The organism is Streptomyces sp. NPDC001781, assembly GCF_053596035.1.
Map to the genome: position 1 here is coordinate 1 of NZ_JBSFFI010000022.1, position 55485 is coordinate 55485.

Here is a 55485-nt window from a genome sequence, read left to right on the forward strand (position 1 = left end):
CGACCGGGGGCGTTCCCCCCGGTCGGCCGCGTTCGCTACGGGGCCCAGGGCCCCAGCATGTCCTTCATCGTGTCCGTCAGCGCGATCTGCAGCAGCGGGCCGTAGGTGACCCGGCCGACGCCGAGGCGGCGGAAGCGGTCGAGGTCGTGCTTGACGGGGTGGGCGGTGGAGTTCACGGGGATGGAGACGGCGCCGGTCACCGAGACCAGCAGATCGTCGTCGTCCTGGATGCCGACCGGGTAGACGCTGTCGGCGCCGGCCTGTTCCATCGCCCGGAGGCGCTCGATCGCCTCGTCGAGGACGGTGGCGGGGTCGTCGGCGTGCAGGAAGAGGTCGGTGCGGCCGTTGACCCAGACCGGGACTCCCGCCTTGTCGGCCGCCGCGCGGAGGCCGGCGACGTAGGCCGCGTGCTCCTTCGTGTCGCGCACGCGTCCGCCGTCCGAGTGGACGGTGTCCTCGAGGTTGAGGCCGACGCCGCCGGCCTCGATGAGCCCGGCGACGAGGTCCGCGGGCTCCTGGCCGTACCCGGCCTCCAGGTCCACCGACACGGGGACGTCGACCGCCGCGGCGATCGGCCTGACGGCGGCGAGTACCTCCTCGAAGGTCTGGCCCTCGTGGTCCTCGGCTCCTCGGGAGTCGGCGAGCGGATGGCTGCCGATCGTCAGCGCGGGAAAGCCGGCGCCGGCCGCGGTACGCGCCGACCAGACGTCCCATACGGTCGGCAGCACGAGCGGCTTGTACTCGGCATGCAGCTTCTTCAGTCGTCGGGCGCGCTCGATGGTGGTGTTCAGGTCCATGTCCAGGACGCTACCCCCGGATCGTGGCCGGCAACGGGCCTGCGGGGCGCGGGTCGTCGGGTGGGCGAGAGACGGCGGCCGGAGACACGCGCGCGGGAAGAGCGCTGCCACGCGGGAAGTCCTCGCGACGCCGCCCGGTCAGGTGGTGCCCTCTGGCCTAGAACGGCTCCCGGCAGGGAACATGTCGACATAGCGTCATGGTCGTCCCGCACGGTCCGTCCCTTCCCGCGCCCGGCCCCCGCCAGGAGTTCACCACGTGTCCTACGACAGCTCCGAGTTACCTTCCCCCCGCCGCGAACCCAGTTGGTCGAAGGGACATGGTCCGACGGAGCCGCCGGGCCCGCGCTCCGGTCCGCACCGCACCCTGCGCATGCTGCGCCGCGCCTGTCGCTGGCAGCGGCGCGTGGCGTCGCTCACCGCGCTGGGATACTTCGCCGTCTTCCTCACGCTGACCGTCGAGACCCCCTGGCTGATGACACGTCCGGGGCCGGGCGGCCTGCCCACCGGGCTCGTCCTGGCCCTCGTGCAGATACCCGTCACCTGGCTGGCCGTCCTGCTCTACGAGGCCACCGCGAAGCGACTCGTCGACCCGCTGGCCCGTCGCGCCCGCCAGTCCTGTCCGGCGCCCGTGCACCGGGAAGGAGGCCGGTGACCGAGTTCAGCGGTCCCGCGCAGTCCTGGTCCCTGGCCGCCTTCTGCTCCGTGGTCGCACTGACCCTGCTGCTCTGCGTCCTCACCGGTCCGGACGCGGACGACCTCGCCGAGTTCTACACCGGCTACAAGTCCCTCTCGCCCCTGCGCAACGGGCTCGCCATCGCCGGGGACTACATCTCCGCCGCCACCGTGCTCACCATCGGCGGCATCGTCGCGCTGTGCGGGTACGACGGGGTGGTCCTCGCGCTCAGCGCCGTACTGTCCCTGCTCCTGCTGATGTTCCTGCTCGCCGAGCCGCTCCACAACACCGGCCGGTACACCATGGGCGACGTTCTCGGCCACCGCCATCCTGCCCGGTCCGTCCGTATCGCTGCCTGCGCCGTGACCCTGCTCGCGCTCGTCCCGATGATGATCGTCCAGCTCGCCGGGGTGGGTGAACTCCTCGCCTACGTATTGGGGTTCACCGCACCGGCGGCGAAGAACGGCTGTGTGGCCGGAGCCGGGATACTCATGATCAGTTACGCGGCGCTGGGCGGGATGCGGGGCACCGCGCTCGTCCAGATATTCAAGACGGTGATGCTGCTCGCCTCCGGCCTCGTCGTCAGCGGGCTCATCCTGCACACCTTCGGCTGGAGCACCGGGGCGCTGTTCCGGGCCGCGGCGCGCGAGAGCGGGGCCGGGCCCGCCTACCTGCGCTGGGGGCTTCAGTACTCCAGCAGCCCGCATCCCGCGCTGGACCTGGCGAGCACCCAGTGCGCGATCGTGCTGGGCGCCGGGTGCCTGCCACACGTCACCATGCGCATGTATACCGCGGGGACGCCGCGCCAGGTACGGCGTGCCATGTCCTGGGCGGTCTCCTCGGTCACCCTGTTCATCCTGATGCTCGTCCTCATCTGCACCGGGGCCACCGCCCTCCTCGGGCACGCCCGCGTCGCCGGGGCCGACCCGCGCGGCACGACCGCCTACCTGCTCGGCGCCCGCGCCGCGTTCGGCGGCGGTCTCTCCCGCTCCGAGAGCCTGCTCTTCGCCACCGTCACCACCGCCGTGTTCCTCACCCTGCTCGCCTCCGTGGCGAGCATGACGCTGGCCTGCGCGAACGCCCTCGCCCACGATCTGACGGCCTCCCGGCCGCCCGAACCGGCGCGGGAACTCGCCCTCGCCCGCTCGTGCGCCCTGCTGGTGGGTGTCCCCGTCATCCTGGTGGCCGCCCTCGCCCAGCACCGCAGTCTCCAGCCGCTGGCCACCCTCTCCTTCACGCTCGGCGCCTCCGCCGTCGCGCCCGCGCTCATCTACTCCCTCTTCTGGCGCCGCTACACCCGCGCGGGCCTGCTCGCCACCCTCGTCGTCGGCTCCCTCACCGTCCTCGCCCTCACCCCGGGCACCACCCTCGTCTCCGGCACCCCGCTGTCCGCCTTCCCCGAAGCCGACTTCGACTGGTTCCCGTACAACACCCCGGCCCTCGCCTCCATCCCCGCGGGCTTCCTGGCGGGCTGGCTCACCTCCCTCCTCGCCGGCAAAGCCACCGCCGAACGGGAACGCGCCCGCTACGAATCCACCGAGCGCCGCCTGCTCACAGGGCCGTCGGCACGGGAACGGACGGCCGGAGGCACGGATGGCCCTTGACGACTTCCAGCGCCGGGCGGAACACGTCCGGCATCTCCACGACAGGCTGAACCTGACCGAACGCGGCCGGGTGCGGACCGACGAGGAGTTCATGCTCGGCTTCGTCGGTGACGTCGGCGACCTGGCCGAACTCGTCATGGCGGCAGAGGGAGCCCGAGACGTGCCGGGCGCCCGCGCGGCGCTGGAGCACGAACTCGCGGACTGCCTGTGGTCGGTCCTCGTCCTGGCCGGCCGGTACGACATCGACCTTCGCCACGCCTTCCACCGCACGATGACCGAACGGGAAGCGGCGATCAACGCCCGCCTGAGCGCCGGGCGTCCGGACGAAGCAAAGGAGAGCGAGCGCCCGTCGCGGACCTCTCCTAGCCCGTCACGGCCTGCGGCATCGGGTCCGCCGGCTCCTCCGGCTCCGCCGGCCTGCTCGCCAGGGTGAAGACGATGCGGGTGCCTTCGGTGTGGGTGAGGTCCACCGCGATGGTGCCGCCGTGGAACTCGACGATCTTCTTGCACATGGCGAGGCCGATGCCGCTGCCCTGATAGCGGTCCTTGGTGTGCAGGCGCTGGAAGATGACGAAGACCTTGTCCGCGTACTCGGGCGCGATGCCGATGCCGTTGTCGGTGACGGCGAAGCGCCAGAAGTCCCCGTCCTGTTCGGCGGAGATGTGGATCGCGGGGGTCTGGCCGGGGCGGCGGAACTTGATGGCGTTGCCGATCAGGTTCTGCCAGAGCATGCCCATCTGCGTGGAGTCGGCGATGACGGTGGGGAGTTCGTCACGAGTGATCACCGCTCCCGACTCCTCGATGCTGACGCTGATCGCGGTGAGGGTCCGCCGCATCACCGTGTTGAGATCGACGCTCTGGTGCGTGTTGTGCACGCGGCCCACACGGGAGAAGTCGAGCAGGTCGTTGATGAGGGTCTGCATGCGGTTCGCGCCGTCGACGGCGAAGTCGATGTACTGGTCGGCCCGTTCGTCGAGCTGACCGCCGTACCGTCGCTGGAGCAGCTGCGTGAAGCTGGACACCTTGCGCAGTGGCTCCTGGAGGTCGTGCGAGGCGACGTACGCGAACTGCTCCAGCTCCGCGTTCGAGCGCCTGAGGTCGGCGGACTGCTCGTCCAGACGCTGCCGCGCCTCCTCGCTGAAGTCCAGCGCCCGCACCAGCCGCCTGCGCATGGACTCGATCTCGTCACTCAGCTGCCGCAGGTCGGCGGGACCGGTCGGGGTGATCGAGTGCCCGAAGTCACCCTCCGCGATGGTCCGGGCGTCCGCACCGATCCGCTCCAGGGGGCGGGTGATCCCTCGGCGCAGCGCCTCGCTGACGATCACCGCCAGGGCCACGATGACGGCCGCGATGGCGCCGAAGATCCAGTTCCGCAGGCGCATCGTGGCCAGCAGGTCCGCCCTGGCCGACATGCGGTCGGCACGCAGCCGCTCCTGCTGGGTGGCCATGGCCGCACGCACGTCGTCGAATACCGACTTGCCCCTTTTCGCGCTGTCGGCGGCCAGGGGAGAGGGGCTGCCGGCCGGCGACTGGGCGATCGGCCGTGCGATCTGTGCCTGCCACGTCTCGATGCGGTCCTCGACGTCCCTCAGGTCGCGCAGGCGCGCGGCGTTGCCCCGGAGAAGGTCCGACAGGGTCTTGTCGTACGTCTTCTGCTGGGCGAGTCCCCGTCGGTACGGGGCGAGGAAGTCGGCGGTGCCGGTGAGCCCGTAACCGCGGATACCCGTCTCCTGGTTGAGCAGCGCCGATTCCAGCCGGATCGAGGTCGTCAGCGCGGGCGACTTCACGTCCACGAGGTTGTCGCTGATCGTCGCGGTCCGCTGGAGGGCCCAGGCGCCGGTCGCGCCCAGCAGCACCAGGACGGACATCGCCACGGTGACTCCGACGCGAAGCCAGTGCCGGGTCGACCACCGGGACGGCTCCCGCGTGCGCGGCCACTTCTCAACGACGGTCATCCTCTGCTCTCCTCCGCGGTGACGGCCGCGATCGCGGCGGCGCAGGCATACCTTAAGCGACGACAACTGTTGTTGTCGCAGGTGGCGCGGAGGGCTTACGCTGCTGGTCATGCCTGGCAAGAACTTCGTCGTGCCGACCGCCCCGCAGGAGATGGCCGCGCTCGCGGACGCGGCGGTCGACGAGGCCGCACGGCGCATCGTCCACGAGGTCGCGGGGGAGAGTTCCCGCGGTCCCTCGCCGGACGACCCCACCTCCGCGCTGACCCGGCTGCACGTACTGACGCACCTCCAGCGGGCCGCCGAGCGCCTCCAGCGCGCGGCGGCCAAGGACGCCGCCCGCGCGGGTGCCGGCTACCCCCAGCTCGGCGAGGCCAGCGACATGACGCGCCAGGGCGCGCGCCGCCGCTGGCCGGGACTCTTCACCCACTCCCATGAAGCACCCACGGAGCAACCGATGATGACGACCCCCGCCCGCCCCTTCGACGTCCTGCTCGTCGAGGACGACGTCGCCGACGCCCTCCTCATCGAGGAGGCCCTCTCCGAGCGCGGCGCCCGGAACCTCGTCCAGGTCACCGACGGAGTCGCCGCGCTGGAGCACCTGCGTTCCCCGGACAGCGTCCGGCCCGACCTCATCGTGCTCGACCTCAACATGCCCCGCATGAACGGCCGCGAACTGCTGCAGATCCTCAAGGCCGACGAGGATTTCCAGACCATCCCCGTCGTCGTCCTCACCACGTCCTCCGCGCCCGACGACGTCGCCGGCGCCTACCAGGGCCACGCCAACGCCTACGTCACCAAGCCCGTCAACCTCGTCGAGTTCGAACAGGCCGTCCAGAGCATCGACGCCTTCTACCTGGAAACCGCGACCCGACTGCCCCGCCCCTGAGGCCCGCCGGCCCGTTCCGCGGGCCGCCGACCCGGTGACCCCGAACGCCTGGTACCGGGATCGCCCATGGACCGACGCCGATGAGCACGGTCTCCTCCGGCAGGGAGCCGGGCCCACGGTGTCCGCGGCCTCCGGCCCGGCACCGACCGCCTGGGTTCGCGGACCCCGGTCACCGAGCGGGCCGACGCGGGCTTGGCGTAGAGGGGCTGATCGCCTGTCGAGGCGCTCCGATGAGTTTCACTGGTCCCACCGGTCTCAGCGCCGTTGTCGGTCACTCGGGAGGAACGCGTGGGGCAGTTGTTGCGGGTGCAGAACTTCAATGCCTCCAGTGACGGAATCGCGGCCGGCGAGGAGCAGTCGCTGGAGAGGCCGTTCGGGCATGTCGATCCCGGCAGGCTGTTCGCGTGGGCCGGGGCCACGGCGAGTTGGCCGATGCGGACCGACGGAGGCGGGAGCCGGGGGCTGGACGACTACCTCACGCGGGACTACGCGCGGAACATCGGCGCGGAGATCATGGGGCGGAACAAGTTCGGCCCGCAGCGCGGACCTTGGCAGGACCTGGAGTGGCAGGGATGGTGGGGTGACGAACCGCCCTTCCGCACACCGGTGTTCGTGCTGACGCACCACGAACGGCCCTCGATCACGCTGTCCGACACCACGTTCCACTTCGTCGAGGGCGAACCGGCGGAGGTACTCGCGCGGGCCAAGGAGGCGGCGCGGGGGAAGGACGTACGTCTCGGGGGAGGGGCCACCACCGTCCGGGAGTTCCTCGACGCCGACCTGGTCGACACCCTGCACGTGGTGGTCTCGCCGGTGAAGTACGGGTCGGGAGTGCGGCTCTGGGATTCCCCGGACGACCTGCTGGACCGGTTCCACCGGGACGTCGTCCCGAGCCCGAGCGGGGTGACGCACCACCTGTTCTGGCGCGGGTGACCGGTACTCGGGGCGGCTACCTCTCGGGGCCGCCCCGATACGGGGGCCGTCGTCCCTGTTCCTTGTCCGCTCCGGTCAGGGCGTCGGTGACCATGCGGGTGGCGAAGTCACGGTCGTCGGACATCCGGTTGATGTGCTCGGCGAGCAGAACGGCCGTTCCCTCCAGCGGGTTCATCTCGGCGTCGGTCCAACGCCCGTACTGCGCCCGCCACAGGCTCGGGCTCAGACCGAGGCCGGAGGAGATGAGCAGCCCGGCCATGACGGGGATGACCTCGGGGCAAAAGGTCTGCGGCATCTGGCGCATGGTGCTCACGAGGGTGCACACCACGGTCTCGATGACGTCCTGGTCGTGCGCCTCGCAGGCCAGCCGAAGCCACTTCATGTACAGGTAGATCAGCGTGCAGGTGCCGTCCAGCAGCGCGTCGAGCTCGGCGGGTCCCAGGGACGCGGCGAACTGGTCGAGCAACCGCTGGTGTTCGGGATCGACCTCGGCCTTGTTGCCGTAGACCGCCTGGAGCCGGGAGTCGATCATCAGGAGCGCTCCGCCCACGTCGCCGACGGGCGCCTTCGAGGGGTCGCAAGGTGATGACACGGCACTCCTCCCACGAGGCCGCGACGGTCCGCGCGGCGTGCCTTCACGGTAGACCGCGAACCGGACGACGGGTCCGTGATCCGGAGGAATCACCGAAAGCTCGTGGGCGCACGGCTCGATACCGGCGCCCACGCCGAAGTGCCGGTGAGCGTTCCGGACGCCCGTGCCGGTGTGTCTACTTCCCCTTCTTCTTCAGCGCCGACGGCTTGTGCACCGCGGTCCGTCCCGACTTGTCGCTGCGGACCTCGTACTGGGGGTCCTCGGGGGAGGCGTCGACCGTGCGGCCGGCGGCCTCGGTGCGGCCGGTGATCTTCCTTTCCACCTTGCCGGTGGTCTCGGTGCCGTGGGTGCTCCAGGCGACCTTGTCGCCCTTGGCGGGGCGGTCCTTGCCGGAGGCGTTCATAGGGACTCCAGGGTGAGAGGCGTGTGTGTCCTACCACCCTGGCCGGGCGCCGGCTCGTTCGCACCCGGGCACGGGGTCGTCGGCGTGTCGGTGGGTACCCGGTGGGGCGCAGCACCGAGCAAGGAGGAGTGGCGATGGACAGCGCTCGCGAGATCATGACGGGGAACCCCACGACGGTGGACGGCCGCGAGTCCGTCACCTCCGTGGCGCGGACGATGCGCGACGACGGGGTCGACGTCGTGCTCGTCGTGGAGGGCGGCGCGCTGCGGGGGCTCGTCAGCGACCACGACCTCGTGGTGCACGCGCTCGCGGAGGCGGCCGACACCGGGCGGACGACCGTGGCCGAGTTGGTGCGCGGCGGGCTCGTCACCGTCGACATCGACGACGGTCTCGACAACGTCGCCCGGCTGATGGAGGAGAACTCGGTCCGCCGGATCGCCGTCATCGAGAGCGGTTCCCCGGTGGGCGTCATCGACGCCGGCGACCCGCGCCTCCAGGGCCGGTCGGGCCGTATCGACTCGCCCACCCCGGAGCACGCCCGCAAGTCCCGCGGCGACGGCTGATCCGCCGGCCGGGGCCACCCGTGCCGGTGATCGGCCGACGCCCGTAACCCGCTCGCCGCGCGTCCTTCTGCCCGCCCTCGTACTGTGGGCCGGACATCGCTGGGAGGACTGTCATGCGGCACACCGTCACGGTCGCGGGCCCCGCCGCGCCCGACGTGGTCTGGGAGCGGTACGCGCGGTACGAGGAGTGGACGCGGTGGGCGCCGCACCTGCGTGCCGTCCACACGGAGGGCGACGTCATCCGGCCCGGCGCCCGGGGGGAGGTCGAGGTCGCGGGGTCCCTGCGCGGGCGGTTCGAGATCATCGAGGTCGACGAAGCGAAGGCTGCCTGGGCCTGGAAGGTCGACTTCCTCGGCATCCGGCTACTGGTGGGCCACACCATGGAGCCGCTGGGTACGGGTACCCGGGTCGCCGTCCATCTGACGGCACCCGTACCGGTACCGCTTCTGTACGCGCCCGTGGCCGGCTGGGCCCTGCACCGGCTGACCCGCGTCTGACCCGGCCCGGTGCCGACCTCAGCGGTGGGTCACGACGCCGCGCCTTCCGCCGAGCGCTCAGCGGCCCCGCCGCACCTGCGCCGCCCGCCTGGCCTCCGCCAGCTTGCGGGCCTCACTCGTCTTGCGCGACGGCCGCCCGCCGGAGGTGTCCTTGCTGGAGCCCATGCCGCGGAACGGCGCGTTGGTGTTCTTGGGATGCGACGAGGGCCCGCCGTCCAGCGGGGTGCCGGAGGGCCTGCGGGCGCCGGTGATGCGGGTGAGCGCCGCTTCGCCGGAGCGCACCTTGGTGACCGCCGGCTCGATTCCGGCCTCCGACATCACCGCGCTCAGCTCGCGCCGCTGGCCCGACAGCACCAGTGTGACCACGCTGCCGGAGCCGCCGCCGCGCGCGGTGCGGCCCGCCCGGTGCAGGTAGTCCTTGGCGTCGGCGGGCGGGTCGACGTTCACGACGAGGTCGAGGTCGTCGATGTGCAGGCCGCGCGCGGCCACGTTGGTCGCCACCAGCGCGGTGACCTGTCCGTCCTTGAACTGCGCGAGGGTACGGGTGCGCTGCGGCTGCGACTTGCCGCTGTGCAGGGCCGCCGCGTGCACCCCGCTGGCCCGCAGGTGCCGGGTGAGCTGGTCGACGCCGTGCCTGGTGTCCAGGAACAGCAGGACCCGGCCGTCGCGCGCGGCGATCTCGGTGGTGACGGCGTACCGGTCCGGTCCGTGCACGACGAGGACATGGTGGTCCATCGTCGTGACCGCGCCCGCGGACGGGTCGACCGAGTGCGAGGCCGGGTCCTTGAGATGGTCGCGGACCAGGCCGTCCACGTCGCCGTCCAGGGTCGCGGAGAACAGCATGCGCTGACCGTCGGGCCGTACCTGCTCCAGCGCCTCGGTGACCTGCGGCAGGAAACCCATGTCGCACATCTGGTCGGCCTCGTCGAGGACCGTGATCCGGACCCGGCCCAGCCGGCACGCCTTGCGCTCGATCAGGTCGTGCAGCCGGCCGGGGGTGGCGACGACGACCTCGGCGCCGTCGCGCAGCGCGGCGATCTGGCGGCCGATCGACATGCCGCCGACCACCGCTGCCATCCGCAGTCCCAGCGCTCCGGCGTAGGGGGTGAGCGCCTCGCAGACCTGCTGGGCCAGCTCACGGGTGGGTACCAGGATCAGGGCCAGCGGCTGCTTGGATTCGGCCCGGCGGCCCGCCGTACGCGCGAGCAGCGGCAGGCCGAAGGCGAGGGTCTTGCCGGAGCCCGTGCGGGCACGTCCCAGGATGTCGCGCCCGGCGAGGGCGTCGGGAATGGTGGCGGCCTGGATCGGGAAGGGCTCGCGCACGTCGAGTTCGGCGAGCTTGCGCCGCACCGCGGGCGGCAGCTCCAGGTCGGCGAAGGAGGTGACGGGCTGCGACTCGGCGGGGTCCGGGTGGTTCATGACAAGCCTTCCGCAAGAGGGGACGTACCGAGGAAGGCCCGGTAGGACGAGGTACGGCGACCGGACGGGCGGGGTCACCGGCCGTCACTACCGTGCAAAAGTTTCACGCTAACACAGGGGACCTACCAGGGTCCGGTCGGCCTGGTACCCCGATCCGCCCGCGAAGGAGCGGATCAGGAGGTGCGCGGCATAGTGGTATGAACTGATGCGAAAGGCGCGCCCCCTGTACCGGTATCGGGGCGGTCGAGGGGAAGGCGACAGGTATGGGTGCCAAGGACCTGTGGGAGCACGGGCCCGGGCCGGCCGAGGACCGGAAGGCCAGGGCGTCCGGCGGCCTGCTCGACCTGCTGCACGCCTCCGCCGTGGTCATGGACGCCGTGGGCCGCATCGTCCTGTGGAGCCCCGAGGCCGAGCAGCTGTTCGGCTACGCCGCCTCCGAGGCCGTCGGCCGGCTGATCGAGGACCTGCTCGCCCTGCCCGAGGACGCGCAGCGCGTTCACGAAGTGCTCGAGCAGGCCCAGGTCGGCACGACCGTCGTGGGGGTCTTCCGTGCCCGGTGCAAGGACGGCTCGACCCGTTCGGTCGAATACCGCAAAGGCCGTCTGCACGACCCCGAGGGAAACGTGCTGGGGCTGGCGCTCGCCGCCGACGTCGACACCCTGCGCCGGCTGGAGGGCGACCTCGCCCTCTCCGAACTGCTGATCAACCAGTCGCCCGTCGGCCTCGCCGTCTTCGACACCGAGCTGCGCTGGCTGCGTATCAACGACGCACTGAGCACGGCCAACGGGGTGACCGAGGCGGAGGTGGTCGGTCGGCGGCTGGAGGACACGCTGCCGGATGTGGACACCGCGGCCATCGAGTCCGCGATGCGGCGGGTGCTGCGCACCGGCGAACCGATCCTCGACCACCGCACCATCGGCCGCGTCCCGGCCGACCCGGACCACGACCACGCCTGGTCGGAGTCGTACTACCGGATCGAGGACCGGCGCGGAGAGGTGCTGGGGGTCGCGGTGTCCGTCGTCGACGTCACCGCCCGCCACCTGGCCGCCGCCGAGATCGCGGCCGCGCACCGGCACCTGGCGGCCCTCTCCGAGGCCAGTGCCGACATCGGCAGCACGCTGGACCTGCGCCAGACGGCGCGCGAGCTGGCCGAAGCACTGGTGCCCCGGTTCGCGGACCTGGCCACGGTCGACCTGCTGGAGTCGGTCTCCACCGGACGGCGTACCGCGCCGGGTGACGAGGACCGGTTCGTCACCGTCGCGGTCGCCCCGGCCGATCCGGACGACGACATGGGTGGCGCCGCGCTGTGGGAGGACCTCGACACCGAGGAACCGGCCCCGATGACGCGCCGCAGTGTCCAGGAGGGGGCACCGGTGATGATCCCCCGCGTGGACGCCGCCGCGCTGCGCCGGATCTCGGGCGACGAAGGGGCCGTCGCGGCGCTCCGGAAGGCGGGCGTGCGCAGCTACCTCGTGGCGCCGCTGGTCGCTCGCGGCACCGTGCTCGGCGTGCTCAGCCTGTACCGCACGGGCAGCACCCGCCCCTTCGACAGCCGTGACCTGCAGATGGTGTGCGAGATCGTCGGGCGGGCCGCCGTCAGCGTGGACAACGCCCTGCTGTACGGCCGCGAGCGGGACACCGCGCTCACCCTCCAGCGCAGCCTGCTCCCGCAGACCCCGCCCGAGCAGCCGGAGGGGCTGGAGATCGCGGTCGGCTACCGTCCCGCGGGCAGCGGCACCGATGTGGGCGGCGACTGGTACGACGTACTGCCGCTCAACGACGGCAAGGTCGGTCTCGTGGTCGGTGACGTGATGGGCAGCGGTGTCCGGGCCGCCGCCATCATGGGCCAACTGCGCACCACCACCAGGGCCTTGGCCCGCCTCGACCTGCCGCCGGCCGAGCTGCTCGGCCACCTGGACGAGACTGCCGCCACGCTCAGCGAGTCCTTCGCGACCTGTGTCTACGCGGTCTGCGACCCCAGGCGCGGCACCTGCACCTTCTCCAGCGCCGGCCACCTCCCGCCGGTCCTCGTCCAGCCGGACGGCGAGGCCACCCTTCTCGCCGTTCCCACCGCCGCACCCCTGGGCGTCGGCGGGGTGCCCTTCGGCACGCTGGAGGTCAAGCTCCCCGAGGACTCCCTGCTCGCCCTGTACACCGACGGCCTGGTGGAGACCCGGTACGACGACATCGATGTCGGACTGCACACTCTCTGCCGCACGCTGAAGCGTGCCACCGGCTCCCTCCAGCAGACCTGCGACAGACTCCTCGACACGGTCGACCCCACGTCGGCCGACGATGTGGCACTGCTGCTGGCGCGGTTCGGCGGGGTGTAGGTCAGCGGCTCCGATCCTGCCCCGACGGGGTTGCCGTACACGGCTCTTCCTCCGACCGATCCGGGCCGTACGCAGTTCCGGCAGGGGTGTCGATGAAACCGGTGGTGAGCCGGCCGGCGGTGCTGTGCGCCGTGATCGCGATGTCGGCGCCACGGGCGCACGCGGCGTCGCGGCCGGCCTCAGGTCGCGGTGATCACGGCAAGGGTCCTGCCGCGGCGATCCGGTACCTACTGCGGCAGTTCTTCCGGTCTCCGCTGGGCGGCCTCGGTGAGACGGGCGGCCAGATTCCCGATCGCCTGCCGCAGCTCGTCGGGATGGTGGATGGTGAACGGCCACTCCAGGGAGGCGAGCAGGTGGGCCATGCCGTCCAGCCGTTCCGCCTGTGCGTGCATCAGGACGCCGGAGGGCCGGGCGGTGAGGGTCATCGCCGGGTGAGGTAGCCGGCGGGCGATCTCGTCGAGAGGGCCGTGGATCGTCACCTCGACCTGCCAGCGATAGGTCCCCTGAGCGAGGGTCGAGGTCAAGTGGGCCACGGGATCGAAGCCCTCGGGTGCGGTGAAGCCGTCGGCCCGGGGGGTGACGGAGGCGATGCGGTCGATGCGGAAGGTGCGCAGGCCGTCGCGGAGGTGGTCATGGCCGACGACGTACCAGCGGCCGGTGTGGAAGACCACGCCGTAGGGGTCGATGTCGCGTTCGGTGTGTTCCTGGCGCCAGGACCGGTGGCTGATACCGACGGTCGTGCGGGCGCGGGAGGCCTGGGCCAGGGCCAGCAGAACGCCGGTTCCGGGTGCCTGCCCGACCACGGGGTTGGCGGTGAAGAACAGGGTCTCCCGCATGGCGGCGAGCGGTTCACGCAGGGCGTGCGGGAGCACCCGCTCGATCTTGGCCAGGGCGCCGGCGCTGGCCGGCGCGGCCGTACCCATGCCCAGACGTTCCGCCGAGAGGAGGCCGAGAACGACGGCGAGGGCCTCGTCATTGGTGAGGACCAGAGGTGGCATGCGGTAGCCGCGGGCCAGCCGGTAGCCGCCGTGGCGGCCGCGTTCGGCCTCCACGGGGATCCCCAGGTCGCGAAGGTGGGCCGTGTAGCGGCGCACGGTGCGGACGTCGGTGTCCAGGCGGTCTGCCAGCTCCGCCCCGGTGAGCCGGACGTTGGACTGGAGGAGTTCCAGCAGGGTCAGTACACGGATGAGGGGATGCGACATGGATCACTCGGCATTTCAGGGCGGATTCTGTCCTGTATCGATCCTACGCTCGTCGCAGCACCTCACTTCAGGGAGATCACATGGCCACCTTCGTCCTCGTTCCCGGCGCCTGGCTCGGGGCATGGGCCTGGGAAGACACCGTCCGCGTCCTGCGGGAGCAGGGCCACACGGCGCTGCCGCTGACGCTGACGGGACTGGCCGAGCACGCGGACCAGGGCGGACTCGAGACGGATCTGGACGCGCACATCGCGGACATCACGGAGTTCGTCGTGCGGAACGATCTGCGCGACGTCACGCTGGTCGCGCACAGCTACGCGGCTGCCCCGGTGACGGGGGCAGCCGGACGACTCGGCGACCGGCTGGAACGCGTGGTCTACGTGGACAGCGCCCCGTTCGCCGCGGGCATGTGCATGCTCGACCTCATGCCGCCTCAGGCAGTGGAGCAGCAGCGCCGACAGGTCGCCGCGTCCGGCGACGGGTGGCGGCTGCCGATGCCGCCGCTCGAGGTCCTGGGCTTGTCCAGCAGTCTCGACGGGCTCGGTGAGGGCCAGCGGGACGCCCTGCGCTCGCGTGCCACCCCTCAGCCGTTCGGCACCTACACCCAGCGCCTCGCCGGCCCGGTCGAGCCCGGTCCCGGCGTGGACCGTGTCCTGATCGCCTGCCACGACTTCACAGGGCTGCTCGACGCCGGCGTACCGATGCTGGCCTACCTGAACCAGCCGCCGTGGCGGCGCTTCGACCTGCCCACCGGGCACTGGCCGATGCTGTCCGCACCCGCCGAGCTCGCCGACATCCTCGACAAGGCCGCCTCCTGACCGCGCCGGCCGCGGGACACAGCCCGACGCTCGACACCGAAAGCGTCCGCCGGCCGCGGGCCCACGCCCAGGCCCTGGCCGGCGGAGCACGGGAGGCATCTGCCGAGGCGGTCGTCCGACGTGTCTTCGCCATCCAGGCCCAGGACGCCACGGCCGCCGCCCTGGGCATCCGGGTACGTGGCCGGGACATCACCACCCGGGCAGTCCGCACGGCATACGAGAAGGAGCGGAGCATCGTCCGGGGCTGGTTCATGCGCGGCACCCTGCACACCATTCCCGGCGACGACGTCCGCTGGGTGTCGCGCTTGCTGTCCCCGCGGATCCTTGCCGCAACCAACCACCGCTACCGGCAGCTGGGCCTGGGCGATGATCTGCGCCGGCGCGCCGACCAACTCGTCCGGCGCGCTCTCGCCGCGCACGGCCCACTCACTCGTGCCGAGCTGACCGCGCACCTCACCACCCTCGGCATTGCGCCCGACGGGCAGGCGCCGTTCCACCTGATCCGCCACGCAGCACTCACCGGCGTCCTCTGCCACGGCCCACAGCGCAGCGGTGAGGCCACCTATGTACTGCTCGACGACTGGCTGCCCACCACGGGGCGCTTGCGGTGGGAGGGCGACGCTGCCCTCGCCGAGCTGGCCCGCCGATACCTGGCCGCGTACGCCCCCGCCACCTTGGAGGACTTCGCCGCCTGGTCCGGGCTGCCGGTCACCTGGGCCCGCACGACCTGGAGAACGCTGACGAAATCCGGCGCGATCACCGAGTGCGGCACGATGACCATGCTTGCCGGGCAGGCGAAAGAACTCCCGGCCTCGTCCGGCACCCCGGACGTTCGCATGCTGCCTGCCTACGACAACTATCTGACCGGGTACCGCACCCGCGAGGTGTCCGTCCCCGCTCTCCACCAGACCCGCGTCCGGCCTGGAGGCGGCCTTGTCCGGCCCACCGTCATCGCCGACGGCCTGGCCATCGCCACCTGGACCCGTGGCCCCGGCTCGCGCTCCGTCCAGGTGGCTGCGTTCGACCCCGTCCCGGCTGGGATCGAGCAGGGGATCGACATGGAGAAGGAGGCCATCGTCGGCTTTCTGCGGCCCACCGCACAGCCGGCCCGCATCCCGATCGGGCGGCCGCGCAGCCGACCAGGCCGTCGAGCGGTCTGATCTCGGTGACGTCCACCACCAGGATCCGTTTCCACAGGCCGCACCCTGTCCCGGGCCGTGGCGGAGACGCGCCCCGCTCCGCCCTTGCGCGTTGGGTAGCGTGGGATGCCGTGACAGGCGAAGCGAGAAAGGGATGACCCGTGCGGATCTCCGTCTCCTCCGACATGGACGAACCGGTGGCGCGTCTGCTCGTGGCCGAGCTGCGTGAGCGCGGTCACGAGGTGCGCGAGCACGGCGCGCTGCGGGCCGGGGCGGACCCGCAGTGGGCGGTGTGCTCGGAGGCGGCCGCGCGAGAGGTGGCCGAGGGCGCGGCCGAGCAGGCTGTCGTGTGCTGCTGGACCGGCACCGGCGCCTCGATCGCCGCGAACAAGGTGCCCGGGGTGCGCGCCGCGCTGTGCGCCGACGCCGCCACGGCGGAGGGTGCGCGCCGCTGGAACGACGCCAACGTCCTCGCGCTCAGCCTGCGCCTCACCTCGGAGCCGCTGCTGAGGGAGATCCTCGACGCCTGGTTCGCGACCGCGCCGAGCCACGACGAGGAGGACCGCCGCAACGTGGCCCACGTCGAGACACTCGACGCACGGCCACGCTGAGGCGGTCCCCGCGGAGGGACCGGCGACTCAGTGGGCGCCCAGACCGCCCCCGCCGAAGGAGCCGCTGGACCCCTCGCTCCAGCGCGGGCGGTCCTTCTTGTCACTGGGCCTGGTACGCATGTTGTGGAGTTCGTACGGGGTGAGCGCGCGCCCGCCCTTGGGGGTCACCGGGATCTCGTCGGGTTCCCGGTTCTCCTGTATCTCCCGAGTCGCGCCCTCCGGCGGAAGGTGCGGTTGTTCCTCGGCGCTGGGGCGGGGCGGTTCCCTGTCCTTGATCCGGCTGTTGATCCAGAAGCCGCCCCCGAGCAGCGCCAGCACGGCGATGGCCACGACGAAGAGCACCAGGCTGATGAGCCCGCTCGGTGCCGCCAGCTGTGTCGTTGCGGTGTTCATATCAGTGGAGTACCCCATACAAACCACGCGAACCGGACACTTTGCGTGGTTGTCCGTAGCACCCGGTGCCCCGTGGCACGTCGGCTCCACCAGGCCCTCGCCCACGCGTTTACGCCGGCGTGCCACGGCTACCCGCCCCCTGTGACACCTGCGTCCCACCCCTCACGAGACCAGCTCTACCAGTTCCTGGAGGACAGATTCGCCTGTGCCCAGGCCTGCTCCGACTGCGCGCGGGCCTGCGCGGTGCGTGCCAGCCTCGTCGGCTCCTACGGCACCGCCGGACAGGAGCGCGCCCGGCGCCTCGGGATCATGTGCGCCGAGGTGTGCGACACCACGTGCCGTGCGCTCTCCGAGGAGGGCAGCGCGGACGGCGCGGGCACCGAGGACGAGATCAGGCTCCAGCTCGAATGGTGCCGCTCGCTCTGCGTCGAGGCGGCCGAGGCGTTCGACGGCCAGCCCGGTGCCGAGAACGCCGCCAATGCCTGCCGCACCTGCGCCCGGGCGTGTACCGACTTCATGGCGGCCCTCGCCGCTTGACCCTGTCCGCGCGCGGCGCGCGCGGCGTAGCCTTCGGGCATGGGCGAGGCGCGCGCACGCGATCCGGGCCTGTTCACCCCGGCCTCGGTGACCTGGCAGCTCCACGGCGACCCGATGATGTGGATCGCCGGCATCCGCGCGCTCTACCTCCAGGCCCTGCATCCGCGCGCGGTGCGCGGTGTCCTGCAGAACTCCGACTTCCGTCGCGACACCTGGGGCAGGCTGCTGCGCACCGCGGACTTCGTCGGCGTCACCACCTACGGCACCACCGAGGACGCCGAGCGCGCCGGGAAGCGGGTGCGCAGGATCCACAGCCTGCTGACCGCGACCGACCCGGACACCGGTGAGTGCTACGGGATCGGTGAGCCGGAGCTGCTGCTCTGGGTGCACTGCGCCGAGATCGCGTCCTACCTCCACGTACTGCGCCGCTCCGGCTTCCCGCTCACCGGTGCGCAGGCCGACCGCTACCTCGCCGAGCAGCGGGTCGGCGCGCGTCTGGTCGGCCTCGATCCGGCCCGGGTCCCCGCCGACCGGGCCGCACTCGACCTCTACTTCCAGCAGGTCCGTCCCGGGCTGGCCGCCGGACCCGAGGCCCGCGAGGTCGACGACTTCCTGCGCCGCCCTCCGGTTGATCCCCTCCTCGTCCCGGCCCGAGCCCTCCTGTGGCGCCACGTCGCGGGCCTCGCCTACGCCTGTCTCCCCACCTGGGCCCACGCCCTCTACGGCCGTCCCGCACCCCCGCCCGCCAAGGTGACCCGCCACCTGCGCACCACAGGCACCCTCCTGCGCGCGATCCCCGGCTCCCTGCGCCGCCGGACCCCGCCCCGGCACCTGCTGCACGCGGTCGCCCACCTGGGCCCGTCGGCCCGCCCCGACCCGGCACGTGTGCCGCGTATCCGGCCGTGATCAAGAGGCAGCTCCGGTGAGGTCCTTGATCCACATCATCGCGGCGCGAAGGTGGCGGCCGGTCCGCGGAAATCGCTGGTACGCCTTCGCCGCGCAGTGATAGAAAACCCCGGGTGACCATGACAATGGACTTCCCTGAGCTGCTGCGCCTGATCGACGAGCGGTCGGCCGCCTTCCGGGCCGCGATCGCCTCCGCGCCCAGCCTCGATGTGCAGGTTCCGACCTGCCCCGAGTGGACGCTGCTCGACCTGGTGCACCACCTGGGCGGGGGGCGGCGCGCCTGGGCCGCCACGGTCGCGGCCGGGCCGGACGCCTCGGGCAAGCTGGCGGGAGAGGGCCTGGCCGCACCCCAGGAGCGCGAGGCCCTGCTCGCCTGGCTGGCCGAGTCGACGCAGCAGATGCTGGACGCGTTGCGAGACGCGGGACCGGAGCGCGGCTGCTGGACGTGGTGGGGCTCGTCGCAGTCGCCGCCGACCTGCGGCGCCGTCGCCCGGCACCAGCTCCAGGAGATCGCGATGCACACCTACGACGCCCAGCTCGCCGTGGGCGCCCCGGAGCCGCTGCCTCAGGAGGTGGCGCTCGACGGTGTCGAGGACTTCCTGTTCACCTGCTGCACCACGACGGTCGCCTGGCCGCACAAGCCGGCCGTTGTCGACTATCACGTCACCGGGGGCGGCTCCTGGCGCCAATCGCTCTCCGCCGACGGTTCGCGGGCTTTCCGTCTGCCCGGATCCGGCCCCGCCGCCGGCGAGGACTCGGAGTCGGTCGACGTCTCCGTCCGGGGTGCGGCGAACGACCTGGTCCTGGCCTTCTACGGTCGCATCCCGCTGGATTCCCTGAAGCTCGAAGGCGATCGGCACCTCTTCGACCTGCTGGAGGAGTGGGACATGGAGTAGGGCTGCCTGGAGCAGGACCGCGCACGCAGAGTGCGTATCCGGTTGTGATCATTCTGGGACGTCGCTCTCGCGGCGCGGTCTGATCCGGTGGACCGTGTTCCGTGACGCGAGGCGACTGTGCGATGCGGAGTGGCAGTTGATCGAGCGTGATCCGGCACTTCGAGAGCGGCGGCCGGTCGAGGGCATCGGCTGCGAGGTCACGGTCGGCGCCGACGGCGGCGCCGCGGGAGCGAACTGCACCGACTGAGGTCCATCGTCCGGATCATGCCGGACCCCGCGAGCCCCGGCGTGATCCGCACGTCGTGCCGTGGCCCCCTACCCGGTGAAGATCAGCCGTGCTACCAAGAACCCATGCCTGCACACGAGGGAACCCGGACCTACGACGCCGTCATCGTCGGCGGGGGACACAACGGCCTGGTCGCGGCCGCCTACCTGGCCCGCGCCGGGCGCTCGGTCCTGCTGCTGGAGAGGCTCGGGCACACCGGAGGCGCGGCGGTGTCCAGCCGGCCGTTCGCCGGGGTGGACGCGCGGCTGTCGCGGTACTCCTACCTTGTCAGCCTGCTGCCGGACAAGATCGTCCGGGATCTCGGGCTGGGGTTCCGGGTGCGGGGGCGGACCATCTCCTCCTACACCCCCGTCGAGCGCGGCGGCCGTGCCACCGGGCTGCTCGTCGGGGGCGGCGAGGAGCGCACCCGGCGTTCCTTCGCCGAACTGACCGGCGATGAGAGCGAGTTCATCGCCTGGCAGCGGTTCTACGGCATGACCGGCGAGGTCGCCCGACGGGTCTTCCCGACCCTCACCGAACCGCTGCCCACCCGCGCCGAACTGCGCGCCCGTGTCGGCGACGACAACGCGTGGCGGGCCTTGTTCGAGGAGCCGATCGGGGTCACCGTCGAGGAGAACTTCCGCGACGACCTGGTCCGGGGTGTCGTCCTCACCGACGCGCTGATCGGCACCTTCGCCGACGCCCACGACCCCTCGCTCGCCCAGAACCGCTGCTTCCTCTACCACGTCATCGGCGGCGGCACCGGCGCCTGGGACGTTCCCGTCGGCGGCATGGGCGCCCTCACCGACACCCTCGCGGACGCGGCCCGCGCGGCCGGAGCCGAGATCCTCACCGGGCACGAGGCCGTCCGTGTCGACACCGACGGCCGTACCGCCGAGGTCACCTACCGCACCGCCGACGGCGAGGGCGTCGCCGCCGCCCGGCACGTCCTGGTCAACGCCTCCCCGCGCGAACTCGCCGCCCTCACCGGCGACCCGGCGCCCGAGCCCGCCGAGGGCGCCCAGCTCAAGGTGAACATGCTGCTCGAGCGGCTGCCCCGGCTCAAGGACAGCTCCGTCGACCCGCGCGAGGCGTTCGCCGGGACCTTCCACATCGCCGAGGGCTACCGGCAGCTCGCCACCGCTCACGCCCAGGCCGCCGCCGGTGACCTCCCGCAAGCGCCGCCCTCGGAGATCTACTGCCACTCCCTGACCGACCCCACCATCCTCGGCCCCGGCCTCGCCGAGCGCGGCTACCAGACCCTCACCCTCTTCGGCCTGCACACCCCCGCCCGCCTCTTCGCCCACGACAACGACGCCGTACGCGAGGAACTGCTGAAGGCCACCCTCGACCAGCTCGACGCCCACCTGGCCGAACCCCTCGCGGACTGCCTTGCCCTCGACGCCGACGGCCGCCCCTGCATCGAGGCGAGGACCCCGCTCGACCTGGACCGCGACCTCGGCCTGCCCGGCGGCAACATCTTCCACCGCCCCCTCACCTGGCCCTACGCCGAGAACGGCACCGGCCGCTGGGGCGTGGAGACCCGGCACGCCAACGTTCTGCTGTGCGGCGCCGGCGCGGTGCGCGGCGGCGGGGTCAGCGGGGTGCCCGGACACAACGCGGCGATGGCCGTGCTGGGGGAGTGACACCGGCCGCCGAGGATCTTGACCTCGCCGGGCGGCCGGCCCGAGGATCGGCTCTCATGACACAGGGACACGGCAGCACCGTCGACGGAGTGCTGCGCCGCAGCGCCCGCCGCACCCCGGCACGCCCGGCGCTGAAGTACGGCGACCGCTCCTGGACCTATGCGGAACTCGACGACGCCGTCTCCCGCGCCGCCGCCCTGCTGCTGTCCCGGGGCCTGGACAGGGGCGACCGGGTCGCCGCCTACGGCCACAACTCCGACGCCTATCTCATCGCCTTCCTCGGCTGTGCCCGCGCGGGTCTCGTGCACGTGCCGGTCAACCAGAACCTCACCGGCGCCGACCTCGCGTACCTGCTCGACCAGTCCGGCAGCGCCCTCACCCTCACCGACCCAGCTCTCGCCGGCCGGCTCCCGGCCGGCACCCGCACCCTCCCGCTGCGCGACGCCGACGGCTCACTGCTCGCCGGGCTGGCCGCCACCGAGCCGTACGACGGGCCCGAGCCGCGCACCGAGGACCTCGTCCAGCTGCTCTACACCTCCGGCACCACCGCGCTGCCCAAGGGCGCGATGATGACCCACCGGGCGCTCGTCCACGAATACCTCAGCGCCATCACCGCACTCGACCTGAGCGCCGGTGACCTGCCCGTGCACGCGCTGCCGCTCTACCACTCGGCGCAGATGCACGTCTTCCTGGTGCCCTTTCTCGCGGTCGGCGCGACCAGCACGATCCTCGACACCCCCGACGGCGACCGCATCCTCGACCTGGTCGAAGCGGGCCGCTGCGACAGCCTGTTCGCACCGCCCACCGTGTGGATCGCGCTCGCGGCCCGCCCCGACTTCGCCGACCGCGACCTCGGCGGCCTGCGCAAGGCGTACTACGGCGCCTCGGTCATGCCGGTGCCCGTGCTGGAGAAGCTGCGCGAACGGCTGCCGGGACTCGCCTTCTACAACTGCTTCGGGCAGAGCGAGATCGGCCCGCTCGCCACCGTGCTCGCACCCCACGAGCACAAGGGCCGCCTGGACTCCTGCGGCCGCACCGTGCTGTTCGTGGACGCCCGTGTGGTCGACGAGGAGGGCGCGGAGGTGCCCGACGGAACCCCCGGCGAGATCGTCTACCGCTCGCCCCAGCTCTGCGAGGGCTACTGGGACAAGCCCGAGGAGACCGCCGAAGCCTTCCGTGACGGCTGGTTCCACTCCGGCGACCTCGCGGTACGCGACGCCGACGGCTACTTCACGATCGTGGACCGGGTGAAGGACGTCATCAACTCCGGCGGCGTACTGGTCGCCTCCCGCCAGGTCGAGGACGCCCTCTACACCCATGAGGCGGTCGCCGAGGCAGCCGTGATCGGCCTGCCCGACGAGCGCTGGATCGAGGCCGTCACCGCCGTCGTCGTGACCCGCGGCGAGGTCACCGAGGACGCGCTGATCGCCCATGTCCGCGAGCGACTCCCCGCCTTCAAGGCCCCCAAGCGCGTGCACTTCCTGCCCGCCCTCCCGCGCAACGCCAGCGGCAAGATCCTGAAGAGGGAGCTGCGCGAGCGGCTGGGCTGAGGGCTGTCCCGTGATCCCCGGCGGGTGCGCGACGACAGCTACGGTGCCTCGCGGCAATGTCGGGTCGTCCGCGTACGCCCAGTATGCGGACGGCCCTCCGTCCTGCGCTGCACCGCATCCGACGCCGCGCCCTGATCCGCCGGTATCACGGGACAGCGCTCAGCGCGGGCGGAGATCCACGATGCGGCGGATCTTGCCGACCGAGCGCTCCAGCGACTCCGGTTCCACGATCTCCACGGACACCGACACCCCGATGCCGTCCTTGGCCGCCGCCGCGATCGACCGCGCCGCCGCCTCCCGCACGTCCGGCGTGGCACCCGGACGCGCCTCCGCCCGTACGGTGAGCGCGTCCATGCGGCCCTCCCGGGTCAGCCGGAGCTGGAAGTGCGGCGCCACACCAGGGGTGCGCAGCACGATCTCCTCGATCTGGGTCGGGAACACGTTGACCCCGCGCAGGATCACCATGTCGTCGCTGCGACCGGTGACCTTCTCCATCCGCCGGAACACCCGCGCCGTGCCCGGCAGCAGCCGGGTCAGGTCCCGCGTCCGGTAGCGGACGACGGGCATGGCCTCCTTGGTGAGCGAGGTGAACACCAACTCGCCCCGCTCGCCCTCCGGCAGCACCTCACCGGTGACCGGGTCCACCACCTCCGGATAGAAATGGTCCTCCCACACGTGCAGACCGTCCTTGGTCTCCACGCACTCCTGCGCCACGCCCGGACCCATCACCTCCGACAGCCCGTAGATGTCCACGGCGTCGATGGCGAACCGCTCCTCGATCTCCCGCCGCATGCTCTCCGTCCACGGCTCCGCCCCGAACACCCCCACGCGCAGCGAGGTGGAGCGCGGGTCCACGCCCTGCCGCTCGAACTCGTCCAGCAGCGTCAGCATGTAGGAGGGGGTGACCATGATGACACCGGGCCCGAGATCCTGGATCAGCCGCACCTGCCGGGACGTCATGCCCCCGGACGCCGGCACCACCGTGCACCCCAGTCGCTCGGCGCCGTAATGCGCGCCCAGTCCTCCGGTGAACAGTCCATAGCCGTAGGCCACATGGACGACGTCACCTGGACGTCCGCCCGCCGCCCTGATCGAGCGGGCCACCATGTCCGCCCACACAGAGAGGTCGTTGTCGGTGTAGCCCACCACCGTGGGCAGTCCCGTCGTCCCGCTGGACGCGTGCAGCCGCCGCACCCGCTCACGGGGCACCGCGAACATCCCGTAGGGGTAGTTCGCCCGCAGGTCCGACTTGGTGGTGAAGGGGAAGTGCGCGAGGTCCGCCAGCGAGCGGCAGTCCTCGGGGCGGACCCCCGCCTTGTCGAAGGACTCCCGGTAGAAGGGCACATGGGCGTAGGCGTGCCGCAGCGAGGCCCGCAGCCGCTCCAGCTGGAGCGCCCGCAGTTCCTCGGACCCGAGCCGCTCACCCGCGTCCAGCAGGTCCGTCTCATCCGCCATCGGGGCATCCCTTCGCACGCGACACGCATCACGACACGCAATACGGACGACCGATCATTCGGTCGATCTTGCCGAGGCCAGTAATTCAGGCCGTCGGGCCCCGGGCAAGAGGCGAGCCGGGATTTTTCCGCGCGGCGCCCGGCGCCCGTGTACACCCACCCGCCGCAACCTCCTCCTCACGTGGCCTGTGCGGCGTCCTGGCCGATCACTAGGCTGAGCCGCGGACGACGTAGTAGCAGGAGCGCGGACGTGGCCGAGAGCACCATCCAGCAGCAGTCGCTCACGGGCTGGAACAAGCCGGACCTGGATCTCAGCGGGGCCGAATGGCAGCCGGGCAGCCGGGGCCTGGGCGATGTCCAGATCGCCTTCGTCGAGGGCTTCGTCGCGATGCGCAACAGCCGCCGGCCCGAGAGCCCTTCCCTGATCTTCACGCCCGCCGAGTGGGGCGCCTTCGTCTCTGGGGCCCGTGAGGGCGAGTTCGACCTCACCTGAGGCGTACCGGGGGATCCGCACCGGAGCCGACCGGGGGTGTTCCGGGCGCTGTCGCCCAACACGCGCCCCGCGTCACCCGCTCGGGAGCGCCGGCTGAGCGAGGCTGACCCCGACAACAGGCCCGCCCCGGCACGGGGAAGGCCGCCCCCCCCGGGAGGTGAGGAACGATGAGCGCTGTGCCGGTCATCGCCGCGGTCGACGGTTCCGAGGACAGCCTGCGCGCCCTCGACTGGGCCCTGGAGGCCGCCCGCCGCCGCGTCGCGCCGCTGCGCGTGGTGCACGTGCGCCAGTACGCGGCCTGGGGCCAGGCCGACATCCTCGTCGCCGGCGCCCCCGACGACAGCGGCGACCCGGTGCTGGACGAGATCCGCGACCGGCTCGCCGGCCTGCCCGGCCTGCCCACCGTGGAGTACGTGGCCGTCGAGGGCGTGCCCGGCGCGGTCCTGTCCGAACTCGGCGCCGACGCCCAGCTGCTGGTCCTCGGCTCACGCGGCAGGGGCGGCTTCGCCGGCCTGCTGCTCGGCTCCAACTCCGTCGCCGCCGCCCGGGACACCCCGTGCCCGGTGGTCGTCGTCCCCCGTCCCGGCCGCGAGGTGCACGCCGGGCCCCCGGCCGAACCCGGGCGCCGGGTCGTCGTAGGACTCCACGTCGACAGCCCCGACGACGGCGTCCTCGGCTTCGCCTTCGCCGAGGCGTCGCTGCTCGGCGCCCGCCTCCAGGTGATCGCCGCCTATCCGTGGCCCGTGCAGACCTGGTCCGCCCCCGGTCAGCTCGTGCCCCCGCCCGTCGACCAGGTCGCCGTGGAGAGCGAGACCCGCGTCCTCGCCGAAGGGTTCCTCGACCCGCTGCGCGCCCAGTACCCCGGAGTCGACGCGGCGGCCGAGGCTCTGCCGGGCGACGCCGCCGGACATCTGGTCGCCCTCTCGGCGGGCGCCGATCTGGTCGTCGTCGGCCGCCACCGGCGCCGGCTGCTCGCGCCCGCACGCATGCTCGGCTCGGTCACCCAGGCCGTCCTGCTGCACGCGGCGAGCCCCGTCGCCGTCGTCCCCTCCGGCCCGGTGGAGGAATGACCCGGCACCGCGCCGTGGCGGGGGGCTCCCGCACGCCGTCGGGGCCCCGCGGACACGTACCATTGGCGGCATGTCGTTCCTCCGCCGCCGCAGCGCCACTCCCGCCGGACCAGACTTCGACGTGCTGGCCATGGACCCCGGCGACTGGCCCGGCAACCTCGGCGCGGGCCTGCTGCCCGCCCCCGACGGAAGCTGCCAGGGCGTCTTCCTGCGCTACGACCTGTTCGGCGGCCGTGGCCCCGCCATGATCATCGGCAACCTCCCCGACGGCTCCCCGGCCCGGGAGACCGCCGAGGGCGAGATCCCCTTCGAGGTCGCGCAGCTCCTGCTGGCGCTGGACAACGAGGAGGAGGTCACCGTCGTCGGCTCCGAGGACACCCCGGTCCTCCAGGGCGACAACCTGCTGATCGTCCGCCGCCTCAAGCTCTCCGAGGGGCGGATCTCCTGCGTGCAGTTCGACCGCAGCGACGGCGTCCTGGTGACCATCGCCGCCTGGGACCGGCCCATCACCGACGACCTGTACGCCCTGCTGAAGCCGCTCCCGGCGGAGCTGTTCCAGCAGGGCTGAGGTCGCTGGGGGCGTCCGCCCGGCAGCGCCGCCTGCCCGGAGCACGCGTGCGGTGTCCGCTGCGTGCGCGCCCCGGGGTCGTTCGTCTGGATCATGCCGGGCTCGCGGGGGCTGGTGCCCGACCCGGCCCGACCCCGACGAAGGACCCTAGTGGCGGGCGGCCGACAGGTCCACGTCCGCCGCTCGCACGAACCCGACCCGGTGGCCGTACTGGATCTCGTAGTACAGGTCCTTACCGGTGACCACCCGGTGCGAGTCCTCGGTGAAGGTGACGGCGTAGTAGTACTCGCCCGGCATCCGGTCACCGACGACGTACTTCTGCCCGGCCGGGATCGTGTACGGCAGCGGCACCACGGACTGCGCCGGGACGCCCGCCGGGTACGCCTCCTTCTCCGGGTAGGCACGGCCGTACACCGGGACGCTCGCCAGCCCCGCCTTCGGGGTGACCGTGGTCCCGGACGCGGGGACCGCGGTGGGCTCGTGGCGGGGGTTGCGGAACCACGCCTTCTGCCCCAGGTACCAGATGGCCGTCCAGTCGCCCCAGCGGTCCGCGACCGCGTACTGCTGGCCGGTGGAGACCCGCGAGGACAGGTCGTTGACCCCGTCGGTCGGCACGGTGCCCAGGCCGATGTCCTTGATCAGCGGTGCGTCGACGTCGTGGTCGGAGTACAGCCGCACCTCACCGGAACCGTGCGCCGGGCAGGGCTCGCCCTTCGTCGTGCAGCCCGTGTACACCGGCTGGTTGGCCGCGTAGTCCGGCAGGACGGTAACCAACCCGGAGCGGCTGGTGCCGGTGCGCTCGAAGGGGTGGCCGAGCAAATGGAAGTAGTGCCGCCAGTCCCAGTACGGGCCCGGATCCGTGTGCATGCCCGGGATCGTGGAGGTGGTCGGACCGGGCACGTTCTCGTGGCCCAGGATGTGCTGCCGGTCCAGCGGCACACCGTAGGCACGCGACAGGTACCTCACCAGCCGGGCCGAGGAGCGGTACATCGCCTCCGTGTACCAGGCGTCCGGATCGGTGAGGAAACCCTCGTGCTCGATGCCCACCGAGCGGGCGTTCACATCCCAGTTCCCGGCGTGCCAGGCGACGTCCTTCGCCTTCACATGCTGGGCGATCAGACCATCGGTCGAGCGAATCGTGTAGTTCCAGGACACATAGGTGGGGTCCTGGATCAGGTTCATCACCCCGTCCCACCGGCCCTCGGTGTCGTGGATGACGATGTACTTCACGCGCTGGGCGGCCGGGCGGACACCGAGGTCGTGGTTGCCGTAGTCACCGTCCCCGAACTCCTCGTACGGCGCCGGAACCGACACACAGGACACCGAGCGCGGGCACTCGACGTCACCGGCGGGCGCGTTACGCAGCCCGGTCCGCTCCAACTGCTCGGTCTCGGGACGCAGTCGTGGGCTCGCCTTCAGCTCGACCCGCTGGCCGGCGTCCGTGGTGCGCCGCTCGCCGGTGCGCAGCACGTCGTACACGTCGTTCGCGTACGCGGCTGCCGTCGCCCTGTCGTCGGCGGCGGAGAAGCGGGCCACCGCGCCGTACCAGGCGGCCGGGTCGGCGGTGAGCGGCTCGCCCAGCTCGCGCTGCGCCGCCGCCAGCAGTGCGGCACCGCCGGCGATGTTGGCCGCCGGGTCGCTGCGCAGCTCGGCCGCCGGGCGACCGGTCAGTTCCGCAGCGCGGCGCAGTGTCGTCAGCCGGGCGGGCAGCTTCGAGGGGGCGGCCGCACCGGCCTCGGGGTGCAGCGCGGGCCGGGCGTCGTCACCCCGGGCGTCCTCCGTGCCCTCCGCGTGGTGCTCGGTCGCGGCCAGCGCGGTACGCGCGTCGGTCAGGTGCATGGGGCCGTAGCCGCCGCTGACGCTGGGCGCCCCGGCGTGCGCGTCCCAACGGGACTGGAGGTAGGAGACGGCGAGCAGGACGCTCTGCGGGACGCGGTACTCGGCGGCCGCGCTGACGAAGGCGCGCTGGAGCCGGTCGGCCGGGGGAGCGGTGGGCACGGCCGGGGCCGCGCCGAGCAGTGGCAGCAGCAGGGCGGCCGTGGCGAGCGTTCCGGCGGTCCGCTTCAGGTGTCCGGCACCGGATGCGGACGACGGGTCGGGGGCGAATCCTCGCAATGCGGCCTCCTGTGACGGGCGGGGCGTGGCGGCACTGGCGGCGCCGAGCTGGGTCAGTGGTACCGGCTTGCCGACGATCCGTCAATGATGCCCTCGGGAAGCTGATTTCCCACGTCACACAGGGTTTCGGGCGAGTTTCGCGCTGATGGGGCGCGGGCCTGCGGGGCGTCAGTGGCGTATACCAGTGACCCCCGCCCCGTAGGCCCGGTACGGGAACCGCGATGCGCCGCCGCTCGGGCGCACCGCGGTGCTCGAGTCCCGCCTCAGCGGGTGCCGACCGCCGCGCGCACGGCCCGGCGGGCCATGTGGCAGTCGTCGTGCAGCCTCCTCAGGAGCAGGCGCTGCTCCTCACCGGAGGGGCCCGCACCCGCGGCGGCCGCGGCCGGGGGAGTGCCGTGCATCGAGCGCTGTACGGCCGTCTCGTAGGCGCGGATCTCGCGGGTGAGCACCAGCATCAGGTTGACCAGGAAGGCGTCGCGCGAGGCCGGACCGCCCGACTGGGCGAGCTGGCTGATCTGACGGCGCGCGTCCGGGGCGTCCCCGAGGACCAGCCAGAGCGTGGCCAGGTCGTAGCCCGGCAGGTACCAGCCGGCGTGTTCCCAGTCGACCAGCACCGGGCCGGCCGGGGACATCAGGATGTTGGACAGGAGCGCGTCCCCGTGGCAGAACTGGCCCATGCCCTGGCGGCCCGCCGTGTGCGCGATGCCGTGCAGCAGCTTCTGGAGGTCGCCCAGGTCGCGATCGGTGAGCAGGCCCAGCTCGTGGTAACGGGAGAGGCGGTCCGCGTAGTCCAGCGGCGCGCCGAAGGTGCCCGCGGGGGGCCGCCAGCCGTTCAGCCGGCAGATCGCGCCGAGCGCGGCCCGGATGTCCGCGCGCGGGGGCGCCTCCAGCGGGTGGCGGCGGTGCGAGGCCACCCGGCCGGGCATCCGCTCGATCACCAGCGTGCAGTTGTCCGGGTCGGCCGCGATCAGCCGCGGAACGCGCACCGGCGGACGGTGCCGGACGAAGGAACGATACGCAGCTATTTCGTGCCGGACCCGCTCCGCCGCCGCGGGAGTGTGGTCCAGGAGGCACTTGGCCACCGCCGTGCTGCGGCCGGTCGTCCCCACGAAGGTGACGGACCGTGGGCTGCGGCGGAGCACCTGCACGGGGGCGAACTCCGGGCAGATCCGCTGCACCGAGGCGATGGCGGTGCGGAGCTGGGCACCCTGCGGGCCGGACAGGTCCAGCCTGCCGCTGAGCGGCTGGGAGCCGGGCTGCCCGGGAATGCGTGGTGCCCGGCCCACGCCCAGGAGGGGTGCTCCGGGTCGCGCCGCCGGGTCCAGATACGGTCCGCCGCCCACGGGGCGGGATCGTGGTGGCCGGGGCGGGGCGGACACGGAGGACGATGCTGCGTACATGGGAGATACAGATCCCTTCGTGTGCCTGCGGTGCCTGCCTGTGCGTCGCTCGGGACGAACTGCGCGCCCACCCCGGCCCGGTCCTCCCAGGCACACCCTGGGGAGTGCCCCTGGGAGGACCGGGCTGGGGTGGGCGCATTCCTACCTGACACCCGGTGTCCACTGGCACACCATCTGGCGCACCCTGGCGAACCCTGGCGAATAGTCGCCCGGCAACTTGCACGGGGCTACTGTCAACTCAGCCGAGAACCTGGGGGCTTGACGTGAGCGGACAACCCAACACCCGCCTTGCGGACCTGTTCGGCATGGCCGGCTGGTCCAAGGGCGAACTCGCGCGGCTGGTCAACCGGCAGGCGGCGGCCATGGGCCACCCCCAACTGTCGACGGACACCTCGCGGGTACGGCGCTGGATCGACATGGGAGAGATCCCGCGCGATCCGGTGCCGAGGGTGCTGGCGGCTCTGTTCACCGAGCGTCTCGGCCGTGTCGTGACCATGGAGGACCTCGGTCTGGTGCGGCACGGGCGCGCGGGGAAACGGCAGGGCGACGGGAAGAGCGAAGATCCCGGCGGCATGCTGTGGGCGCCCGGACGAACCGCCGCGGTCCTCACCGAATTCACGGGAATGGACCTCATGCTCAACCGACGCGGCTTGGTGGGCGCGGGTGCCGCGCTCGCCGCGGGAGCCACGCTCAGCAGCGCCATGCATGACTGGTTGCACAGCGACCCCACGCTCCGGGCCGACGCCCCCGTCCTCGACGACCCGCTGCACGCGGAACCCGCCGGATTCGACCGCTACGAGGCCGCGCCCGTCGGGGCCCAGGAGGTCGAGGAACTGGAGGGCTCGGTCGAGGTGTTCCGGGCCTGGGACGCCGCCCGTGGCGGCGGCCTCCAGCGCAAGGCGGTCGTGGGCCAGCTCAACGAGGTGGGCGGCATGCTCGCCTACCACCACCCACCCCAGCTCCAGCGGCGCCTGTGGGGCGTCGCCGCCAACCTCGCGGTCCTGGCGGGCTGGATGTCCCACGACGTGGGTCTGGAGCCCACGGCGCAGAAGTACTTCGTCATCGCGACGCACGCCGCGCACGAAGGCGGCGACCGCCCCCGCGCCGGCGAGGCGCTGTCGCGGGCGGCCCGCCAGATGGTGCACCTGGGCCGTCCGGACGACGCCATGGACCTGATCAAGCTGGCCCAGTCCGGCTCGGGGGAGGAGCTCCAGCCCCGGACCAAGGCCATGTTCCACACCATCGAGGCGTGGGCGCAGGCGGCGATGGGCAAGGGCCAGGCGATGCGCCGCACCCTCGGCCAGGCCGAGGACCTGTTCGTATCCGACCGCGAGGACAGCCGGCAGCCGGACTGGATGCAGACCTTCAAGGACGAGGATCTGTACGGTATGCAGGCCCTCGCCTACCGCACGCTCGCCGAGCACGACCCGAGCGCGGCCGTGCACGCGCAGCACTACGCCCGGAAGGCGCTGGCGCTCAGGGTCGACGGGCGGGAGCGGTCGAAGATCTTCGACCATCTCTCCATGGCGTCGGCCTGCTTCATCGCGGACGACCCCGAACAGGCGGACCGGTACGCCCGGTTGGCGCTGATGGCGATGGGAGCCAACTCCTCCCGCCGCACCTGGGACCGGCTGCGCGAGATGTACCGGCTCACCGCCGAGTACGCGAGCTACCCGAAGGTCGGTGAACTGCGCGAGGAGATCAGGCAGGCCCTGCCCAAGCCCCGGAGCCGCAACGGAGGCGCGGCACCGGCCTGACGGAGGGTCCGTCCTACCCGGAGAACCGGACGACGAGCACGCAGGCGTCGCCGTCCTGACCCGCTCCCAGCTCCCCGGCCAGCAACCGCACGCATTCCCGCGCGGTACGGGCCGTGCTCAGCCGTGGGCCGAGACCGAGCAGGTGTACCACCTCCGGCTCGCTCAGCCGCCCGGTGTGCAGCAGGAGCAAGTCGGCCGGTCGCACGCTGAGTTCGGCCTGTCCGTACGGGGAGTCCGCGCCCGGGGGAGGGTCGTCCGGCGGGGTGAGCCGACGGCCCGCCCCGTCGCGGAACAGCAGGAGGGCGGGCCGGCCGGACCGGGCCCACGTGAAGGTACGGTTCTGCGGCTCGTAACGGCAGCAGACCGCATCCTGCAAAGGCGTGGTGGTGTCCAACCGGTCCAGCACGGACGGCAGTCGAGCGGGACGGGTCCCGGCCGGAGCCAGACCGTGTACGGCGCCGAGCAGGGTGGCGGGATCCCGGCCGGTGAGGTCACCGATGCTCAGCAGTGCCGCTCCGCCCGGTAGTTCGAGCACGCCGCACCAGTCTGTCGCCGTTATGACGGACGGTGCGCCGGGGACGTGGTGCGCCGCGAGATCGAGGGTCGGCGGCCCCGGGAGGTGACGCCGACGGACAGGAGGCGGGTTTGGGACCGCGTCCACCCGCCGTCCGTCCGTGCGGAGCTCGCTCACGTCCCGGATCACGGCCCACATGGAGACGGTGCCGCCGTCCGCGCCCAGCACGGGTTCGCCCCTCATGTGCACGGTCCGGAACGAGTCGTCGGGCCGTCGCACGCGGAACTCGCCGTCGGTCGGACGCGCGTCCACCAGGCAGCCCGTCACCATGGCGGTGAGGCGCGGCCGGTCCTCCTCGTGGACCAGCGCCGGGAGTTCGTCCAGGGTGGGCGCGGGCGCGGACGGGTCCAGGCCGAGTATGCGGTACAGCTCCTCCGAACAGTCGGCCTCGTCGGTGAGCAGGCCCCACTTCGCCCGGCCGACCCGGCCGGGCGGCGCGCCCTCGGGATGCCCGGCGGGCGGGCGGTCCGCGAAGACTGGCGGCGGCATGACGCACTCCGAGGGGACGGTAGGGCCGGAGGGACCGCTACGACTGTGGCACAGCCCTCGATGCCCTGTGGGGGATTTGGCAACACCCGGCCGGGGCGTGCTTCGGGCATATGCCGGGGTCTTCCGGGGCGGCTGCCTGCGGCCCCTGTCGAGTCGCACTCCGCGTAAGGGACTCGACCCGTGCGCCGGGGCCCCGGTGCGACACCCGGACCTGCGTACGCCGCACGCCTGTTCCCCCTGCGCGTCAGCCGAGGCCGATCGCCTTGTCGGCCTTCGCGCGCGTCGGCTGCCACCACGTCGTCACCGGCTCCCAGACGCGGATCTCCCGCCCGGTGCCGAGCCGCGCGGCCGAGAAGTCACGGCCGTACCGGGAAGCCGAGGCCGACACCCCGAGCGAGGGGGAGCGGCGTGCCTCCGGGTCCGAGGGATCACCGATGGTGCGCACCGCCCCGTAGGCCGTCCTGCCGGCCTCCAGCCGGTAGGTGCCGCGGCCCCCCTCCGGCGTCGGCAGCGCGGCGCCGTCCAGCTCACCGAAGGTGATCGTCGGAACCCGGTCCACGAGGCACGCGCGGGAGCCGGAGTTGGTCACCGCGAAGCGGACGACTGTGGTCCTGCCCTTCACCGCCTCGGCGTGGATGTCGAGCGCCTTCGCGGCACACCGGGCGGGCGCGGCCTGGTGCCGCGGGGCCGCCTGGCCGGGCGCGGCCGCCAGCAGCAGCGCGGCGGAGGCGGCGAGAACGGGCACGGTGTGGACGGTACGGATACGCATGAGGGGGTCTCCCTGTCACGATCGGGTCCGGTCGGCGGGCTGGGGCCGCGCCTACCCAGTGTGACGCCGGACATGACCCCGCAGTCGCGGCGTCACCCTCCGCTCCGGCGCCGCGAGGCTCACGGGTCCGTCGGCACGGTCGAACTCCACGCCTTCCCGTCCGCCGGGCACGAGCTGCCGGTGGGCGGCAGCGTGCCGTACATCAGGAAGTCGTCGACCTTGCGGTGCACGCACTTGGACGAGGCGTAACCGGTGTGCCCGTCGCCCTTGTTGTCCAGCACCACGGCCGAGGACCCCAGCCGCCGTGCCGTCTCCTCGGCCCAGCGGTACGGCGTCGCCGGGTCACCGCGCGTACCGACCAGCAGCATCCGCGAGGACGGCACGTCCTTCACCGCGTCCCTGATGTAGCCGGTGCCCTTCGGGCGGCCGTAGCACATCAGCAGCTGGGTGAGCCGGTAGCGGCCGAAGACCGGGGACGCGGCGTCGTAGGAGGCGCGCAGGTCGGTGAGGTCCTTGGTGAGGCGGGCGGCAGTGGGCCGGTCCGGGTCGTCCGCGCAGTTGACCGCCATCAGCGCGGCCGTGAGGTTGTCGATCGGCACCTGCCCCGGATCGGTCAGCCCGCCGTCGGCCTTCGCCCGGCCGGACCCGTTCGCGCGCATGGGCAGGCCGAAGCCGCCCGAGGCGAAGCTGAGCACCCGGCGCGCGTCCCCGTCCTCCACCAGCGTGGCGAGCGCCCGCTCCAGGGAGGGCCACAGCTCCTTGCTGTACAGACCCTGTCCGATGGCCCCCACCAGGTCCTGTCCGGAGAACGTGTCGCCGTAGTCGGTCGGTACGGGGTTCTCGTCCAGCGAGCGCACGAGCCGGACGACCTGGTCGTCCGCAGTCCGCCGGTCCTGGCCGAACGGGCAGCCCATGTCCGTCACGCACCAGTCCAGGAAGCCCTCCAGTGCCGTCTGCTGCCCCTGGGCGCCCGCCACCCCTTGCTCGGACAGCGGTTCGGTCAGCGTGTCCACCCCGTCCAGGACCATCCGGCCGACCTTGCGCGGGAACTGCGCCGCGTACACCGCGCCGAGCCGCGTGCCGTAGGAGAAGCCCAGGTAGTCCAGCTTCTTCTGGCCGAGGGCCTGGCGTATGACGTCCATGTCGCGGGCCGCGTCCACGGTGCCTATGTGCTCGAGCACCGGCCCGGAGTGCCTGGCGCACAGCTCGGCGGACTGCCGCAGCAGGGTCATGAGCCGCTGCGGGCTGCTGACGCCCGCACCGGCGTCCCGGCCGGACGAGTCCGACGAGTCCGACGCTGACTCCTCGCCGACACCGCAGCTCACGGGGGAGGAGCGGCCGATCCCGCGCGGGTCGAAGGAGACCACGTCGGAGCCGTCGGTGAGGTCCATGAACTCCTTGCCTCCGGCCGCGAGCTGGTTCACGCCCGAGGCGCCGGGCCCGCCGAAGTTCAGCAGCACCGCGCGGTGCCCGGGGCCGGTCGCCCGGTAGCGGGCCAGCGCCAGGTCGAGTGTGCCCGTACCGAGGTGCGCGTAGTCCAGGGGGACGGTCACCTTGCCGCACTGGAGGTCCTTCGGCATGTCCGGGCCCGGGCAGCGGCCCCAGGCGACCCTCTGGTCGTAGAAGCGGGCCATGCCTGGCCGGTCGGCCTGGCCGGACCGGGGCCCGGCGTCCGCGGCCGCCGGCAGCCCCGCGCAGACCAGCGCCAGGGCGAGCACTCCCGCTCCCGCGCCGCGACGTAGCGCAAACCGTCTGGACTGCTGCTTCACCTTGGCCGGCATTGCTCGCCTCCCAGGGCACCACCACCCTGAACAGGGGCGGCGCCGTCCTCACCATAAACGGGCCGCGCACCGGTCGCCTCCCGGCCGGGCGGGCGTCACCTCCGGTCCGGGACGGCCGGGGAATCCTCCTCCGTCCGAGTGAACGATCCACCTATCCGAATGACCGGAGCGGCAGGCGTTTGACGTGCGGTTCGAACGACCGTGCCCCCCGAACGGGTGAAAGCCGCACAGGCCATAACCCGAACGGTCCGTACGCGTTCTATGTGGTGCGGGTGACTGCCCGCTACGACTTCTGGAAGGCAGGGAACCTATGAAACGGGCTACCCGAAACGGTGTGATCGGCGTCGCCGCCGCCTCCGGTGCGATGGCCATTGCCATGCCCGTAACCGCCGCTTTCGCGGCTGGTGGTGCCACCGCCGACGGCGCCGCTGTCGGCTCGCCCGGTGTGCTCTCCGGCAACACCGTCCAGGCCCCGGTCAGCGTCCCGCTGAACGCGTGCGGCAACAGCGTCGACGTGGTCGGACTGCTCAACCCGGCCTTCGGCAACTCCTGCGCGAACACCGGCTCCGACGACGGCGGCGCGGTGAGCGACGCCGACGCCGGCGGCAAGGCCGGGGGCAGCGCCACCGGCGGCAGCAGGGCCGACGGCGGAACGGCCGGCGACATGGGGGGTGGCGGCGGCGCCACGGCGCACAGTGTCGCCCAGGGCTCACCCGGCGTGCTCTCCGGCAACGGCCTCCAGTTGCCGGTCGACATCCCGGTGAACGCCTGCGGCAACAGCGCGGACGTCGTCGGCGCCCTCAACCCGGCTTTCGGCAACCACTGCGAGAACCACTCCGAGGCGCCCACCCCGCCGCCGGTGGCGCCGCCCGCGCCGCCCAGGCACCAGCCCCCGGCCCCGCCGAAGCACCAGCCCCCGGCGCCGCCGAAGACCGTGGTGCCCCCCACCCACGAGACCCCGCCCAGCCTGGCGCACACCGGAGCGGACTTCGCCGCCCCGGCGCTGGCCGGCAGCGCGGCCTTCCTGGTGGCGGGCGCGGCCCTGTACCGGCGCTACCGCCCGGGCAGCACGGTCTGATCCCACCCCATCGCACGGCCCCACCGACCAAGCACCACTCGGTGGGGCCTTCGCAGCGCCTGCGCCCGGTATGCGACCGCCCCGAGCGGGTCCGGCGTGACGCGGAGCCGTCCGATCGGGAAGGATGCGGCGCGGAGCGACCCCCGACACCCCGGAAACGGAGCGCAGCGATGACGTCACCGGCCCCACAGGAGTTCACCGTCACCCGGGCCACCCTGGACGACTGGCCGGTGATCAGCGGCTGGGCGGCGGCCGAAGGCTGGAATCCGGGTCTCTCCGACGGCCCCGCCTTCTTCGCCCAGGACCCCGAGGGCTTCTTCCTCGGCCGCATCGACGGCGACCCGGTGTCCGCGATCTCCGTCGTCAACTACGGCACGGACTACGCCTTCCTCGGCTGCTACCTCGTCCGCCCCGACCTGCGCGGCCACGGCTACGGCCTCGCCACCTGGAAGACCGGGCTCGATCACGCCGGGGAGCGCGTCGTCGGCCTGGACGGCGTCGTGGACCAGCAGGACAACTACCGCCGCTCCGGCTTCGAGCTCGCCCACCGCACCGCCCGTTACACCGGCCCGGCCCCGGCGGCCGAGCCGCCCACCGGGGTCCGCCACGCCCGGCCCGGAGACCTCGACGCCATCACCCGGTACGACGGCACGTGCACCCCGGCCGACCGGCCACGCTTCCTCGCCGAGTGGCTCACCGCCCCCGGCCACCACACCTACGTACGCCATGACGGTGACCACCTCACCGGCTACGGCGTGATCCGCCCCGGCGCGGACTGCCTGCGCATCGGCCCCCTCTTCGCCGACACCCCCGAGGACGCGCGGGCCCTGTTCGCCGCGCTCGTCGCCGACCACACCGGCCAGCGGATCGCCATCGACGTGCCCGAGCCGAACAAGGCCGGGGTCGAGATGGCCCTCGCGGCGGGGCTCACCCCCTCCTTCGAGACCGCCCGCATGTACACCGGCCCGGTCCGCGAGTACGCCGCGGAGCGGGTGTTCGGCATCACCACGCTCGAACTCGGCTGATCCCACGGCTCGTCCGGGACAATCCCGTTGCCCCGGACCCCGCCCGGATGCTGGAGTGACCGTATGGATCATGCCGCGGCGCTCGCCCGTTACGACCTTCAGATGCGGCGGAACGCCCGCCCCGACGCGCCCGGCGCCCGGATCGAGCGGGCGGGCGCCGTCGTGCGCCAGGTAGCGGACGGGCGGGGCTGGAACGGTGTCGTCTGGTCCGGTCTCGACGCGGCCGGCGCGGATCGCGCGATCGAGGAGCAGATCGCCTACTTCGCGGGCCTCGGCCGGGACTTCGAGTGGAAGCTCTACGGCCACGACGGGCCGCCGGACCTGGGCGAGCGCCTCATCGCGGCGGGATTCCGGGCTGAGGAGCCCGAGACGCTGATGGTCGGCGAGATCGCGGACCTCACCCTGGAGGAACGGCTCCCCCACGGCGTCCGCCTGGTCCGGGCCGCCGACGCGGCCGGCGTCGGTCTGGTGGTGGCGGTGCACGAGAGGGTCTTCGGCACCGACGGCACCGCCCTGCGCGATCGTCTGCTGGCCCGGCTCGAGGCCGACCCCGGCACGGTCCTCGCCGTGGTCGCGCTGGCCGGGGACGAGCCGGTGGCCTCCGCCCGGCTGGAACTGGTGCCGGGCGGGGACTTCGCCGGACTCTGGGGCGGTGGCACCGTCGAGGAGTGGCGGGGCCGGGGCCTGTACCGCGCCCTGGTCGCCCACCGCACCCGCGTCGCCGCCGCCCACGGCTGCCGTCACGTCCAGGTGGACGCCTCCGCCATGAGCCGTCCCGTCCTGGAACGCCTCGGACTGCACGCGCTGACCACCACCACGCCGTATCTGTACAAGAGGTGACCCGGTGGTGCGGCGGTGGCCCACCAGCCGGTCCGTGCGGCGATGCCGACCCCGGCCGGCGCGATCGGGACGAGCCATTCGATCCGGTCCGGCCCGTCGGTGTCCGCGCCCCGGGCGCCGCCGCGATGCCACTCCGGCGCCGCCCCCGGGAACTCCCCGCGGAACGTGGCGGGAGCGCTGGCCGTCGACGCGCTGGAGGGGCGGTGTTCAGGAGGCCGGGACAGTCCTCTCGGAGGTGTTCCATCCGGAGACGCGCACCCGTGGCGCCGAGCCGTGCAGGTCCGCCGTGCGGTAGGTGGCGGTGAGCGTCAACGACTCGCCGGGCCAGAGCCCGACCTGGTTGTCCGACCAGCGCACCGGCAGCACCGGCCGGCCCTGGGCGTCGACCAGGTGGACGTCCGTCAGCAGGGAGGGCGTCCGGCCGCCGCCGGTGCGGCGCAGGGTCACCGTCGTGCTGGACAGCGCGCCCGAGGAACGGGTGGCAGCGGCGGCCGACACCGGCACCCGTGCCATGGCGGAGAGGCCCTTCAGGTCGGCGAAGGCGGTCGTCGGCGTGTGGTACCAGTCGGTGTGCGCCCAGTCGAGGGTGTCGGGCCGGGTGGACAGCCAGTACACGTTCCGGCTCACCTCCCTGCCGTCCGGGCCGGTGAGCACCAGCCGCAGCAGGTGGGTCCCGGAGGTGCCGCGGGTCCTGTCCGGCAGGGTGAACGCGGTGCCGTGGGCGCCGTCGCCGGGTACGCGCAGCCCCGACAGGGTGCGGTCGTAGCGCGGGGTGCCGTCCGGGTCGTAGAGGGTGGCCCGCGCGGTGAGCCCGCCGGCGGGGGAGTGGCGGTCGTTGACGACGACCACCGAGCGGTCGTCGTAGGAGTACTGCACGTGCAGCGGCTCGCCCGCCTTCTTGGCGCCGAAGTAGGCGCCGTTCTGGTCGAGGTGGCGGTCCATGAGCTGCCAGTGCAGTGAGGTCCAGCCGCTGTTGAGCATCCAGTGCACGATCCCGGTGGCCGGCTTGTGGGCGTCGTGCGCGTTGCGGCGGTACGCCTCGAACTCGGCGCGCACGTTCTCGTACTGGGCGAGCTGCGCCTTGCGCACGTAGTCGGTCAGGCCGGCCGGGGCGCCGTACCGGGCGGTGAGGGCGTCGTCGTAGAGCTTCAGGGTGGAGAAGACCGCCGAGGGGGAGCGGTGGTACTGCCTGGCCGCCGGGGACTTCCACAGGGTGTCCAGCTCGGCCGGCGTCATCATCCGGCGCAGGGTGTCCAGGGTGGGGATGCTGGGGCCCGCGCTCGTCTCGGAGTTGAAGCCGGTGGCACCGCCCTCGCGCTTGGCGTACCAGTAGGCGGGCGGAACCCAGTCGTAGGGGCCGCTCATCTTCATGCCCGACGGGCCCAGCCTGGGCGAGGAGCTGTCGGAGGCGGCCGGGACGACCGGGGTGGGCCAGTCGGCGGCGGCCAGCGCGTCCAGGTAGTTCTTCTCGATCGCGGCGTCCGGTGCCGCGTCGCTGCCGATCAGGAACGAGATGACGCTGGGGTGGGCACGCAGCCGGGCCGCCTCGGCGGCCATGGAAGCCTTGGCCACGGCGTGGTCGTCCGCGTCCCACTTCTCCCCGGAGCCGTCCTCGTTGACCTGGCCCTCCCACTTGTCGCAGCACTCCCAGCCCGGCAGCGTGAGCACACCGAGCCGGTCGGCCAGGTCGAAGAACTCGTCCGGCTCGATGTGCCCCTCCAGCCGGACCGTGTTCAGGCCGAGGTCGAGGACGTAGCGCAGCCGGTCCTCGGCATAGCGCCGGTCCCAGCGCAGGAACTGGTCCGGCGACCAGCCGCCGCCCCGGATCAGCAGCGGGCGCCCGTTGATCCGGTACTGGCGGGCGCCGTCCTTGTCCAGGGGCGCCCGGACGTCACGGATGCCGAAGGTCTGGTGCGCGGTGTCGGACACGGCACCGGCGACGGAGGCGGTGAGCCCGAGGCCGTAGAGCGGCTGGGCGCCCATCCCCGCGGGCCACCACACGCGCGGCGAGCGCAGGCGCAGGCCGGGTACGTCGGCGGGGGAGAAGACGACGGTGCGCGACTCGTGCGCGGCGAGAGGTACCCGGCGGGTGAGGCCGGTCCCGGCCACGGTGCCGGTGACCAGAGCCGTGACCGCGCGGCCGGTGTCGTTGCGCACCCGCGTCCGCACGGTCAGGTCGGCGGTGGCCGGCGACGGCACTGACAGCTTCGTCACCACGTGGGCGTCGTCCAGCGTGACCGGCCCGCCGCGCCGGACCAGGACGTCGCGGACCAGGCCCATGTTCTGGTCCGGGGGCGGCTGGAGCCAGTCGAGCCAGCCCATGCTGAGGTCCCGGTTCGGATCGTTGGGCCGCACCCGGAAGGCGACCGTGTTCCGGCCCGGCCGCACCAGCCCGGTGATGTCCAGCTCGTGCCGTGTGTAGGCGCCCTTGACCTCTGCGTCCGTCGCCACCCGGTGGCCGTTGACGTGCACCTCGGCGGCCGGGACCACCCCGCTGAAGTCGAGCCGGGTCCGCCGCGCGGTGTCGTCCACGGTGAAGTCGGAGCGGTACCACCAGGGGACCTTGAAGGCGGCCTCAGGGATCCTGCCGAGGTTGGCCGAGCGGAACGGGTCGGGGTAGCGGCCTTCGGCCAGCAGGGCCGCGAGGACCGTGGAACGGGGGCCGGCGCGGTGCCAGCCGCGCGCGGGGTAGCCGGGGGAGGAGACGGCGGCCGCCGAGTCGTCGACCTCGGCCGTGGACTGGAGGGCGAAGGAGGTGAGCGCGGTGGCGGAGCCCGCCGTGTCCGGGACGCGGGTCGGCGCGGGGGCCGGGCGCGGCGCCCGGGCGCGGTCCTCGGGCCCCGCCCAGGCTGTGGTGGTGAGGGTGCCGATCAGGCCGAGGAGCGCCACGGCCGTGGCGAGGCGGCGGCCGGGAGCGGGGCGAGCGGACAGGGCGGTCTCCAGCCTCGTGAGATCACGGAACGCTATGGCCCGGCTCAAGCTAGGAAGTGCCGCGAACCGTGTCAAAGACCTCCGGCCGGGACGCGCCGCCCGCGCGCACGAGGAGGCCGATCCGCTCCGGCGGACCGGCCTCGCGTTCTTCGTTGTCGGTGGGAGTCTGCGTACGGTCCTCCTTCCGTCGAACCGGGCGGCCCCGACCGCGTCCGGTGGGCTGCGGTGGCGTGCCGCGTGTCGCGTTACCCCTATTTTGCACCTTTTACTCCCATATGTGTAGAGGTTTCCGCGCGGTTCTTCGACCGAGATCGCACCCCGCTCAGACGGCCGTCTCCACCGGCTCCCGGCGTTCGATGCCGGACCGCAGACGGTGCAGGCCCCGGCGGGCGTGGCTCTTCACGGTGCCGAGCGGCCAGCCCGTGCGGGCCGCGATCTGCGGCTGGGTGAGGTCCTCGTAGAAGGCCAGATAGAGCACCCGGCGCTGCGCGGCCGGCAGCCGGCCCAGTTCACGGCGGACCAGCAGCCGGTCGAGCACGGCCTCCGGGTCGGCGGCGGCTTCCGCGCCGGGTGCGGTACGGGACAGCGACGCGGCTGCCGCCGCGACCAGTTCGCCGCGCCGGGCGCGTGCCGCGAGCGCGTCGAAGATCTTGCGCCGGGTGATGCCGACGATCCAGCCGCCCAGCGGACCCCGGTCGGGCCGGTAGCCCTCCCGGCCCCGCCAGACCCCGAGGAAGACCTGCTGGGTCACGTCCTCCGCCTCGCCGGCGTTTCCCAGCGCGCGGCGGGCGAGGGCGTAGACCAGCGAGGACCAGCGCCGGTACACGGCCGCGAGGCAGTCCTCGTCCCCCGCGGCCAGACCCCGTGCCAGCTCCTCGTCGCCGAACCCGTCCCCGGCCGGCGCCACGGGCGGCGCGGCGGTGGCGGGCGGGGACGCGTGCGAGGTCATGACCTGGCTCCTCGGGTGGGACGGTCAGGTCATCGTGTGATCCGGTGCCGGGCACCGACAACTCGCATCGTTTCTGCGTCGTTCCCGACGTACAGTCGAGGCATGGACGACGAAACCCCCGGCGCCGGACTGACCACCGGCGCCCTGGCCCGCAGGCTCGGTGTCTCGCCCACCACCCTGCGCTCCTGGGACCGCCGCTACGGCCTCGGCCCCGCCGCCCGCGCCGACGGCAGGCACCGCCGCTGGAGCCCGGCCGACGTGGCCGTGCTCGAAGCCATGTGCCGGCTGACCTCCTCCGGCGTACCGCCCGCCGAGGCCGCCCGCACCGCGCGCGACGCCACCCGCCCTCCCGCCGACCGGACCCCCGCCCCGGCGTCCCGCTCCCGCGCCCCCGGAGCGCTGCCGCTGGGCGACGTGCGCCAGGAGTGCCGGGGCCTTGCCCGCGCGGCCGTCCGCCTGGACGCCCCGGCCGTGGAGGAGCAGCTGGACGGTGTCGTCGCCGACTACGGCATCACCGTCGCCTGGCAGGACGTGATGGCGCCCGCCCTGCACGCCGTGGGCCGCAAGTGGGTCTCCTCCGGGGACCGGTACATCGAGGTGGAGCACCTGCTGTCCTGGCACGTCTCCACGGCGCTGCGCCGCCACACCCCCCGGCTCGGGCCGCCCGGCACCCCCGGCACCGGACCCGTGCTGCTCGCCTGCGCCCCCGGCGAACAGCACACCCTTCCGCTCGAGGCGTTGAACGCCGCGCTGGTGCGGCACGGCGTCCCCACCCGGATGTTCGGCAGCTCCGTCCCCGCCGACGCGCTCGCCGCCGCCGCACAGCGCCTCGGCCCCGCAGCGGTCGTGCTGTGGTCCCAGTCCCGCGCCACCGCGAGCCTGCCGCTGGCCCGGCGCGTCGCGGGCATCGAGTGGGGCGTACGCGGCGCCCGCGGGCAGACCCTGATGATGCTCGGCGGCCCCGGCTGGACGGGCAGCCCCAGCCACGGCATGCTCCGCCCGACGGGACTCGCCGACGCCCTCGACACCCTGACCGCCGCCTACGGCGCCGCGCCGGGCCGGGAGTTCACTCCAGCCCGCGCGCGTGCTTGAACCGGTCAAGCCCGTCCCTGAGGTCGATGACCGGGTCCGGGTAGTCCCCGGTCCTCGCCCGGTCCGACCCGACCAGCTTCCAGGGCTCGTGAACCGCCGCCCCCTCCACGTGCGCCAGCTCCTCCACCCACCGGCGGACATAGGCGCCGTCCGGGTCGTACCGCTTGGCCTGGGTCGTCGGGTTCAGCACCCGGTTGGGGCGGGTGTCGGTGCCCGTGCCGGCCGTCCACTGCCAGTTGAGCTGGTTGTTGGCCACGTCCCCGTCGACCAGCAGGTCCAGGAAGTGCCGTGCGCCCACCCGCCAGTCCACGTACAGCGTCTTGGTCAGGAAGCTCGCGGTGAGCAGCCGGCCCCGGTTGTGCATCCAGCCCTCGTGCCGCAGCTGCCGCATCGCCGCGTCCACGATCGGATAGCCGGTACGGCCCTCCCGCCACGCCTCGATGTCCGCCTCGGCCTTCGAGCCGGTGCGCCAACGGTCGCGCCGGGTACGGTAGTCGGCGCGGGACGCCTCCGGGCGCACCGCGAGCAACTGCCGGTTGAAGTCCCGCCAGGCGACCTGCCGGACGAACGCCTCCGCGCCCGCGCCGCCCTCCAGCCGCGCCCGGTGGACGAGTTCCACCGGCGAGACGGTGCCGAAGTGGAGGTGGGGGGAGAGCCGGGAGGTGCCGTCACCGGCCAGGTCGTCGTGCCGGTCCTCGTAAGCGCCGATCCCGGAGCGCAGCCAGTCGGCCACCATCCGGCGCCCCCGCGCCTCGCCTCCCTCCGCGAGCGCCGGTGAGGTGCCCGGCACCGCGGCGCGTGAGGGGAGTTCCCCGGACGTGATGCCGTCCGGCACGCTGACCTTCCGGGGCGCGCCGAGCGGGTCCCGCTGCGCATGCCCGGACCAGCGGCGGAAGTACGGGGTGAACACGGCGAAGTGGTCCGACGCCGTCGGCGTCACCGCGCCCGGCTCCACGGCGGCCGTCACCGTGTCGTGGACGTGCAGCCTGCGGCCGTCCGCCTCCAGCGCGGCGCGCAGGGCCTGCTCGCGGCGGTGCGCGTAGCCGCTGGCGTCGGCGGCCATGTGCACCTCGTCGGCGTCCGCCTCCGTCACCACCTTCAGCACCTCGGCCACCACGTCACCCGAGCGCAGCACCAGCCGGCCGCCGCGCTCGCGCAGCCCGGCGTCCAGGTCCCGGAGGCAGTCGGCGAGGAACGCCAGCCGGTTGGGCGCGGTGAACCCCGCGCCGTCGATGCCGTCGTCGCGCACGAACAGGGGCACCACCTGCCGGGCCCCGTCCAGGGCCGCGCGCAGCGGCGGATGGTCGTGCAGACGCAGATCGGCGGTGAAGAGGACGACCGAGGTGTTCATCGAACGGCTCCGGAACAGGGGATGCGGACGGTGGACTCTTCCGGGCGAGGACCCCGAACGGACGCGGTCGTCAACGGCGTGCCCGCCTTTTCAGCCTCCGGTGCTGGAGTCCCAGGTTCTTGATGCCCCGCTTCCGGAGCCCCCGGCTCTTCATCGTCGGGACCGGGCCGTGGACCGCCGCCCGCGCGATGTTGCGGGACATCCCGCCGAACACGATCGCGTGGAACGGAGACACCGCCCACCAGTACGCCTGGCCGAGCAGCCCGCGCGGATGGAACAGGGCGCGCTGGCGGTACCGGCTGCGGCCCTCGCCGTCCGGCTCCGCGTACATCTCCAGCCAGGCCAGGCCCGGCAGCCGCATCTCGGCCCGCAACCGCAGCAGATGGCCCGGCTCGATCTCCTCCACCCGCCAGAAGTCCAGCGAGTCGCCCACCCTCAGCCGCTCCGCGTCCCGGCGGCCCCGGCGCAGGCCCACGCCGCCCATGGCTCGGTCCATCCAGCCGCGCAGTGACCAGGCGAGCGGGAAGGAGTACCAGCCGTTGTCGCCGCCGACCCCCTCGATCACCCGCCACAGCCGGTCCACCGGCGCGTCCACCACCGTCTCGCGCTCGTCGGTGTAGAGGCTGCCGCCCGCCCAGTCCGGGTCCGTCGGCAGCGGATCGCTCGGCGCGCCCGGTACCGACGCCGACGACCAGCGGGTGACCACCTTCGCCTCCCGCACCCGGCGCAGCGCCAGCCGGACCGCCTCGTCGAAGGTGAACGGATGTCCCGGCGGGTCGGGCAGATAGCGCGTGATGTCGTGCTCCCGGCACACCACCTCGTACCGCAGCGACTCGGTCAGCGGGCGGGCGATGGAGGCGGGCACCGGGGTCACCACGCCCACCCAGTGGCTCGACAGACCGGGCGTGAGCATCGGCACGGACACGATCAGCCGGCGCGGAAGACGGGCGAGCTGGGCGTACCTCAGCATCATCTCCCGGTACGTCAGTATGTCCGGCCCGCCGATGTCGAAGGTCCGGTTCACGTCGTCCGGCAGCCGCGCGGAGCCCACCAGCAGCCGCAGCACGTCCTTGACGCCGATCGGCTGGATACGGGTGTGCACCCAGCTCGGCGTCACCATCACCGGAAGCCGCTCGGTGAGGTAGCGCAGCATCTCGAAGGAGGCCGAGCCGGAACCGATGATCACCGCCGCGCGCAGCACGGCCGTCGGCACCCCGGACTCCAGCAGGATGTGCCCGACCTCGGCGCGCGAGCGCAGATGCGGGGACAGCTCCCGCTCCGGCACCCCGGCCGGGGTCAGCCCGCCGAGGTACACGATGCGGCGCACCCCGGCGGCCTTCGCCTGCTCCCCGAAGCAGCGCGCCGCGCGCCGGTCGGTCTCCTCGAAATCGTCCCCGGTGTTCAGGGCGTGCACCAGGTAGTACGCCACGTCGACGTCCCGCAACGCCTCGGCCAGCGTGTCGGGGTCCGTCACGTCGCCCCGTGCGACCTCCACGTCACCGGCCCACGGCAGATCCCGCAGCTTGCCCGGCGTACGCGCCAGGCAGCGCACCTGGTGCCCGGCGGCGAGCAGCTCCGGCACGAGCCTGCCCCCGATGTAGCCGGTGGCCCCGGTCACCAGGCAGCGCAGCCCGCCCTCGGGCTCGTCGTCGTTCATCGTCTCCGGCTCCTCGGCGTCGGTGTCCGCCCGTGGTCCGCCACGGGCTCCCCGTGATCCCTTCCCGCCCGGAGCCGGAAGCGGATGCGGTTGCGGCGGACGGCGTACAACGGCATGTCCGCGCGATAGCCGGGCAGCCGACGTGGTAGAGGTCCAGTGACCCGTCCGAACCTTCCGCCGGAGGTGGCCGCCGTGAATTCGACAGTGCTGGAGCGTTTCCCCGCAGGCTCGCCGCGCGGCTCCTGGCCCGCCGAGGAGTACGCCGCCGCGCGCCGCGCGGAGGGCGAACCCGCGACAGTGGTCATGGACCTCAAGTCGGACGCCTTCCTGGTCGTGGTCGAGGGCCACGCCGAGGACTGAGCACTACCGCGTGAGCGCCTCCAGATGCGCCTTCCTGGTCTCCGCCGTCCGACCCTGGATCGGCAGGAACATGCCCTCGCGGGCGAGGCGCTGGGCCCTGGAATCAGAGCCATGGAACGCCCACCCCCCGCCACGACCGCCGCCGTGGTGGCGTCGTTCAGCACCGCGTACGCCTCCGCCCGTACCGCCAGGTGTTCCGTCACCCGCTACAGCGGGGACGGATGATCGGCCAGGGCGTAGACCCGGGTAGAGGGACGTCCGCCAACCGGGCCCGCAGCGGAGCCGCCGTCCTCTCGTCCATCAGGGACAGTGCCGCCGAGGCGATGCCGAAGACCGCCGGGCCGCCGTTGAGGGTCTCCGCCCGGTCGGTGGGGGCCCAGTCGGCGTACGGGATGCGCAGCGCGAGTGCGTCGTCGGGGTGCGCAGGCCGTCCAGTCGCAGGGACACCGTCCGTGCGGCGGTCAGGGCGGCCAGGCGCACGGGGCCGGAGGGGCGCAGGCCCGGCCGGTCGCGGGCAGCTGCTTCGCCCCGCGCGAGGACCTGGACCGGGGTGTGGTGCTGCGACTGGACGAACCAGGTCGAGCCGCACGCGCCCGCCAGGATCTCCGAGACCTCCCGCACCACGGTAGGCGGCGCCGCCGAGCCGCCGTACGCGGCCGGTGCCGTCAGGCCCAGCAGCCCGGACCGCTTCACGGCCTCGATGTGACTGACCGGCACGCCCTCCTGGTCCACCCGCTCCGCCTCGGGCTCCAGCAGCCCGGCGGCGAGCAGGCGGGCGCGGGCGACGAGCGGGTGATCGGTGATCGTCGTGCGTGCCTTCCTACCCCGGCCGTACCGCCCCGCACCTGTGGCAGACTCCGCCGATGATCCCCGACACGATCACCGCGGCAGACTCCGGATCCCTCACCCTCGGCGACCTCACCGTCCACCGTGTCGGCCTCGGAGCGATGAGGCTGACCGGCGACGCCGCCTTCCACCTGGGCACCCCCAGCGACCGGGCCCGCTCGCTGGCCGTGCTGCGCCGGGCCGTGGAGCTCGGGGTGAACCACATCGACACCGCCGCCTTCTACTTCTCCTCCCTGCGTTCCGCCAACGAACTGATCAACACCGCCCTCGCCCCCTATGCCGACGACCTGGTCATCGCCACCAAGGTCGGCCCCTTCCGCGAGCAGGACGGCTCCTGGGGCACCGCCGCCCGCCCCGACCAGCTGCGCGGCCACGTGGAGGAGAACCTCCGCCAGCTCGGCCGCGACCATCTCGACCTCGTGTACCTGCGCCGGATGCGGCAGGACTCCGTCGCCGAACACTTCGGTGCCCTCGCGGAGTTGCGGGAGGAGGGTCTTATCCGGCACCTCGGCGTCTCGGCGGTCGAACCCCGGCACCTGGAGGAGGCATCGGCGATCGCACCGGTGGTCGCGGTGCAGAACCGGTACGGTCTCGACACCCAGGACGCCGAGGGGAAGGAAGTGCTCCGGCTGTGCCGGGAGCGCGGCATCGCCTTCGTACCGTTCTACTCCGTGGCCGGCGAGACCGGGGAGCGGAGCGCACGCGAGCGGGTCGCGGCCGGCGCGGACGGCGTGGTCGCGGAGATCGCGAAGGCGCACGGCGCCGGCCCCACCCAGGTCCGCATCGCCTGGACCCTCCACCAGGGCCCGCACGTCCTCGCCATCCCCGGCACCGGCGACCCCGCCCATCTGCCGGAGAACGTCGCCGCGGGCGCACTGCGGCTCACCGACGGCGAACTGGGCCGCCTGAACGCCTTCCACCAGTAGCGGAGCACCCCGCGCGGCCCCTCGCGGGGGGAGACTGGCGTGGCGGTAGTTTTACGTATAACCTCTCCCGCTAACCACCTCCACCGGAAGGCTCCGATGCGCCGCGTTGCCCTGGTCACCCTCGTCGTGGACGACTACGACGACGCCATCCGCTTCTACACCGAGGCCCTGGGTTTCCGGCTGGCCGAGGACGAGCCCCGCCCGGACGGCTCCCGGTGGGTCGTGGTGGAGCCCGGCGCCGAAGAGGGCAGTGGCACCGGTCTCCTGCTCGCCCGCGCGAAGGACGACGGCCAGCGCGCCCGCGTAGGCGACCAGACCGGCGGCCGCGTCGGCTTCTTCCTGCACACCGACGACTTCGCCCGCGACCACGCCCGCATGACCGCCCACGGGGTGACGTTCCTGGAGGACCCCCGCCACGAGCCGTACGGCACGGTCGCCGTCTTCCAGGACCTCTACGGCAACCGCTGGGACCTGCTCCAGCCCGCCGCCTGAACCTCCATCCGAAACGATCCGCCGAGGAAGCACGCCATGACCGCGCCCCGCATCGACACCGAGACCCTCCGCCGGCTCCCCAAGGCCGTCCTGCACGACCACCTCGACGGCGGCCTGCGCCCCGCCACCGTCATCGAACTCGCGGCCGCGGTCGGCCACACCCTGCCCACCACCGACCCCGGCGAACTGGCCGCCTGGTACGTCGAGGCCGCGGGCTCCGGCGACCTGGTCCGCTACATAGGCACCTTCGAGCACACCCTCGCCGTGATGCAGACCCGCGAGGGCCTGCTGCGCGTGGCCGAGGAGTACGTGCTCGACCTCGCCGCCGACGGCGTCGTCTACGCCGAGGTGCGCTACGCCCCCGAGCTGAACACCCGCGCCGGGCTGACCCTGGCCGAGGTCGTGGAGACCGTGCAGGAGGGCCTCGCGGCCGGCATGGCCAAGGCCGCCGCCGCGGGAACGCCGGTACGCGTCGGCACCCTGCTGTGCGGCATGCGGATGTTCGACCGGGTCGGCGAGGCCGCCGAGCTTGCCGTGGCCTACCGCGACGCCGGTGTCGTCGGCTTCGACATCGCCGGCGCCGAGGACGGCTTCCCGCCCGCCGACCACCTGGCCGCCTTCGAGCGCCTGCGCGCCGAGAGCGTGCCCTTCACCATCCACGCGGGCGAGGCGTACGGCCTGCCCAGCATCCACCAGGCCGTCCAGGTGTGCGGCGCCCAGCGTCTGGGGCACGGCGTGCGCATCACCGAGGACATCGTCGACGGCAAGCTCGGCCGGCTGGCCGCCTGGGTCCGCGACCGGCGGATCGCGCTGGAGATGTGCCCCACCTCCAACCTCCAGACCGGCTGCGCCACCTCCATCGCCGAGCACCCGGTCACCGCGCTGAAGGACCTCGGCTTCCGGGTCACCCTCAACACCGACAACCGCCTGGTCTCCGGCACCACGATGACCCGTGAGATGGCGCTGCTGGTCGAGGAGGCGGGCTGGACGGCCGAGGACCTGCGCACGGTCACGGTGAACGCGGTCAAGAGCGCCTTCATCCCGTTCGATGAGCGCAAGGCGCTCATCGAGGACGTCATCCTGCCGGGTTACGCCCGAGCGCTCTGAAGCAGTCCCTTGACGTAGGCGGCCTGTCCGACGTGCTGGAGATCGTCGGACAGGACGCTGACCAGGCGCACTCCCAGCGTGACCGGGGGCTCCCAGCGCTCGTCCACCACCCGCTCCAGGTCCTTGGCGGCCAGTGTCCGCAGCACGCCGAGGGTCTGGTCGTGCACCGCGTCGTAGTAGCCGGCCAGCAGCACGGTCGAGGGGACCCGCACCTTCGCGGCCTGCTCGGGGGTGTGGCCGTACCCGGTGTCGTGGTGCGGCAGCTCCAGGTCGAAGCGGTCGGCCCAGTCCCGCGCCAGCCACACCTGCTCCAGCCCGAAGGCGTCGGCGACGTGGTCGTCCTGGACCCGGCTCAGATGCCACAGCAGCCAGGCGACGGAGTTGGCGCCGGGAGCGGGGGAGTGGTCCAGGTCGTCCGCGCCGAGACCGGCGAGCACGGTGTGGACTTCGTCCCGGATACGGTCGTAGCCCTCGATGAGGATCTCCTTCGCGTACATGTTCCCACCCTCGCGCATCCCCGCCCCCGGCGCGAGAGCGTGACATCACCCCGGTTCGCCGGGTTCGGCCTCCGGTGTGCCGAGCAGGGCGATCAGGGCGCGGGCAGCCGGGCTCGTGGCCCGCTCCGGGGGCAGCAGGGCCACCGTCTCGTACGCGGCCTCGTCGACGCCCTTGAGGGGGAGCGCGGTGAGTGAGGCCCGCTTGTGCCGGAAGTGCCGGGGGACCACCGCGATGCCGAGGTTCTCGTCCACCAGGTCCAGCAGGCTGTGCACGTCGTTGACCTCCAGGGCGACCGAGCGGCGCACGCCGGCCCCGGCGAACGCGGCGTCCGTGGCCCGGCGCGGCCCCCAGTCCGGGTGGAAGTCCACGAACACCTCGCCGGCCAGCGCGGCCGGGTCCGGCACCGCGCCCAGTTCGGCCAGCCGGTGCTCCGGGTGGCACAGCACGGTCATCGGCTCGCTGGTCAGCGGCACCGAGCGCAACTGGTCGCCGTCGGCCGGGACGCGGTAGGCGAAGGCGAGGTCCAGCCGGCCCGCGGACACCCCCTCCGCCAGCGCGCCCGACCCGCTCTGCCGCAGCCGGATCTCCACGTCCGGGTGCTCCCGCCGGAAGGCGGCCAGCAGCCCCGCCACGTGCACCCCGGCGATGCACTGCTCGGCGCCCAGCGCCAGCGTGCCGCGCAGCACGCCCTGCACCGCGGCCACCGCCTCGTGTGCGGAGCGCACCTGGGCGAGGATGCGCTCCGCCTCCACCAGCAGGGCCCGCCCGGCCTCCGTCAGCGTCACCCGGCGGGTGGTGCGCACGAACAGCGGCGCACGCAGCTCCCGTTCCAGGGCCCGGATCGACGCCGAGAGCCCCGACTGGGACACCATCAGCCGCTCGGCGGCACGGGTGAAGTGCTGGTCCTCGGCGACCGCGACGAAGTGCTGGAGATGACGCAGTTCCATGATTGAGAAGCCTAGCCGCTGAAATCCATCGGATTCTCCTGTTGGACCGCTGACCGCGCTCCGGGAAAGAGTGAGGCGAGGCTGCCGGACACCACCGTGTCCGGCGCCGGGAAGACCGTGTGCCAACCCCTTATGGAGTCGCGTTGTACACCGCACACCCCGACCGCTACGCCGATCTGCCCTACCGGCGCTCCGGACGCAGCGGACTGAAGCTTCCCGCGCTGTCGCTCGGCCTGTGGCACAACTTCGGGCCCGACCGGCCGGTGGAGACCCAGCGCGCCATCCTGCGCCGCGCCTTCGACCTCGGGATCACCCACTTCGACCTGGCCAACAACTACGGCCCGCCGCCCGGCGCCGCCGAGTCCGCGCTCGGCGAGGCGCTGAAGGCCGACTTCACGCCCTACCGCGACGAACTCGTCGTCTCCACGAAGGCCGGCTATCTCATGTGGCCCGGCCCGTACGGGGAGTGGGGGTCGCGCAAGTCCGTACTGGCCTCGCTCGACCAGAGCCTCACGCGGATGGGCCTGGACCACGTCGACATCTTCTACTCGCACCGCTTCGACCCCGAGACCCCGCTCGAGGAGACCATGGGCGCGCTGCACTCGGCGGTCCAGCAGGGCAAGGCGCTCTACGTCGGCGTCTCCAACTACTCCGCGGAGCAGACCCGCGAGGCGGCGCGCATCCTGGGCGAGCTGGGCACCCCGCTCCTCATTCACCAGCCGCGCTACTCCATCCTGGACCGGCGCCCGGAGGAGGAGGGGCTGCTCGACACCCTGGACGAACTCCGGGTCGGCTCGATCGTCTACTCCCCGCTGGAACAGGGTCTGCTCACCGGCCGCTACCTCGATGGCATCCCGGAGGACTCCCGGGCCGCGAGCGACAGCCCGTTCCTGAAGTCCGACGCCGTCACCGAGGACCTGGTCGGCCGGCTCCGCGCGCTGGACGAGATCGCCGGCTCGCGCGGACAGACCCTGGCCCAGATGGCCCTCGCCTGGGTGCTGCGGGGCGGACGAGTCACTTCCGCTCTTGTCGGGGCGAGCAGCGTCAGGCAGCTGGAAGACAGCGTCGGCGCCATGCGGAATCTGGAATTCGACCCGGCCGAGCTGGCCCGAATCGACGCCGCCGTGCGGACCTGAACTCGCCGGAACGACGGCGGTGGAAGGCGGAGGTTTTTTCCGCCTTCACAATTTCTTCGCGCATTCCGGCGCGCGTGGCGTTGAATTCCTGCCACTCCCGGAAGCGGAACCGCAGCAGAGCCCAGGGGAGCCCCGCCCCTGGGCTCCTGCCTTGTGGGGGCAGGCGAGCAGGGCCTCGGAGCGTCGTCCACGGTCGATAATCCGCCAACTAATGCGGGGCGGTCCGCCGCCTTACATGATCCGGCCGGAATCGGGGCATCGCATATGCCAGGAGAGTGGCCGGAAAGACATGGTGACAGTGTTTCCGATGTGGCGATACTCGAAATGCCAGGGGCGCTTCACCGCACAGGATCGGCACGTAGAAGAGAGGGACCGGTCGGCACACCGGCGAGGCTACGGGGGAGTGATCGTGCACGATGAATTCCTGTGCCATGTCACCGCGTACGGGAGCTGCGGGGGCCGGCGGGTAGGCGTACCGCTCGGCACCTACCGCGCGCCCACCCTCGCACTCGCCCTGTGGTGGCTGCGGGACCGCGCCTCCTGGATCGCCGAACGCCTGGACCCCAGTCCCGAGGGCGAGAAGATACCGGCGGGCGCCCTCGTCCCCGTCCCGGACACCGTGGCCGACGTCCCCACCCTGCTGCGCGCCTGGTGTTCCGACGACGCCCGGCAGGAACTGGTCGCGGACGAACTGGCGGGCGGACGCCTGGTGCGGATCGCCGCGAGCGACGACACCACCGAGTACGAACTCCTCGCCGAGTCGGTCGACGCCCTGCGCATGCAGCGCACCGTCCCCGCCTTCGTCGTCCCCGTGGCCTGACCGCGACACCGCGGGTCCGGCCCGCGCCGGGAAGGACTCGGAACGCGTGCGCGCGCGGCGGGACGCATCGGGTGGAATGCGTGGGCCGAGTCGGGGTACCAGCAACAGTGGTAACAGGCGACCGGCCGTAATGGGCATTTCGAGAGAGACACCATGACCGAACACCTGGGCGTGGCAGTGGCAGTGATACCGACTGGTTTCGACGTACCCGTGGAACCCCTTCGGCGCGCGACGCACTACACCGGGGAACCAGGGTGCATCGCCGACGCGCGGGCCTTCGCCAGGCGCTTCCTGGAGCAGTTGCGTACCGAATGGTGCGCCACCGTGGACAGCCGCACGGACGGGGAGCTGCTGCTCGTGGTGAGCGAGCTGGTCACCAACGCCGACCGGCACAGCGGGGGTCCGTACATCCTGGAGCTGGAGGGCACCGACAGCGCGGTGAGCGTCTCGGTGTACGACAGCAGCGCGGCGCTTCCCCGCGTCTTCCCCAGGAACCCCGAGCGGATCGGGCACCACGGCCTGGAGATCGTGCGCGCGGTCGCCTCGGAGATCACCGTGGACCGCGTGCCGGTGGGCAAGCGCGTGCGCGCCCTGATCCGGCTGGACGGCTGAGCGAACCGCTCCACGGCCCTCCCGGGCAAGGAACGCCGACCGAGATCCGGTCGGCGTCTTCGTGTACCCGGATGCGGTGACGCGGCTCCCGGCACGACGGTCGCGCGAGCATGACAGAGGGGCGGTCCAGTCGGCCGGACCGCCCCTCTCGGGTCAAGATGTCGGAACGTGGGGCTCAGGCGCAGCCCAGCTCGCCGAGCATGCCCTGGCGCAGCCGCGCGATGATGCGCTTGATGAGACGGGAGACGTGCATCTGCGAGCAGCCGAGCTTCTCGCCGATCTCCGCCTGGGTGGCCTCCTCCACGAAGCGCATGTGGATGATCTGCCGGTCGCGGTCGCTCAGCTCGGCCATCAGGGGGGCGAGGGCGTGGAAGTCCTCCACCAGCCGCAGGCCCTCCTCCTCGACGCCGATGAAGTCCGCGAGGACCGCCTCGCCGTCCTCGCGGCCGTCGCCGGTGAGGGCGGCGTCCAGCGAGCTGGAGTTGTAGCCGTTGGAGGCGAGCTGGCCCTCGACGACCTGCTCCTCGGTGATGTTCATCAGCGTGGCCAGCTCGGCCACGGTCGGGTCGCGGTCCAGTCGGCTCGACAGCTCCTCGCGGGCCTTGGCCAGCTCCACGCGCAGCTCCTGGAGCCGGCGCGGCACGTGCACCGCCCAGGTGGTGTCGCGGAAGAACCGCTTGATCTCGCCCACGATGTAGGGGAGCGCGAAGGACGTGAACTCCACCTCGCGCGAGATCTCGAACCGGTCGATCGCCTTGATCAGCCCGATCATGCCGGTCTGGACGATGTCCTCCATGTCGTCGCCCCGGCCCCGGAAGCGCCCGGCGGCGAAGCGGACGAGCGACATGTTCATCTCGATCAGGGTGTTGCGCGCGTACTGGTATTCGTGCGTGCCTTCTTCCAGCTCCGCCAGCCGGCGGAAGAACTGGCGGGACAGCGCCCGCGCGTCACGCGGGGCGACGGCTGCGGGGTCCGCGATACCAGGAAGGATCTCCTCGTCCGTCCTGTCCTGCGCGGCCTTGTCCGCGACCTCTGCTTGCGACCGGATGCCGACGGCGGTGTCCATTACCTCTCCCACGTAAGTCACGGTTCGACGACTGTTCCGCGGCCCGGTCTCCCGGGGCCACGGCTGCCGCGTGGTCCCCGGATACCCCGAGATCCCCGCCCCATGCACGTCTTCTCTCACGGGCCGGGTACCCCCGGTCACCCGACGCATGCAGACGAGTTTCGACGTGGCTCAAAATTTACTGAACGGCTGGATCGTATCTGTCCGGCACCGATGAGTCCCGGGCCGGACAGCGGTCGGTACAGGTGAGCGCGCGACCGGCGCCGCGACCCGTACAGGAGGTCCCCATGTCCCACGGTGGTTTCACCACGTGTCTCTGGTTCGACGGCCAGGCCGAGGAGGCGGCGCACTACTACGTCTCCGTCTTCAAGGACTCCGGCATCGGCCGGATCACCCACTGGAGCGAGGCCGGCCCCGGTGAGGCCGGGACCGTGCTCAGCGTCGAGTTCACCGCCAACGGACAGAAGTTCGTCGGCCTCAACGGCGGCCCCGAGTTCACGTTCAGCGAGGCCGTCTCGTTCATGGTCCTCTGCGCCGACCAGCGGGAGGTCGACCACTACTGGACCCGGCTGACCGAGGACGGCGGCGAGGGCGGACCCTGCGGCTGGCTGAAGGACAAGTACGGCGTCTCCTGGCAGGTCTGCCCCGAACGGCTGCTGGAGATGAC

At 72.7% G+C, this 55485-nt stretch carries 52 protein-coding genes and 1 pseudogene (1 of these 53 only partly in view); 32 read left to right on the forward strand and 21 right to left on the reverse strand.

What is annotated here, in order from left to right:
• Positions 1–35: 35 nt before the first annotated feature.
• Positions 36–797 (reverse strand): isocitrate lyase/PEP mutase family protein, encoded by a 762-nt coding sequence (locus ACWCV3_RS20295; RefSeq protein ID WP_451225800.1) that lies wholly within the window; start codon positions 795–797, stop codon positions 36–38.
• Between the two features lie 256 nt (positions 798–1053).
• Here ACWCV3_RS20295 and ACWCV3_RS20300 point away from each other — a divergent pair, with 256 nt between their 5' ends.
• The 3 genes from ACWCV3_RS20300 to ACWCV3_RS20310 are packed head-to-tail and all read left to right on the forward strand — an operon-like array spanning position 1054 to position 3507.
• Positions 1054–1449, forward strand: coding sequence for a DUF485 domain-containing protein (locus ACWCV3_RS20300; protein WP_451225803.1), 396 nt, complete (start codon positions 1054–1056; stop codon positions 1447–1449).
• Positions 1446–3074 (forward strand): sodium/solute symporter, encoded by a 1629-nt coding sequence (locus tag ACWCV3_RS20305; protein WP_451225806.1) that lies wholly within the window; start codon positions 1446–1448, stop codon positions 3072–3074. Before ACWCV3_RS20300 ends, ACWCV3_RS20305 begins: the two co-directional genes overlap by 4 nt.
• The gene (locus tag ACWCV3_RS20310; RefSeq protein WP_451225809.1) at positions 3064–3507 is read left to right on the forward strand and encodes a MazG nucleotide pyrophosphohydrolase domain-containing protein; all 444 of its coding nucleotides are present in this window, start codon (positions 3064–3066) and stop codon (positions 3505–3507) included. The genes ACWCV3_RS20305 and ACWCV3_RS20310 overlap by 11 nt, the downstream gene beginning before the upstream one ends.
• On the opposite strand, the gene ACWCV3_RS20315 is transcribed toward ACWCV3_RS20310, so the two are convergent.
• On the reverse strand, positions 3437–5029 hold the full coding sequence (locus ACWCV3_RS20315) for a sensor histidine kinase (protein ID WP_451225811.1): 1593 nt from the start codon (positions 5027–5029) through the stop codon (positions 3437–3439). The genes ACWCV3_RS20310 and ACWCV3_RS20315 overlap by 71 nt on opposite strands.
• Before the next feature lie 109 nt (positions 5030–5138).
• Here ACWCV3_RS20315 and ACWCV3_RS20320 point away from each other — a divergent pair, with 109 nt between their 5' ends.
• Entirely contained in the window at positions 5139–5915 is a 777-nt protein-coding gene (locus ACWCV3_RS20320; protein ID WP_451225814.1) for a response regulator, read from the forward strand.
• 288 nt (positions 5916–6203) lie between these two features.
• Positions 6204–6848 (forward strand): dihydrofolate reductase family protein, encoded by a 645-nt coding sequence (locus ACWCV3_RS20325; protein WP_451225817.1) that lies wholly within the window; start codon positions 6204–6206, stop codon positions 6846–6848.
• A 16-nt stretch (positions 6849–6864) separates the two neighbouring features.
• On the opposite strand, the gene ACWCV3_RS20330 is transcribed toward ACWCV3_RS20325, so the two are convergent.
• Positions 6865–7440, reverse strand: coding sequence for a hypothetical protein (locus tag ACWCV3_RS20330; RefSeq protein ID WP_451225820.1), 576 nt, complete (start codon positions 7438–7440; stop codon positions 6865–6867).
• A gap of 175 nt (positions 7441–7615) precedes the next feature.
• Complete coding sequence (locus tag ACWCV3_RS20335) at positions 7616–7843, reverse strand: DUF2945 domain-containing protein (protein ID WP_451225822.1); 228 nt, start codon at positions 7841–7843, stop codon at positions 7616–7618.
• Between the two features lie 134 nt (positions 7844–7977).
• On the opposite strand from ACWCV3_RS20335, the gene ACWCV3_RS20340 reads away from it, so the two are divergent.
• Together ACWCV3_RS20340 and ACWCV3_RS20345 are read left to right on the forward strand one after the other, a co-directional pair.
• Positions 7978–8406 (forward strand): CBS domain-containing protein, encoded by a 429-nt coding sequence (locus tag ACWCV3_RS20340; RefSeq protein ID WP_451225825.1) that lies wholly within the window; start codon positions 7978–7980, stop codon positions 8404–8406.
• Between the two features lie 113 nt (positions 8407–8519).
• Positions 8520–8903, forward strand: coding sequence for an SRPBCC family protein (locus tag ACWCV3_RS20345; RefSeq protein ID WP_451225828.1), 384 nt, complete (start codon positions 8520–8522; stop codon positions 8901–8903).
• 57 nt (positions 8904–8960) lie between these two features.
• Here the strand turns inward: ACWCV3_RS20345 and ACWCV3_RS20350 are convergent, their stop codons facing one another.
• On the reverse strand, positions 8961–10322 hold the full coding sequence (locus tag ACWCV3_RS20350; RefSeq protein WP_451225831.1) for a DEAD/DEAH box helicase: 1362 nt from the start codon (positions 10320–10322) through the stop codon (positions 8961–8963).
• Positions 10323–10585: 263 nt separating this feature from the next.
• On the opposite strand from ACWCV3_RS20350, the gene ACWCV3_RS20355 reads away from it, so the two are divergent.
• Positions 10586–12655: a SpoIIE family protein phosphatase gene (locus tag ACWCV3_RS20355; RefSeq protein ID WP_451225834.1), complete on the forward strand. Its 2070-nt coding sequence runs from the start codon at positions 10586–10588 to the stop codon at positions 12653–12655.
• A 227-nt stretch (positions 12656–12882) separates the two neighbouring features.
• Here ACWCV3_RS20355 and ACWCV3_RS20360 read toward each other — a convergent pair whose 3' ends face one another.
• Positions 12883–13857, reverse strand: a complete 975-nt coding sequence (locus tag ACWCV3_RS20360; protein ID WP_451225837.1) for a helix-turn-helix transcriptional regulator — start codon at positions 13855–13857, stop codon at positions 12883–12885.
• An 80-nt stretch (positions 13858–13937) separates the two neighbouring features.
• Between ACWCV3_RS20360 and ACWCV3_RS20365 the strand changes: the two genes are divergently transcribed.
• The 3 genes from ACWCV3_RS20365 to ACWCV3_RS20375 all read left to right on the forward strand — a co-directional run bounded on the left by ACWCV3_RS20365 (position 13938) and on the right by ACWCV3_RS20375 (position 16422).
• The gene (locus ACWCV3_RS20365; RefSeq protein ID WP_451225840.1) at positions 13938–14672 is read left to right on the forward strand and encodes an alpha/beta fold hydrolase; all 735 of its coding nucleotides are present in this window, start codon (positions 13938–13940) and stop codon (positions 14670–14672) included.
• Positions 14582–15832 (forward strand): winged helix DNA-binding domain-containing protein, encoded by a 1251-nt coding sequence (locus tag ACWCV3_RS20370; protein ID WP_451225843.1) that lies wholly within the window; start codon positions 14582–14584, stop codon positions 15830–15832. The genes ACWCV3_RS20365 and ACWCV3_RS20370 overlap by 91 nt, the downstream gene beginning before the upstream one ends.
• Positions 15833–15972: 140 nt before the next feature.
• A complete protein-coding gene (locus ACWCV3_RS20375) occupies positions 15973–16422 on the forward strand; it encodes an RpiB/LacA/LacB family sugar-phosphate isomerase (RefSeq protein WP_451225845.1) in 450 nt (149 codons plus the stop codon).
• A gap of 27 nt (positions 16423–16449) precedes the next feature.
• Here ACWCV3_RS20375 and ACWCV3_RS20380 read toward each other — a convergent pair whose 3' ends face one another.
• Entirely contained in the window at positions 16450–16815 is a 366-nt protein-coding gene (locus tag ACWCV3_RS20380; RefSeq protein WP_451225848.1) for a DUF6479 family protein, read from the reverse strand.
• A gap of 141 nt (positions 16816–16956) precedes the next feature.
• On the opposite strand from ACWCV3_RS20380, the gene ACWCV3_RS20385 reads away from it, so the two are divergent.
• From ACWCV3_RS20385 to ACWCV3_RS20405, 5 genes are all read left to right on the forward strand, one after another.
• Entirely contained in the window at positions 16957–17352 is a 396-nt protein-coding gene (locus tag ACWCV3_RS20385; RefSeq protein ID WP_451225850.1) for a ferredoxin, read from the forward strand.
• Between the two features lie 39 nt (positions 17353–17391).
• Complete coding sequence (locus ACWCV3_RS20390; RefSeq protein WP_451225853.1) at positions 17392–18258, forward strand: oxygenase MpaB family protein; 867 nt, start codon at positions 17392–17394, stop codon at positions 18256–18258.
• A 119-nt stretch (positions 18259–18377) separates the two neighbouring features.
• Entirely contained in the window at positions 18378–19154 is a 777-nt protein-coding gene (locus ACWCV3_RS20395) for a maleylpyruvate isomerase N-terminal domain-containing protein (protein WP_451226049.1), read from the forward strand.
• A 351-nt stretch (positions 19155–19505) separates the two neighbouring features.
• Complete coding sequence (locus ACWCV3_RS20400) at positions 19506–21065, forward strand: phytoene desaturase family protein (RefSeq protein WP_451225854.1); 1560 nt, start codon at positions 19506–19508, stop codon at positions 21063–21065.
• 56 nt (positions 21066–21121) lie between these two features.
• On the forward strand, positions 21122–22615 hold the full coding sequence (locus ACWCV3_RS20405; protein ID WP_451225857.1) for an acyl-CoA synthetase: 1494 nt from the start codon (positions 21122–21124) through the stop codon (positions 22613–22615).
• A 159-nt stretch (positions 22616–22774) separates the two neighbouring features.
• Here the strand turns inward: ACWCV3_RS20405 and paaK are convergent, their stop codons facing one another.
• Positions 22775–24070 carry a phenylacetate--CoA ligase PaaK gene (paaK, locus tag ACWCV3_RS20410; protein WP_451225860.1) on the reverse strand — a complete coding sequence of 432 codons (1296 nt, stop codon included), beginning with the start codon at positions 24068–24070 and terminating at the stop codon, positions 22775–22777.
• 249 nt (positions 24071–24319) lie between these two features.
• Between paaK and ACWCV3_RS20415 the strand changes: the two genes are divergently transcribed.
• From ACWCV3_RS20415 to ACWCV3_RS20425, 3 genes are all read left to right on the forward strand, one after another.
• The gene (locus tag ACWCV3_RS20415; RefSeq protein ID WP_451225862.1) at positions 24320–24562 is read left to right on the forward strand and encodes a DUF397 domain-containing protein; all 243 of its coding nucleotides are present in this window, start codon (positions 24320–24322) and stop codon (positions 24560–24562) included.
• Between the two features lie 167 nt (positions 24563–24729).
• The gene (locus ACWCV3_RS20420) at positions 24730–25632 is read left to right on the forward strand and encodes a universal stress protein (protein WP_451225865.1); all 903 of its coding nucleotides are present in this window, start codon (positions 24730–24732) and stop codon (positions 25630–25632) included.
• A gap of 70 nt (positions 25633–25702) precedes the next feature.
• Positions 25703–26200, forward strand: a complete 498-nt coding sequence (locus ACWCV3_RS20425; protein ID WP_451225867.1) for a hypothetical protein — start codon at positions 25703–25705, stop codon at positions 26198–26200.
• Positions 26201–26347: 147 nt separating this feature from the next.
• Here ACWCV3_RS20425 and ACWCV3_RS20430 read toward each other — a convergent pair whose 3' ends face one another.
• Positions 26348–28315, reverse strand: a complete 1968-nt coding sequence (locus tag ACWCV3_RS20430; RefSeq protein ID WP_451225870.1) for an N-acetylmuramoyl-L-alanine amidase — start codon at positions 28313–28315, stop codon at positions 26348–26350.
• A 263-nt stretch (positions 28316–28578) separates the two neighbouring features.
• A complete protein-coding gene (locus ACWCV3_RS20435) occupies positions 28579–29715 on the reverse strand; it encodes an aminoglycoside phosphotransferase family protein (RefSeq protein ID WP_451225873.1) in 1137 nt (378 codons plus the stop codon).
• Between the two features lie 263 nt (positions 29716–29978).
• Here ACWCV3_RS20435 and ACWCV3_RS20440 point away from each other — a divergent pair, with 263 nt between their 5' ends.
• Positions 29979–31472: a DNA-binding protein NsdB gene (locus tag ACWCV3_RS20440; RefSeq protein ID WP_451225876.1), complete on the forward strand. Its 1494-nt coding sequence runs from the start codon at positions 29979–29981 to the stop codon at positions 31470–31472.
• A gap of 13 nt (positions 31473–31485) precedes the next feature.
• Here the strand turns inward: ACWCV3_RS20440 and ACWCV3_RS20445 are convergent, their stop codons facing one another.
• From ACWCV3_RS20445 to ACWCV3_RS20455, 3 genes are all read right to left on the reverse strand, one after another.
• Positions 31486–32535, reverse strand: coding sequence for a PAS domain-containing protein (locus ACWCV3_RS20445; RefSeq protein WP_451225879.1), 1050 nt, complete (start codon positions 32533–32535; stop codon positions 31486–31488).
• Between the two features lie 244 nt (positions 32536–32779).
• A complete protein-coding gene (locus tag ACWCV3_RS20450; protein WP_451225882.1) occupies positions 32780–33304 on the reverse strand; it encodes a DUF4232 domain-containing protein in 525 nt (174 codons plus the stop codon).
• Positions 33305–33423: 119 nt separating this feature from the next.
• Complete coding sequence (locus tag ACWCV3_RS20455; RefSeq protein WP_451225884.1) at positions 33424–35085, reverse strand: alpha/beta hydrolase; 1662 nt, start codon at positions 35083–35085, stop codon at positions 33424–33426.
• Between the two features lie 310 nt (positions 35086–35395).
• On the opposite strand from ACWCV3_RS20455, the gene ACWCV3_RS20460 reads away from it, so the two are divergent.
• The 3 genes from ACWCV3_RS20460 to ACWCV3_RS20470 all read left to right on the forward strand — a co-directional run bounded on the left by ACWCV3_RS20460 (position 35396) and on the right by ACWCV3_RS20470 (position 38028).
• Positions 35396–36163, forward strand: coding sequence for a chaplin (locus ACWCV3_RS20460; protein WP_451225887.1), 768 nt, complete (start codon positions 35396–35398; stop codon positions 36161–36163).
• Between the two features lie 170 nt (positions 36164–36333).
• Positions 36334–37188, forward strand: coding sequence for a GNAT family N-acetyltransferase (locus ACWCV3_RS20465; RefSeq protein ID WP_451225890.1), 855 nt, complete (start codon positions 36334–36336; stop codon positions 37186–37188).
• A gap of 63 nt (positions 37189–37251) precedes the next feature.
• Entirely contained in the window at positions 37252–38028 is a 777-nt protein-coding gene (locus tag ACWCV3_RS20470) for a GNAT family N-acetyltransferase (RefSeq protein WP_451225893.1), read from the forward strand.
• Positions 38029–38235: 207 nt separating this feature from the next.
• Here the strand turns inward: ACWCV3_RS20470 and ACWCV3_RS20475 are convergent, their stop codons facing one another.
• Both ACWCV3_RS20475 and ACWCV3_RS20480 read right to left on the reverse strand, forming a co-directional pair.
• Entirely contained in the window at positions 38236–40959 is a 2724-nt protein-coding gene (locus tag ACWCV3_RS20475) for a glycoside hydrolase family 2 protein (protein ID WP_451226052.1), read from the reverse strand.
• A gap of 322 nt (positions 40960–41281) precedes the next feature.
• Entirely contained in the window at positions 41282–41908 is a 627-nt protein-coding gene (locus tag ACWCV3_RS20480; RefSeq protein WP_451225895.1) for an RNA polymerase sigma factor, read from the reverse strand.
• Between the two features lie 102 nt (positions 41909–42010).
• On the opposite strand from ACWCV3_RS20480, the gene ACWCV3_RS20485 reads away from it, so the two are divergent.
• Positions 42011–43000 (forward strand): MerR family transcriptional regulator, encoded by a 990-nt coding sequence (locus tag ACWCV3_RS20485; RefSeq protein WP_451225897.1) that lies wholly within the window; start codon positions 42011–42013, stop codon positions 42998–43000.
• Here the strand turns inward: ACWCV3_RS20485 and ACWCV3_RS20490 are convergent.
• Together ACWCV3_RS20490 and ACWCV3_RS20495 are read right to left on the reverse strand one after the other, a co-directional pair.
• A complete protein-coding gene (locus ACWCV3_RS20490; protein WP_451225900.1) occupies positions 42975–44351 on the reverse strand; it encodes a cryptochrome/photolyase family protein in 1377 nt (458 codons plus the stop codon). The two genes, ACWCV3_RS20485 and ACWCV3_RS20490, sit on opposite strands and share 26 nt — an antisense overlap.
• Before the next feature lie 70 nt (positions 44352–44421).
• Positions 44422–46008: an SDR family oxidoreductase gene (locus tag ACWCV3_RS20495; RefSeq protein WP_451225903.1), complete on the reverse strand. Its 1587-nt coding sequence runs from the start codon at positions 46006–46008 to the stop codon at positions 44422–44424.
• Positions 46009–46200: 192 nt separating this feature from the next.
• Here ACWCV3_RS20495 and ACWCV3_RS20500 point away from each other — a divergent pair, with 192 nt between their 5' ends.
• Positions 46201–46368 (forward strand): hypothetical protein, encoded by a 168-nt coding sequence (locus tag ACWCV3_RS20500; RefSeq protein WP_451225906.1) that lies wholly within the window; start codon positions 46201–46203, stop codon positions 46366–46368.
• A gap of 3 nt (positions 46369–46371) precedes the next feature.
• On the opposite strand, the pseudogene ACWCV3_RS20505 reads toward ACWCV3_RS20500, so the two are convergent.
• A pseudogene (locus ACWCV3_RS20505) lies at positions 46372–47172 on the reverse strand (acyl-CoA dehydrogenase family protein).
• A gap of 59 nt (positions 47173–47231) precedes the next feature.
• On the opposite strand from ACWCV3_RS20505, the gene ACWCV3_RS20510 reads away from it, so the two are divergent.
• The 3 genes from ACWCV3_RS20510 (at position 47232) to ACWCV3_RS20520 (ending at position 49739) form a co-directional block, all read left to right on the forward strand.
• Positions 47232–48140 carry an aldo/keto reductase gene (locus tag ACWCV3_RS20510; RefSeq protein ID WP_451225909.1) on the forward strand — a complete coding sequence of 303 codons (909 nt, stop codon included), beginning with the start codon at positions 47232–47234 and terminating at the stop codon, positions 48138–48140.
• A 96-nt stretch (positions 48141–48236) separates the two neighbouring features.
• A complete protein-coding gene (locus tag ACWCV3_RS20515) occupies positions 48237–48632 on the forward strand; it encodes a VOC family protein (protein WP_161203540.1) in 396 nt (131 codons plus the stop codon).
• Positions 48633–48668: 36 nt separating this feature from the next.
• On the forward strand, positions 48669–49739 hold the full coding sequence (locus tag ACWCV3_RS20520; RefSeq protein WP_451225912.1) for an adenosine deaminase: 1071 nt from the start codon (positions 48669–48671) through the stop codon (positions 49737–49739).
• Here ACWCV3_RS20520 and ACWCV3_RS20525 read toward each other — a convergent pair.
• Complete coding sequence (locus ACWCV3_RS20525) at positions 49721–50236, reverse strand: mycothiol transferase (protein ID WP_451225915.1); 516 nt, start codon at positions 50234–50236, stop codon at positions 49721–49723. The two genes, ACWCV3_RS20520 and ACWCV3_RS20525, sit on opposite strands and share 19 nt — an antisense overlap.
• A gap of 45 nt (positions 50237–50281) precedes the next feature.
• The gene (locus ACWCV3_RS20530) at positions 50282–51184 is read right to left on the reverse strand and encodes a LysR family transcriptional regulator (RefSeq protein ID WP_451225918.1); all 903 of its coding nucleotides are present in this window, start codon (positions 51182–51184) and stop codon (positions 50282–50284) included.
• Between the two features lie 143 nt (positions 51185–51327).
• Here ACWCV3_RS20530 and mgrA point away from each other — a divergent pair, with 143 nt between their 5' ends.
• The 3 genes from mgrA to ACWCV3_RS20545 all read left to right on the forward strand — a co-directional run bounded on the left by mgrA (position 51328) and on the right by ACWCV3_RS20545 (position 53752).
• A complete protein-coding gene (gene mgrA, locus ACWCV3_RS20535) occupies positions 51328–52320 on the forward strand; it encodes an L-glyceraldehyde 3-phosphate reductase (RefSeq protein ID WP_451225921.1) in 993 nt (330 codons plus the stop codon).
• A 409-nt stretch (positions 52321–52729) separates the two neighbouring features.
• On the forward strand, positions 52730–53140 hold the full coding sequence (locus tag ACWCV3_RS20540; RefSeq protein ID WP_451225923.1) for a hypothetical protein: 411 nt from the start codon (positions 52730–52732) through the stop codon (positions 53138–53140).
• Between the two features lie 153 nt (positions 53141–53293).
• The gene (locus tag ACWCV3_RS20545) at positions 53294–53752 is read left to right on the forward strand and encodes an ATP-binding protein (RefSeq protein WP_451225926.1); all 459 of its coding nucleotides are present in this window, start codon (positions 53294–53296) and stop codon (positions 53750–53752) included.
• Between the two features lie 175 nt (positions 53753–53927).
• On the opposite strand, the gene ACWCV3_RS20550 is transcribed toward ACWCV3_RS20545, so the two are convergent.
• Positions 53928–54818: an RNA polymerase sigma factor SigF gene (locus tag ACWCV3_RS20550; RefSeq protein ID WP_451225927.1), complete on the reverse strand. Its 891-nt coding sequence runs from the start codon at positions 54816–54818 to the stop codon at positions 53928–53930.
• Between the two features lie 287 nt (positions 54819–55105).
• Here ACWCV3_RS20550 and ACWCV3_RS20555 point away from each other — a divergent pair, with 287 nt between their 5' ends.
• Positions 55106–55485: the 5' portion of a VOC family protein gene (locus ACWCV3_RS20555; protein WP_451225930.1), read on the forward strand. The gene runs 103 nt beyond the window's last position; 380 of the gene's 483 nt are visible here — the first part of the coding sequence; the start codon lies at positions 55106–55108; the stop codon falls past the right edge of the window.

Bases quoted from the DNA above. Each gene is read 5' to 3' on its own strand.
- ACWCV3_RS20310 (WP_451225809.1), top strand. From the start codon at position 3,064: ATGGCCCTTGACGACTTCCAGCGCCGGGCGGAACACGTCCGGCATCTC.
- ACWCV3_RS20485 (WP_451225897.1), top strand. From the start codon at position 42,011: ATGGACGACGAAACCCCCGGCGCCGGACTGACCACCGGCGCCCTGGCC.
- ACWCV3_RS20495 (WP_451225903.1), bottom strand. From the start codon at position 46,008: ATGAACGACGACGAGCCCGAGGGCGGGCTGCGCTGCCTGGTGACCGGG.
- ACWCV3_RS20360 (WP_451225837.1), bottom strand. From the start codon at position 13,857: ATGTCGCATCCCCTCATCCGTGTACTGACCCTGCTGGAACTCCTCCAG.
- ACWCV3_RS20420 (WP_451225865.1), top strand. From the start codon at position 24,730: ATGAGCGCTGTGCCGGTCATCGCCGCGGTCGACGGTTCCGAGGACAGC.
- ACWCV3_RS20545 (WP_451225926.1), top strand. From the start codon at position 53,294: ATGACCGAACACCTGGGCGTGGCAGTGGCAGTGATACCGACTGGTTTC.
- ACWCV3_RS20340 (WP_451225825.1), top strand. From the start codon at position 7,978: ATGGACAGCGCTCGCGAGATCATGACGGGGAACCCCACGACGGTGGAC.
- ACWCV3_RS20365 (WP_451225840.1), top strand. From the start codon at position 13,938: ATGGCCACCTTCGTCCTCGTTCCCGGCGCCTGGCTCGGGGCATGGGCC.
- ACWCV3_RS20335 (WP_451225822.1), bottom strand. From the start codon at position 7,843: ATGAACGCCTCCGGCAAGGACCGCCCCGCCAAGGGCGACAAGGTCGCC.
- ACWCV3_RS20435 (WP_451225873.1), bottom strand. From the start codon at position 29,715: ATGTACGCAGCATCGTCCTCCGTGTCCGCCCCGCCCCGGCCACCACGA.
- ACWCV3_RS20465 (WP_451225890.1), top strand. From the start codon at position 36,334: ATGACGTCACCGGCCCCACAGGAGTTCACCGTCACCCGGGCCACCCTG.
- ACWCV3_RS20480 (WP_451225895.1), bottom strand. From the start codon at position 41,908: ATGACCTCGCACGCGTCCCCGCCCGCCACCGCCGCGCCGCCCGTGGCG.
- ACWCV3_RS20455 (WP_451225884.1), bottom strand. From the start codon at position 35,085: ATGCCGGCCAAGGTGAAGCAGCAGTCCAGACGGTTTGCGCTACGTCGC.
- ACWCV3_RS20530 (WP_451225918.1), bottom strand. From the start codon at position 51,184: ATGGAACTGCGTCATCTCCAGCACTTCGTCGCGGTCGCCGAGGACCAG.
- ACWCV3_RS20315 (WP_451225811.1), bottom strand. From the start codon at position 5,029: ATGACCGTCGTTGAGAAGTGGCCGCGCACGCGGGAGCCGTCCCGGTGG.
- ACWCV3_RS20490 (WP_451225900.1), bottom strand. From the start codon at position 44,351: ATGAACACCTCGGTCGTCCTCTTCACCGCCGATCTGCGTCTGCACGAC.
- ACWCV3_RS20520 (WP_451225912.1), top strand. From the start codon at position 48,669: ATGACCGCGCCCCGCATCGACACCGAGACCCTCCGCCGGCTCCCCAAG.
- ACWCV3_RS20380 (WP_451225848.1), bottom strand. From the start codon at position 16,815: ATGAACACCGCAACGACACAGCTGGCGGCACCGAGCGGGCTCATCAGC.
- ACWCV3_RS20320 (WP_451225814.1), top strand. From the start codon at position 5,139: ATGCCTGGCAAGAACTTCGTCGTGCCGACCGCCCCGCAGGAGATGGCC.
- ACWCV3_RS20515 (WP_161203540.1), top strand. From the start codon at position 48,237: ATGCGCCGCGTTGCCCTGGTCACCCTCGTCGTGGACGACTACGACGAC.
- ACWCV3_RS20550 (WP_451225927.1), bottom strand. From the start codon at position 54,818: ATGGACACCGCCGTCGGCATCCGGTCGCAAGCAGAGGTCGCGGACAAG.
- ACWCV3_RS20525 (WP_451225915.1), bottom strand. From the start codon at position 50,236: ATGTACGCGAAGGAGATCCTCATCGAGGGCTACGACCGTATCCGGGAC.
- ACWCV3_RS20405 (WP_451225857.1), top strand. From the start codon at position 21,122: ATGACACAGGGACACGGCAGCACCGTCGACGGAGTGCTGCGCCGCAGC.
- ACWCV3_RS20425 (WP_451225867.1), top strand. From the start codon at position 25,703: ATGTCGTTCCTCCGCCGCCGCAGCGCCACTCCCGCCGGACCAGACTTC.
- ACWCV3_RS20350 (WP_451225831.1), bottom strand. From the start codon at position 10,322: ATGAACCACCCGGACCCCGCCGAGTCGCAGCCCGTCACCTCCTTCGCC.
- ACWCV3_RS20470 (WP_451225893.1), top strand. From the start codon at position 37,252: ATGGATCATGCCGCGGCGCTCGCCCGTTACGACCTTCAGATGCGGCGG.
- ACWCV3_RS20460 (WP_451225887.1), top strand. From the start codon at position 35,396: ATGAAACGGGCTACCCGAAACGGTGTGATCGGCGTCGCCGCCGCCTCC.
- paaK (WP_451225860.1), bottom strand. From the start codon at position 24,070: ATGGCGGATGAGACGGACCTGCTGGACGCGGGTGAGCGGCTCGGGTCC.
- ACWCV3_RS20295 (WP_451225800.1), bottom strand. From the start codon at position 797: ATGGACCTGAACACCACCATCGAGCGCGCCCGACGACTGAAGAAGCTG.
- ACWCV3_RS20355 (WP_451225834.1), top strand. From the start codon at position 10,586: ATGGGTGCCAAGGACCTGTGGGAGCACGGGCCCGGGCCGGCCGAGGAC.
- ACWCV3_RS20345 (WP_451225828.1), top strand. From the start codon at position 8,520: ATGCGGCACACCGTCACGGTCGCGGGCCCCGCCGCGCCCGACGTGGTC.
- ACWCV3_RS20400 (WP_451225854.1), top strand. From the start codon at position 19,506: ATGCCTGCACACGAGGGAACCCGGACCTACGACGCCGTCATCGTCGGC.
- ACWCV3_RS20390 (WP_451225853.1), top strand. From the start codon at position 17,392: ATGGGCGAGGCGCGCGCACGCGATCCGGGCCTGTTCACCCCGGCCTCG.
- ACWCV3_RS20445 (WP_451225879.1), bottom strand. From the start codon at position 32,535: ATGCCGCCGCCAGTCTTCGCGGACCGCCCGCCCGCCGGGCATCCCGAG.
- ACWCV3_RS20510 (WP_451225909.1), top strand. From the start codon at position 47,232: ATGATCCCCGACACGATCACCGCGGCAGACTCCGGATCCCTCACCCTC.
- ACWCV3_RS20395 (WP_451226049.1), top strand. From the start codon at position 18,378: ATGACAATGGACTTCCCTGAGCTGCTGCGCCTGATCGACGAGCGGTCG.
- ACWCV3_RS20450 (WP_451225882.1), bottom strand. From the start codon at position 33,304: ATGCGTATCCGTACCGTCCACACCGTGCCCGTTCTCGCCGCCTCCGCC.